At 73.3% G+C, this 46,558-nt stretch carries 41 protein-coding genes; 27 read left to right on the forward strand and 14 right to left on the reverse strand.

Going from position 1 to position 46,558, the window contains the following annotated elements:
* Positions 1-318: 318 nt before the first annotated feature.
* The 8 genes from ACIBEA_RS40495 to ACIBEA_RS40530 all read left to right on the forward strand — a co-directional run bounded on the left by ACIBEA_RS40495 (position 319) and on the right by ACIBEA_RS40530 (position 10,486).
* Positions 319-1,644: an MFS transporter gene (locus tag ACIBEA_RS40495; RefSeq protein WP_399268798.1), complete on the forward strand. Its 1,326-nt coding sequence runs from the start codon at positions 319-321 to the stop codon at positions 1,642-1,644.
* 105 nt (positions 1,645-1,749) lie between these two features.
* Complete coding sequence (locus ACIBEA_RS40500) at positions 1,750-2,574, forward strand: TIGR03084 family metal-binding protein (RefSeq protein WP_399268800.1); 825 nt, start codon at positions 1,750-1,752, stop codon at positions 2,572-2,574.
* A gap of 74 nt (positions 2,575-2,648) precedes the next feature.
* Positions 2,649-4,316, forward strand: a complete 1,668-nt coding sequence (locus ACIBEA_RS40505) for an acyclic terpene utilization AtuA family protein (protein WP_399268865.1) — start codon at positions 2,649-2,651, stop codon at positions 4,314-4,316.
* Complete coding sequence (locus ACIBEA_RS40510) at positions 4,313-5,911, forward strand: acyl-CoA carboxylase subunit beta (RefSeq protein WP_399268802.1); 1,599 nt, start codon at positions 4,313-4,315, stop codon at positions 5,909-5,911. Before ACIBEA_RS40505 ends, ACIBEA_RS40510 begins: the two co-directional genes overlap by 4 nt.
* 8 nt (positions 5,912-5,919) lie before the next feature.
* Positions 5,920-7,944, forward strand: coding sequence for a biotin carboxylase N-terminal domain-containing protein (locus ACIBEA_RS40515; protein WP_399268804.1), 2,025 nt, complete (start codon positions 5,920-5,922; stop codon positions 7,942-7,944).
* A complete protein-coding gene (locus ACIBEA_RS40520; RefSeq protein ID WP_399268806.1) occupies positions 7,941-9,104 on the forward strand; it encodes an acyl-CoA dehydrogenase family protein in 1,164 nt (387 codons plus the stop codon). Before ACIBEA_RS40515 ends, ACIBEA_RS40520 begins: the two co-directional genes overlap by 4 nt.
* A 24-nt stretch (positions 9,105-9,128) precedes the next feature.
* Complete coding sequence (locus ACIBEA_RS40525) at positions 9,129-9,866, forward strand: enoyl-CoA hydratase family protein (RefSeq protein WP_399268808.1); 738 nt, start codon at positions 9,129-9,131, stop codon at positions 9,864-9,866.
* Positions 9,854-10,486, forward strand: coding sequence for a TetR/AcrR family transcriptional regulator (locus ACIBEA_RS40530; protein ID WP_399268810.1), 633 nt, complete (start codon positions 9,854-9,856; stop codon positions 10,484-10,486). The genes ACIBEA_RS40525 and ACIBEA_RS40530 overlap by 13 nt, the downstream gene beginning before the upstream one ends.
* 31 nt (positions 10,487-10,517) lie before the next feature.
* Here ACIBEA_RS40530 and ACIBEA_RS40535 read toward each other — a convergent pair whose 3' ends face one another.
* Positions 10,518-11,618 carry a citrate synthase 2 gene (locus tag ACIBEA_RS40535; protein WP_385774945.1) on the reverse strand — a complete coding sequence of 367 codons (1,101 nt, stop codon included), beginning with the start codon at positions 11,616-11,618 and terminating at the stop codon, positions 10,518-10,520.
* A 239-nt stretch (positions 11,619-11,857) separates the two neighbouring features.
* Here ACIBEA_RS40535 and pdxH point away from each other — a divergent pair, with 239 nt between their 5' ends.
* Both pdxH and ACIBEA_RS40545 read left to right on the forward strand, forming a co-directional pair.
* Positions 11,858-12,481, forward strand: a complete 624-nt coding sequence (gene pdxH, locus ACIBEA_RS40540; protein ID WP_399268867.1) for a pyridoxamine 5'-phosphate oxidase — start codon at positions 11,858-11,860, stop codon at positions 12,479-12,481.
* A 385-nt stretch (positions 12,482-12,866) separates the two neighbouring features.
* A complete protein-coding gene (locus ACIBEA_RS40545) occupies positions 12,867-14,186 on the forward strand; it encodes a PAS domain-containing protein (RefSeq protein WP_399268812.1) in 1,320 nt (439 codons plus the stop codon).
* Between the two features lie 43 nt (positions 14,187-14,229).
* Here the strand turns inward: ACIBEA_RS40545 and ACIBEA_RS40550 are convergent, their stop codons facing one another.
* Complete coding sequence (locus ACIBEA_RS40550; protein ID WP_399268814.1) at positions 14,230-14,985, reverse strand: SIS domain-containing protein; 756 nt, start codon at positions 14,983-14,985, stop codon at positions 14,230-14,232.
* 212 nt (positions 14,986-15,197) lie between these two features.
* Between ACIBEA_RS40550 and ACIBEA_RS40555 the strand changes: the two genes are divergently transcribed.
* Together ACIBEA_RS40555 and ACIBEA_RS40560 are read left to right on the forward strand one after the other, a co-directional pair.
* A complete protein-coding gene (locus ACIBEA_RS40555) occupies positions 15,198-15,890 on the forward strand; it encodes a metal-dependent transcriptional regulator (RefSeq protein ID WP_399268816.1) in 693 nt (230 codons plus the stop codon).
* Positions 15,891-16,174: 284 nt separating this feature from the next.
* Positions 16,175-17,071 carry an alpha/beta fold hydrolase gene (locus ACIBEA_RS40560; protein WP_399268818.1) on the forward strand — a complete coding sequence of 299 codons (897 nt, stop codon included), beginning with the start codon at positions 16,175-16,177 and terminating at the stop codon, positions 17,069-17,071.
* A gap of 285 nt (positions 17,072-17,356) precedes the next feature.
* Here the strand turns inward: ACIBEA_RS40560 and ACIBEA_RS40565 are convergent, their stop codons facing one another.
* From ACIBEA_RS40565 to ACIBEA_RS40575, 3 genes are all read right to left on the reverse strand, one after another.
* Complete coding sequence (locus ACIBEA_RS40565; protein WP_399268820.1) at positions 17,357-18,985, reverse strand: transporter; 1,629 nt, start codon at positions 18,983-18,985, stop codon at positions 17,357-17,359.
* Positions 18,982-19,800: an ABC transporter ATP-binding protein gene (locus tag ACIBEA_RS40570; RefSeq protein WP_399268822.1), complete on the reverse strand. Its 819-nt coding sequence runs from the start codon at positions 19,798-19,800 to the stop codon at positions 18,982-18,984. Before ACIBEA_RS40570 ends, ACIBEA_RS40565 begins: the two co-directional genes overlap by 4 nt.
* Before the next feature lie 96 nt (positions 19,801-19,896).
* Entirely contained in the window at positions 19,897-20,583 is a 687-nt protein-coding gene (locus ACIBEA_RS40575) for a bifunctional DNA primase/polymerase (RefSeq protein WP_399268869.1), read from the reverse strand.
* A 292-nt stretch (positions 20,584-20,875) separates the two neighbouring features.
* Between ACIBEA_RS40575 and ACIBEA_RS40580 the strand changes: the two genes are divergently transcribed.
* Complete coding sequence (locus tag ACIBEA_RS40580) at positions 20,876-22,258, forward strand: transcriptional regulator (RefSeq protein ID WP_399268824.1); 1,383 nt, start codon at positions 20,876-20,878, stop codon at positions 22,256-22,258.
* Positions 22,259-22,329: 71 nt separating this feature from the next.
* The gene (locus ACIBEA_RS40585; RefSeq protein WP_399268826.1) at positions 22,330-23,925 is read left to right on the forward strand and encodes a hypothetical protein; all 1,596 of its coding nucleotides are present in this window, start codon (positions 22,330-22,332) and stop codon (positions 23,923-23,925) included.
* A gap of 18 nt (positions 23,926-23,943) precedes the next feature.
* Here ACIBEA_RS40585 and ACIBEA_RS40590 read toward each other — a convergent pair whose 3' ends face one another.
* Positions 23,944-25,260: an ABC transporter substrate-binding protein gene (locus ACIBEA_RS40590; RefSeq protein WP_399268827.1), complete on the reverse strand. Its 1,317-nt coding sequence runs from the start codon at positions 25,258-25,260 to the stop codon at positions 23,944-23,946.
* Positions 25,261-25,466: 206 nt separating this feature from the next.
* On the opposite strand from ACIBEA_RS40590, the gene ACIBEA_RS40595 reads away from it, so the two are divergent.
* The gene (locus ACIBEA_RS40595; protein WP_399268871.1) at positions 25,467-25,913 is read left to right on the forward strand and encodes a hypothetical protein; all 447 of its coding nucleotides are present in this window, start codon (positions 25,467-25,469) and stop codon (positions 25,911-25,913) included.
* Positions 25,914-25,950: 37 nt separating this feature from the next.
* Complete coding sequence (gene purU, locus ACIBEA_RS40600; protein ID WP_399268829.1) at positions 25,951-26,826, forward strand: formyltetrahydrofolate deformylase; 876 nt, start codon at positions 25,951-25,953, stop codon at positions 26,824-26,826.
* A 374-nt stretch (positions 26,827-27,200) separates the two neighbouring features.
* Here purU and ACIBEA_RS40605 read toward each other — a convergent pair whose 3' ends face one another.
* Positions 27,201-28,514 carry a zf-HC2 domain-containing protein gene (locus tag ACIBEA_RS40605; protein WP_399268831.1) on the reverse strand — a complete coding sequence of 438 codons (1,314 nt, stop codon included), beginning with the start codon at positions 28,512-28,514 and terminating at the stop codon, positions 27,201-27,203.
* On the reverse strand, positions 28,511-29,074 hold the full coding sequence (locus ACIBEA_RS40610; protein WP_399268873.1) for a sigma-70 family RNA polymerase sigma factor: 564 nt from the start codon (positions 29,072-29,074) through the stop codon (positions 28,511-28,513). The genes ACIBEA_RS40605 and ACIBEA_RS40610 overlap by 4 nt, the downstream gene beginning before the upstream one ends.
* Before the next feature lie 277 nt (positions 29,075-29,351).
* Between ACIBEA_RS40610 and ACIBEA_RS40615 the strand changes: the two genes are divergently transcribed.
* A complete protein-coding gene (locus tag ACIBEA_RS40615) occupies positions 29,352-29,900 on the forward strand; it encodes an EF-hand domain-containing protein (RefSeq protein WP_399268833.1) in 549 nt (182 codons plus the stop codon).
* A gap of 106 nt (positions 29,901-30,006) precedes the next feature.
* Here ACIBEA_RS40615 and ACIBEA_RS40620 read toward each other — a convergent pair whose 3' ends face one another.
* Complete coding sequence (locus tag ACIBEA_RS40620) at positions 30,007-31,032, reverse strand: DUF5937 family protein (RefSeq protein ID WP_399268835.1); 1,026 nt, start codon at positions 31,030-31,032, stop codon at positions 30,007-30,009.
* 166 nt (positions 31,033-31,198) lie between these two features.
* Between ACIBEA_RS40620 and ACIBEA_RS40625 the strand changes: the two genes are divergently transcribed.
* Positions 31,199-32,113, forward strand: coding sequence for an aldo/keto reductase (locus ACIBEA_RS40625; RefSeq protein WP_399268875.1), 915 nt, complete (start codon positions 31,199-31,201; stop codon positions 32,111-32,113).
* A 43-nt stretch (positions 32,114-32,156) separates the two neighbouring features.
* Here ACIBEA_RS40625 and ACIBEA_RS40630 read toward each other — a convergent pair whose 3' ends face one another.
* Positions 32,157-33,731: a class I adenylate-forming enzyme family protein gene (locus ACIBEA_RS40630; RefSeq protein WP_399268837.1), complete on the reverse strand. Its 1,575-nt coding sequence runs from the start codon at positions 33,729-33,731 to the stop codon at positions 32,157-32,159.
* A 231-nt stretch (positions 33,732-33,962) separates the two neighbouring features.
* On the opposite strand from ACIBEA_RS40630, the gene ACIBEA_RS40635 reads away from it, so the two are divergent.
* The 4 genes from ACIBEA_RS40635 (at position 33,963) to ACIBEA_RS40650 (ending at position 38,153) form a co-directional block, all read left to right on the forward strand.
* The gene (locus tag ACIBEA_RS40635) at positions 33,963-35,174 is read left to right on the forward strand and encodes an amidohydrolase family protein (protein WP_399268839.1); all 1,212 of its coding nucleotides are present in this window, start codon (positions 33,963-33,965) and stop codon (positions 35,172-35,174) included.
* A 5-nt stretch (positions 35,175-35,179) separates the two neighbouring features.
* Positions 35,180-36,349, forward strand: a complete 1,170-nt coding sequence (locus ACIBEA_RS40640) for an acyl-CoA dehydrogenase family protein (protein WP_399268841.1) — start codon at positions 35,180-35,182, stop codon at positions 36,347-36,349.
* A 6-nt stretch (positions 36,350-36,355) separates the two neighbouring features.
* A complete protein-coding gene (locus ACIBEA_RS40645; protein ID WP_399268843.1) occupies positions 36,356-37,318 on the forward strand; it encodes an acyl-CoA dehydrogenase family protein in 963 nt (320 codons plus the stop codon).
* Between the two features lie 361 nt (positions 37,319-37,679).
* Entirely contained in the window at positions 37,680-38,153 is a 474-nt protein-coding gene (locus ACIBEA_RS40650) for an ATP-binding protein (RefSeq protein ID WP_399268845.1), read from the forward strand.
* 233 nt (positions 38,154-38,386) lie between these two features.
* Here ACIBEA_RS40650 and ACIBEA_RS40655 read toward each other — a convergent pair whose 3' ends face one another.
* A complete protein-coding gene (locus ACIBEA_RS40655) occupies positions 38,387-39,313 on the reverse strand; it encodes a cyclase family protein (RefSeq protein ID WP_399268847.1) in 927 nt (308 codons plus the stop codon).
* 97 nt (positions 39,314-39,410) lie between these two features.
* Here ACIBEA_RS40655 and ACIBEA_RS40660 point away from each other — a divergent pair, with 97 nt between their 5' ends.
* From ACIBEA_RS40660 to ACIBEA_RS40670, 3 genes are read left to right on the forward strand one after another with little or no spacing between them, the layout of a single operon-like run.
* On the forward strand, positions 39,411-40,331 hold the full coding sequence (locus ACIBEA_RS40660) for an SDR family NAD(P)-dependent oxidoreductase (RefSeq protein ID WP_399268849.1): 921 nt from the start codon (positions 39,411-39,413) through the stop codon (positions 40,329-40,331).
* Between the two features lie 8 nt (positions 40,332-40,339).
* A complete protein-coding gene (locus ACIBEA_RS40665; RefSeq protein ID WP_399268852.1) occupies positions 40,340-41,545 on the forward strand; it encodes an acyl-CoA dehydrogenase family protein in 1,206 nt (401 codons plus the stop codon).
* Positions 41,542-42,609: a Zn-dependent alcohol dehydrogenase gene (locus tag ACIBEA_RS40670; RefSeq protein WP_399268853.1), complete on the forward strand. Its 1,068-nt coding sequence runs from the start codon at positions 41,542-41,544 to the stop codon at positions 42,607-42,609. The genes ACIBEA_RS40665 and ACIBEA_RS40670 overlap by 4 nt, the downstream gene beginning before the upstream one ends.
* An 85-nt stretch (positions 42,610-42,694) precedes the next feature.
* Here ACIBEA_RS40670 and sigJ read toward each other — a convergent pair whose 3' ends face one another.
* Positions 42,695-43,666, reverse strand: a complete 972-nt coding sequence (sigJ, locus tag ACIBEA_RS40675) for an RNA polymerase sigma factor SigJ (protein WP_399268855.1) — start codon at positions 43,664-43,666, stop codon at positions 42,695-42,697.
* A gap of 90 nt (positions 43,667-43,756) precedes the next feature.
* Between sigJ and ACIBEA_RS40680 the strand changes: the two genes are divergently transcribed.
* On the forward strand, positions 43,757-44,200 hold the full coding sequence (locus ACIBEA_RS40680; RefSeq protein WP_399268857.1) for a hypothetical protein: 444 nt from the start codon (positions 43,757-43,759) through the stop codon (positions 44,198-44,200).
* Between the two features lie 45 nt (positions 44,201-44,245).
* On the opposite strand, the gene ACIBEA_RS40685 is transcribed toward ACIBEA_RS40680, so the two are convergent.
* Positions 44,246-44,869, reverse strand: coding sequence for a flavin reductase family protein (locus tag ACIBEA_RS40685; RefSeq protein ID WP_399268859.1), 624 nt, complete (start codon positions 44,867-44,869; stop codon positions 44,246-44,248).
* A 151-nt stretch (positions 44,870-45,020) separates the two neighbouring features.
* Here ACIBEA_RS40685 and ACIBEA_RS40690 point away from each other — a divergent pair, with 151 nt between their 5' ends.
* On the forward strand, positions 45,021-45,935 hold the full coding sequence (locus ACIBEA_RS40690; RefSeq protein WP_399268861.1) for a hypothetical protein: 915 nt from the start codon (positions 45,021-45,023) through the stop codon (positions 45,933-45,935).
* Between the two features lie 4 nt (positions 45,936-45,939).
* Here ACIBEA_RS40690 and ACIBEA_RS40695 read toward each other — a convergent pair whose 3' ends face one another.
* On the reverse strand, positions 45,940-46,320 hold the full coding sequence (locus tag ACIBEA_RS40695; RefSeq protein ID WP_399268863.1) for a VOC family protein: 381 nt from the start codon (positions 46,318-46,320) through the stop codon (positions 45,940-45,942).
* Between the last annotated feature and the right edge of the window lie 238 nt (positions 46,321-46,558).

Raw genomic sequence — 46,558 nt, forward strand, 5'->3', positions numbered from 1 at the left:
GGGACGGGGCCTGTCAAGGGTGGCCGCAGGCCATCGCGCAGCGACGCGACCGCAGGGAGCGCCCTTGACAGGTCACGGCCCCACGGAGAGACAGTGGAACTGACGGGCAGCCCCCGGAACCTCCCCGACCCCGCCCCGCCCGAAGCCCCCGCCCCCCGCGGCGAAGCCGCGCCGACTGCCGCCCCACCCCGCCCCCGCCCCGCCCCCATCCCTGCGAAAGTATCTTGACGTCGAGATAGATGTCCGGCAGGCTGCGGCCGTCAGGTCTCTTGATGTCGAGAGACTTTCTGGGTGGGCGGGTGAGCGGAGGGGCGCGCGATGGGGGACAAATCGGGGATCGGGTCGGGGGTCGAGTCGGGGGACATCCCCGGAGCCGGGCTGTGGGCGCGGTTGCGGCGGCCGCCGGGTGGGCGGGACGCGCGGATCATGTTGTTCGGCCAGCTGTTGGACCGCACCGGGTCGGGGGTCTGGGCCGCCTCCTCGGTCCTGTATTTCACGTTCGTCGTCGGCTTCGACGGTCGGCAGCTCGGCCTGCTGCTGGGGGTGGCCGGGGTGGCGGGGATCGCCGGGTCGCCGTTGGCGGGACGGCTGGCCGGGTGCTTCTCCGTACGGGCGCTGCTGATCGGGTGCCACCTCCTGCGGTTGGCGACCCTGTGTCTGATGCTGGTGTGCACGCGTTTCGACGTGCTGTTGGTCGTTGTCGCGGTCACCTACCTGGGTGACCGGGCGGCCAAGACGCTGGAGATGCTCTTCGCCACGCGCGTCGCGGGCGAGCGGCGCGCGGAGTACCAGGCCCTCTCGCGCAGTGCGGCGAACGCCGGGTACGCGGTGGGGGCGGGGATCGCGGCGCTCGGTCTCGCCGTCGGGACCCGCGGGGCGTACGCCGCCCTGATCCTCGCCAACGCCCTGTCGTTCGTCCTGGCCGCCGCCCTCGTGTGGCGCACCCGCGAGCCCCGGGCCCGCGCCCACGTCGTGGCCCGGTCCGAGGGGGCCGAGCACGCCGAGCCCGCCGCCCCCGCCAGTCCGTGGCGCGATCGCGGCTATCTGCGGTTCGTCCTGCTGGACATCCCGATGAGCCTCGACGACTCGATCCTCAACGTCGGCCTGCCGCTGTGGCTCGTGGACCACACCTCGGCGCCGCACGCCGTGGTCCCGGCCTTCCTGGCGATCAACACCGTGCTCGTCGTCATCCTCCAACTGCACGTGTCGGCCCGGGTGCGGGGGCCGCGCCGGGCCGCCGGGGTGGCGCTCCTCTACGGCGTCACCCTGCTCGGCTGCTGCGTCGTGCTGGCGACCGCCACCGGCGGCGGGGCGTGGAGCGCCTCGCTCGCCCTGCTCGCCGCCGCGATGCTGGTCACCGCGGCCGAGTTGATCCGTTCGGTCAGCTCCTGGGAGCTGGCGGTCTCCCTCGCCCCGCCGGAGTCCAGGGCGGCCTACCTGGGCGTGGCCGGCATGGCCCAGTCCATCCAGAAGTCCGCCGGGCCGCTCCTGCTCACCGGCGCGGTCATGGCGGCGGGCCCGGCCGGCTGGCTCCTGCTGGGCGGTGCGGTGGCGGGTCTGTCGGTGGTGCAGCGGCGGGGGTGCCTGCGCCGCTTGGACGCGCTGGAGGGCGTCAACTCCCCTGCGGTCCGGTCGCGTTCCTGAAGGGGGCGCGCTCCGGACAAATAATGCAAGCATGCTTGATTGTTTTCCCGTGCGCTGCCACGCTTCCCCCCACAGCCGTGTCCTGGGGTCCCGAGGGAGCGCACCGTGCCCGAGCCGTCGTCCGCCGCCACCGAACACGCCGCAGCAGCGGTGTACGTCGATCTCCGCGAGGAGGGCCGTGAGCTCGACCTCCTCGTCGCCGAGCTGCCCGACCCCGGCTGGGCCGCGGCCACCCCCGCCGCCGGCTGGAGCATCGCCCACCAGATCGCCCACCTGGCATGGACCGATCGGGCGGCGCTGCTGGCGCTCACCGACGCCGACGGTTTCGCGGAGATGGTCGCGGCCGCCTTCGCCGCACCGGACCGGTTCGTCGACGACGGCGCGGCCGAAGGGGCCGCGCTCGCGCCCGCGGAGCTGCTGAGCACCTGGCGGGCCGGGCGCGCCGCCCTGGACCTGGCCCTCGCCGCGGCCTCGCCCGACACGCGCTTCCCCTGGTACGGGCCGCCCATGAAGGCCGCCTCGATGGCCAGCGCCCGGCTGATGGAGACCTGGGCGCACGGCCAGGACGTCGCCGATGCGCTCGGGGCGCGCCGCACGCCCACCGACCGGCTGCGGCACGTCGCCCGGATCGGCGTGCGGGCCCGCGACTACGCCTTCGCGGTGCGTGGACTGCCCGCTCCCGCCGAGGAGTTCCGGGTGGAGCTGACCGCCCCCGACGGGGCGGGCGCGTGGACGTACGGGCCCCCGGACGCCCCGCAGCGCGTCACCGGGCCAGCCCTCGACTTCTGCCTGCTGGTGACCCAGCGGGCGCACCGCGCCGACCTCGGCGTACGGGCGCTGGGCGCCGACGCCGAGCGGTGGCTCGACATCGCGCAGGCCTTCGCGGGCCCGGCCGGTCCCGGCCGCGAGCCGGGCGGCGGTCCCGCGTGAGCGGGGCGCGGCGCGCCCTGCGCATCGGCAATGCGTCCGGCTTCTACGGCGACCGGTTCTCGGCGGTGCGCGAGATGCTGACCGGCGGCGAGCTGGACGTCCTGACCGGGGACTACCTCGCCGAGCTGACCATGCTGATCCTCGGCCGCGACCGGCTCAGGGACCCGGGCCTCGGCTATGCGAAGACCTTCCTGCGCCAGCTGGAGGAGGGCCTCGGCCTCGCGCATGAGCGGGGCGTGCGGATCGTCGCCAACGCGGGCGGCCTCAACCCGGCCGGCCTCGCGGACGCCGTGCGCGAACTGGCCGCGAAGACCGGCGTGCCGGTGCGCGTCGCGCACGTCGAGGGCGATGACGTGATGCCCTACGCCGAAGGGGTGCTGACCGCCAACGCCTACCTCGGCGGCGCCGGGATCGCGGCCTGCCTGCGGGCGGGCGCGGACGTCGTCGTCACCGGCCGGGTGACCGACGCGGCGCTCGTCAGCGGCCCCGCCGCCTGGTGGTTCGACTGGTCGCCCGGGGACCACGACCGGCTGGCGGGAGCGGTGGTCGCCGGGCACGTCCTGGAGTGCGGGACCCAGGCGACCGGCGGCAACTACTCCTTCTTCACCCGCCACGCGGCCATGGCCCGCCCCGGCTTCCCGCTCGCCGAGATCGAGGCGGACGGCTCCTGCACCCTCACCAAACACCCCGGCACGGGCGGCGCGGTGACCACCGGCACCGTCACCGCGCAGCTGCTCTACGAGACCCAGGGCGCCCGCTACCTCGGCCCCGACGTGACGGCCCGCCTCGACACCGTGCGGCTGCGCGAGGAGGGCCCGGACCGGGTCAGGATCAGCGGGGTGCGGGGCGAGGCACCGCCGCCGACCCTGAAGACCGGCGTCACCCGGATCGGGGGCTGGCGCAACGAGGTGGTCTTCGTCCTGACCGGCCTCGACATCGAGGCGAAGGCGGAGCTCGTACGGGCCCAGCTGGCCGGGGTGTTGGAGGGCGTGGCCGACGTCGGCTGGACCCTCGCCCGTACCGATCACGCGGACGCGTCGACCGAGGAAGCGGCGAGCGCGATGCTGCGGCTGGTGGTCCGGGACCCCTCCGCCGACCGGGTCGGGCGGGCCCTGACCTCGGCGGCGATCGAGCTGGCCCTCGGCAGCTACCCGGGTTTCCACGTGACGGCCCCGCCCGGACCGGCCCAGCCGTACGGGGTGTTCAGCTCCGGGCAGCTGCCCGCGGCCACCGTCCCCCACGTGGCGGTGCTCCCGGACGGCAGCCGTCTGGCCATCCCGGCGCCCGGGCCAGCGGCGCCGCCGGCCGCCCCGCTGCCGCCCCTGCCGGTCCCGCCCGACCCGGGCACCCGGGGAGCCCCCGCGGGGCAGGTCGCCACCCGCCGCGCGCCCCTCGGGCTGGTGGCCGGGGCCCGCAGCGGGGACAAGGGAGGGGACGCGAACGTCGGCGTCTGGGCGGAGAGCGCGGACGCCTGGGACTGGTTGCGGAGCACCCTCACCGTCGACCTGTTCCGGGAGCTGCTCCCCGAGACCCGCACCCTGCCGGTCACCCGGCACGACCTGCCGAACCTGCGCGCCCTGAACTTCGTCGTCACCGGCATCCTCGGCGACGGCGTCGCCTCCGGGCACCGCTTCGACCCGCAGGCCAAGGCGCTCGGCGAGTGGCTGCGCGCCCGCCACCTGGACGTCCCCGTCAGCCTTCTCCCCCCTCTCGCACCCCCTTCGGAGGTGAGCCGCCCATGACCCGGCTCGGCACCAGCGTCGACACCCGCGACCCCGACCACCTGGCCCACCGGGCCGCCGCCCTGGAACGCATCGAGGCCCTCGACGCCGAGCACGCCAAGGCGCTCGCGGGCGGCGGCGAGAAGTACACGGCCCGGCACCGGGCGCGCGGCAAGCTGCTCGCCCGGGAGCGGATCGAGCTGCTCCTCGACCCGGACACCCCGTTCCTGGAGCTGTCCCCGCTCGCGGCCTGGGGCAGCGACTACCCGGTGGGCGCCTCGATGGTGACCGGGATCGGTGTGGTCGAGGGCGTCGAATGCCTGGTCACCGCCAACGACCCGACGGTGCGCGGCGGTGCCTCCAACCCGTGGACGCTGAAGAAGGCGCTGCGCGCCAACGAGATCGCGCGGGCCAACCGACTGCCCTGCATCAGCCTGGTCGAGTCCGGCGGCGCCGACCTTCCGTCCCAGAAGGAGATCTTCATCCCCGGCGGGGCGATCTTCCGGGATATCACCCGGCTCTCCGCCGAGGGGATCCCCACGGTGGCCGTCGTCTTCGGCAACTCCACGGCGGGCGGGGCCTACATCCCGGGGATGTCCGACCACACCGTGATGATCAAGGACCGGTCGAAGGTCTTCCTCGGCGGCCCGCCGCTGGTCAAGATGGCGACCGGCGAGGAGAGCGACGACGAGTCCCTCGGTGGCGCCGACATGCACGCCCGCACCTCGGGCCTCGCCGACTACTACGCCGTCGACGAGGAGGACGCGATCCGCCGGGCCCGACGGATCGTGGCCCGCCTGAACCACCGCAAGGCGCGGCCGGAGCCGCCGGCGGCGCAGGAACCGCTGTACGACGCCGAGGACCTGCTCGGCATCGTGCCGTCCGACCTCAAGACCCCCTTCGACCCGCGCGAGGTCATCGCCCGGCTGGTCGACGGCTCCGACTTCGACGAGTTCAAACCGCTGTACGGGACCAGCCTGGTCACCGGCTGGGCGAGCCTGCACGGCTACCCGATCGGCATCCTCGCCAACGCCCAGGGCGTGTTGTTCAGCGCCGAGTCGCAGAAGGCCGCCCAGTTCATCCAGCTCGCCAACCAGCGCGACATCCCGCTCCTCTTCCTGCACAACACCACCGGCTACATGGTCGGCAAGGAGTACGAGCAGGGCGGGATCATCAAGCACGGCTCGATGATGATCAACGCGGTGTCCAACTCGAAGGTCCCGCACCTGTCCGTCCTCATCGGCGCCTCCTACGGCGCGGGGCACTACGGCATGTGCGGGCGGGCCTACGACCCCCGCTTCCTCTTCGCCTGGCCCAGCGCGAAGTCCGCGGTGATGGGACCGCAGCAGCTCGCGGGCGTGCTGTCGATCGTCGCGCGCGCCTCGGCCGCCGCGAAGGGGCAGCCGTACGACGACGAGGCCGACGCCGGGATGCGGGCCTTCGTGGAGCAGCAGATCGAGTCGGAGTCCCTGCCGATGTTCCTGTCCGGGCGGCTGTACGACGACGGGGTCATCGACCCGCGCGACACCCGCACCATCCTCGGCCTGTGCCTCTCGGCCGTCCACAACGCCCCCGTCGAGGGCGCCCGTGGCGGCTTCGGCATCTTCCGGATGTGAGCCCCCACATGACCACCTCACCCGAGCCCACCTCACCCGGGTCCGCCGCGTCCGAGCCCACGGTGTTCGAGCCCACCGCGTCCGACCTCGCCGCGCCCAAGACGATCGGTTCGCTGCTCGTCGCCAACCGCGGGGAGATCGCCGTACGGATCTTCCGCACCGCCCGCGCCCTGGGCCTCGACACCGTCGCCGTGTACGCCGACCCCGACGCCGGGGCCCTGCACGTGCGGGAGGCCGACGCGGCCGTCCGGCTGCCCGGGGCCGCCCCCGCCGAGACCTACCTGCGCGGCGAACTCCTCGTACGGGCGGCCCTCGCCGCCGGTGCCGACGCCGTCCACCCCGGGTACGGGTTCCTCTCCGAGAACGCCGACTTCGCCCGGGCCGTGCGCGCCGCCGGGCTGCTCTGGATCGGGCCGCCGCCCGAGGCGATCGAGGCCATGGCCTCCAAGACCCGTGCCAAGGAGCTGATGCGCGCCGCCGGGGTCCCCCTGCTCGACCCGGTCGACCCGGCCGCGGCCACCGCCGCGGACCTGCCGCTGCTCCTCAAGGCCGCCGCGGGCGGCGGCGGCCGGGGCATGCGGGTCGTCCGCGACCTCGACTCCCTGAAGGAGGAGCTCGAAGCCGCCGCCGCGGAGGCCCGGTCCGCCTTCGGTGACGGCGAGGTCTTCGCGGAGCCCTACGTCGAGCGCGGCCGGCACGTGGAGGTACAGGTCCTCGCCGACGCCCACGGCACCGTCTGGGCACTGGGCACCCGGGACTGCTCCCTCCAGCGCCGCCACCAGAAGGTCATCGAGGAGGCCCCGGCCCCCGCCCTCCCCGAGAGCCTGCGCGCCACCTTGCGCGAAGCCGCCGTCGCCGCCGCCCGCGCAGTGTCCTACCAGGGCGCGGGCACCGTCGAGTTCCTCGTCACCGCCGACGGCCGCCCGTACTTCCTGGAGATGAACACCCGCCTCCAGGTGGAACACCCCGTCACCGAAGCCGTCTTCGGCATCGACCTCGTCGCCCTCCAACTGCGCATCGCCGAAGGACGGGCGCTGCCCCTGGACCCGCCGCGGGCCGAGGGCCACGCCGTCGAGGCCCGGCTGTACGCGGAGGACCCGGCCCGGGACTGGCGCCCGCAGGCCGGGGTCCTGCACACCCTGTCCGTCCCCGGGGACGGGATCCGGATCGACACGGGCTTCGCCGACGGCGACACCGTCGGCGTGCACTACGACCCGATGCTCGCCAAGGTCATCGCCCACGCCCCCACCCGCGCGGAAGCCGTCCGCGCGCTCACCCGCGCCCTGGCCCGGGCCCGCATCCACGGGCTCACCACCAACCGGGACCTGCTGGTGCGTTCCCTGCGCCACCCGGAGTTCACCGCCGCGCGCCTCGACACCGGCTTCTACGAACGCCACCTCGCCGAGCTCACCGCGGCGGCCCCGGACGCTGCTCGGGCGGCCCTGGCCGCCGCCCTCGCGGAGGCCGCCCCCGCCGCCGGAGCGCCGCTCGCCGGCCGGCTCGGCGGCTGGCGCAACGTGCCGTCCCAGCCACAGAGCCGCAGCTACACCGTGGACGGGACGACGTACGAGGTCCGCTACCATGCGGCCCGCAACGGGCCCCCGCAGCTCGTGGACCAGCCCGGCGTCCGCGTCGTGGCCACCGGTCCCGAGTCGGTCACCCTCGAAGTCGACGGCGTCCGCCGGATGTTCCACGTGAAACACGAATCGAACAGCCCCGAGGTGTACGTCGATTCACCGCTCGGCGCGCACACCCTGACCCGGCGACCCCGCTTCACCGAACCCCAGGACCGCACCGAACCGGGATCTCTGCTCGCCCCCATGCCCGGCACCGTCGTGCGGATCGCCGAGGGCCTTGCCACCGGCTCCGCCGTCACCGCCGGGCAGCCCCTGCTCTGGCTGGAGGCCATGAAGATGGAGCACCGCATCGTCTCGCCCGCCTCCGGCACGCTCACCGCGCTCCACGCCGCCCTCGGCCGCCAGGTCGAATTCGGCGCCCTGCTCGCCGTCGTCCAGGAGGAACCGCCCGCATGAGCAACGCCGTTGTGGAATCAGCAGAACACCGCGCCCTGCGCGCGGCCGTCGCCGCCCTCGGGCAGCGCTACGGCCGCGAGTACCTCGCCCGGGTGGCCCGCGAGGGCGGCCACCCCGACGAGCTGTGGGCCGATGCCGCCAAGCTCGGCTACCTCGGGGTCAACCTCCCCGAGGAGTACGGAGGCGGCGGCGGAGGCATCGCCGAACTCTCCATCGTGCTCGAAGAGCTGGGCGCCGCGGGCTGCCCGCTGCTGATGATGGTGGTCTCGCCCGCCATCTGCGGCACGGTCATCGCCCGCTTCGGCACCGCAGAGCAGAAGCGGGCCTGGCTCCCCGGCCTCGCCGACGGCAGCCGGACCATGGCCTTCGGGATCACCGAGCCCGATGCCGGATCCAACTCCCACCGCATCACCACCACCGCGCGGCGCGACGGCGACGACTGGGTGCTGTCCGGGCGCAAGGTCTTCATCTCCGGCGTGGACATCGCCGACGCCACCCTCATCGTCGGGCGCACCGAGGACGCCCGCACCGGACGCCTCAAGCCCTGCCTGTTCATCGTGGACCGCGACACCCCCGGCTTCACCCGTTCGGTCATAGACATGGAACTCCAGGCTGCCGAGAAGCAGTTCGAACTGGTCCTGGACGAGGTGCGGCTGCCCGCCGGGGCCCTGGTCGGCGACGAGGACGCGGGCCTGCTCCAGCTCTTCGCAGGACTCAACCCCGAACGCGTCATGACCGCCGCCTTCGCCATCGGCATGGGCCGCTACGCCCTGGCCAAGGCGGTCGACTACGCCAAGACCCGACAGGTGTGGAAGGAGCCCATCGGCGCCCACCAGGCCGTCGCCCACCCGCTGGCGGCCGCCCACATCGAGCTGGAGCTGGCCCGCCTGATGATGCAGAAGGCCGCCCATCTCTACGACGCCGGCGACGACATGGGCGCCGGCGAGGCGGCCAACATGGCCAAGTACGCTGCCGGCGAGGCCTGCGTGCGGGCGGTGGACCAGTCCGTCCACACCCTGGGCGGCAACGGCCTCACCCGCGAATACGGACTCGCCTCCCTCATCACCGCCTCCCGGGTGGCCCGCATCGCACCCGTCAGCCGCGAGATGATCCTCAACTTCGTCTCGCACCAGACCCTGGGCCTGCCCAAGTCCTACTAGAACGGAACGGCCGGAGGAACGGACATGACCCCGATCGTCGGATCCGCGCACACCAGCGGCATCACCACCCTCACGCTCGACTCGCCGGGCAACCGCAACGCGCTCTCCGCGGAACTCGTCGGCGAGCTGCGCGCGGCCCTCGCCGCGGCGGGTGCGGACCCGGCGGTCCGGGCCATCGTCCTCACCCACACCGGCACCACCTTCTGCGCCGGTGCGGACCTGAAGAACCCCTTCGCGCCCGAGGACTTCCTCGCCCTGCTGCGCGAGCTGGCCGAACTGCCCACACCGGTCGTGGCCCGGGTGACCGGCCACGTCCGGGCCGGTGGCCTCGGGCTGCTCGGGGCCTGCGACATCGCCGCCGCCGGGCCGCGGTCCTCGTACGCCTTCACCGAGAGCCACCTGGGCCTGGCCCCGGCGGTGATCTCGATCCCGCTGCTGCCCCGGCTCGACCCGCGGGCCGCGGCCCGCTACTTCCTGACCGCCGAGCGCTTCGGACCGGCCGAGGCGGCCCGGATCGGCCTGCTCACCCTGCACGCCGACGACGTCGACCAGGCCCTCGAACCGGTCCTGGCGGGTCTGCGCAGAGCTTCGCCGCAGGGCCTCGCCGCCTCGAAGGCGCTGGTCACCGCACCCGTACGGGCAGCCTTGGAGCGGGACGGGGAGCGGCTGACCGCGCTGTCCGCGACCCTCTTCGGCTCCGCGGAGGCCCGCGAGGGCATCACCGCCCTCTTCGAGCGCCGGGACCCGTCGTGGACGTCCTGACCGACCCGCAGCACAGCGGTCCCCGCCGACCCGCGGGACCCAAGCAGGCCCGCAGCAGGGTCACCCGCCGTCACCTGCTGGAAGCGGCCGTGTCCTGCCTGGCCGAGCACGGCTGGGCGGGCTCCACCGTCGCCGTCGTCGCCGAACGGGCCGGCGTCTCCCGGGGCGCGGCCCAGCACCACTTCCCCACCCGCGAGGCGCTGTTCACCGCCGCCGTCCAGTACGTCGCCGAGGAGCGGTCCACCGCCCTGCGCGAGCTGTTCCAGGCGGGCCCGGCGCCGCGCGCCGAGGTGGTCCACGCCGTGGTGGACCTCTACACGGGCGCGCTCTTCCGGGCCGCGCTCCAGCTGTGGGTGGCCGCCTCCAACGAGGAGCAGCTGCGGCCCCCGGTCGTCGAACTTGAGGCACGGGTCGGGCGCGAGACCCACCGCATCGCCGTGGAACTCCTGGGCGCCGACGAGTCCGTGCCCGGGGTGCGCGAGAGCGTCCAGGGATTCCTCGACATGGCGCGCGGGCTGGGCCTGGCGAACGTCCTGACCGACGACACCGCCCGCCGGGCCCGGGTGGTCACGCAGTGGGCGGCCATCCTCGACACCGCCCTCGGCCCGCCCCGGGACTGACCCGGGGCGGGCCGCAGGGGTGCGGGGTGTCCTAGCGGGCGATGTCGGCGTAGCCCTCGATGGCCTGGGGCTCCCGGGTGCCCGGGCCCACGTAGCGCGCCGAGGGGCGGACCAGGCGGCCCGTGCGCTTCTGCTCCAGGATGTGCGCGGACCATCCGGCCGTGCGGGCGCAGGTGAACATCGAGGTGAACATGTGCGCCGGGACCTCGGCGAAGTCCAGCATGATCGCCGCCCAGAACTCCACGTTGGTCGCGAGCACCCGGTCGGGGCGCCGCGCGTGCAGCTCCTCCAGCGCGGCCTTCTCCAGCGCCGCCGCCACCTCGTAGCGCGGCGCGTCCAGCTCCTTGGCCGTGCGGCGCAGCACGCGGGCGCGCGGGTCCTCGGCGCGGTAGACGCGGTGACCGAAGCCCATCAGCCGCTCGCCCTTGTCCAGGGCCTTCTTCACGTACGCCACGGCGTCGCCGCTGCGCTCGATCTCCTCGATCATGCCCAGCACCCGCGAGGGCGCCCCGCCGTGCAGCGGCCCGGACATGGCGCCGACGGCACCCGACAGCGCGGCCGCGACGTCGGCGCCGGTGGACGCGATGACCCGGGCGGTGAAGGTGGAGGCGTTCATGCCGTGTTCGGCGGCCGAGGTCCAGTACGCGTCGACGGCCTTGACGTGCTTGGGGTCGGGCTCGCCCCGCCAGCGGATCATGAAGCGTTCGACGACGGACTCGGCCTTGTCGATCTCGCTCTGCGGGACCATCGGCAGGCCCTGGCCGCGGGCGGACTGGGCGACGTACGACAGGGCCATCACGGCCGCGCGCGCGAGGTCGTCACGGGCGGTCCGCTCGTCGATGTCCAGCAGCGGCTTCAGGCCCCACACCGGCGCCAGCATCGCGAGCGCGGACTGCACGTCGACGCGGATGTCCCCGGAGTGCACCGGGATCGGGAAGGGCTCGGCGGCGGGCAGCCCCGGGTTGAACGCACCGTCGACCAGCAGTCCCCAGACGTTCCCGAAGGACACGTGACCGACCAGGTCTTCGATGTCGACACCCCGGTAGCGGAGCGATCCGCCCTCCTTGTCGGGCTCGGCGATCTCGGTCTCGAACGCGACGACCCCTTCGAGCCCGGGTACGAAGTCGGACATCAGGCGGCTCCTCAGATAGATGCGAACACGCGCGGCTCCCGGCGTGATTCGCGGTCCGGCGCGGTCATCCCCGTTGATGCCCGGCAGGGCCGATGGTCACCCTCGGGTGGACCAGCGGACCGGCCCCAAGATTTTGTCCGTTCCGGATGGCCTGCGGAAGCGTGACATACGGCACACCCCCGCAAGACGTCCTGCGGCAGGATGGCGGGGTGACAGACAAGGATCTTGACCCCGCCCTCATGCGGATGCAGTACCGCTCGGAGATCCTCGCCGAGGACGGCCTCGCCGCGGACCCCATGGAGCAGTTCGCGCAGTGGTTCCGGCAGGCCGCCGACGCGAGCCTGTTCGAGCCGAACGCGATGGTCGTCTCGACCGCCACCCCCGACGGGCGGCCCAGCTCCCGCACGGTGCTGCTGAAGCAGTTCGACGAGCGCGGCTTCGTCTTCTTCACCAACTACGGCTCGCGCAAGGGCCGGGAACTGGCCGAGAACCCGTACGCGGGCCTGCTCTTCCCGTGGCACCCGATCGCCCGGCAGGTCCTGGTGACCGGCAGCGCGCTGCGGATCGGCCGGGACGAGACCGCCGCGTACTTCCGCTCGCGCCCGCACGGCTCTCAACTGGGGGCCTGGGCCAGCGACCAGTCCCGGGTGATCTCCTCGCGCGCCGAGCTGGACCGCCGTTACGCGGAGCTGGCGAAGCGGTACCCGGAGGGGGAGCAGGTGCCGGTGCCGCCGGAGTGGGGCGGGGTGCGGGTGGTGCCGCAGGAGGTGGAGTTCTGGCAGGGCCACGAGAACCGCCTGCACGACCGGTTGAAGTACGTCCGCGACGGCGAGAAGTGGCGCGTCGAGCGGCTCTGCCCCTGAAGGGCTGTCCCCGTCCGACCGGGCGGGGACAGCAGGCGACCCGCGGGCTCGGGTTCCTCTCCTGCAGTGAGAGGAGCCGGCCGGACGTACCGGCGAGCCCGCGGGTCGGGTGACTGCTCGGGATTGGCGCCGACGAACCTGTCGGCACTGCACTGCTTGGGTGCGTACGACAACGGGCGTCAGCCCGCAGTCACCTCACGCGTCCGGTTGCCAGACATTTCCGGAACCACCTCCCTTCTCGTGTACGGCAGAGCCTAGGACGGCCCCGCACGGCGCTCAAGCGATTTAATTCGGGGGGAATCCGGGGAATCAGGTGTGGGCTGCGTCACGTTCCAGTTCAATGATCTGACGTGCCGCACACGCGAACACCTGCAGGGGGTCCCAGGTGAGTGCTTCCGGACGTAGCGAGACCACTGACGATCTGCTCGCCGCACTGCTGGACGGGATGGACGCGGCGCTCTGCGCGTTCGATGCCGACGGCGTGATCACCCACTGGAACCGCGAGGCCGAGCGGATCCTGGGCTGGTCGGCCGCCGAGGCGGTGGGGCGGCGCGGATTCGCCGGATGGGCGGCGCGGGCCGCCGACGCGCAGGACGTCGAGGCCAGACTGATGGGCGCGCAGGACGTGCCCGGCCGCCAGGTGCACGAGTTCGCCCTGCTCACCAAGGACGGCGGGCGGGTGCTCGTACGGACCCAGTCGGCCGGGGTGCCGGGCGCGGGCGGAAAACCGGCCGGGGTGTACTGCGCGTTCAGCGAGGTGCACGCGCAGATCGACCTGGAGCGCTCCATCGCGCTCAGCGAGGCCCTGATGGACGACGCCTCGTGGGGGGTCGTCCTCGTCGACGTCGACCTGCGGCCCGCCGTGGTCAACGCGCAGGCGGCCGCCGCCTTCGGATCGGGGCGGACCGCTCTGCTGGGACGGCCGCTCGGGGAGCTGCTCGCGCAGGGCGTGGAGGAGCTGGAGGGCGCGCTCCAGCACGTCTTGGCCGAGGGGCCGCCGCCCGGGCCGGTGGAGCTGTGGGTCTCCGTGCGCACGGCCGCCGGCGTCCGCAGGCGCTGCTGGCGCAGCGGCTTCCTGCGCCTGGCCTCGCCGCTCGCGGAGGAACCGGTGCCGCTGGGGGTCGGCTGGCTGTTCCAGGACATCACCGAGGCCCGACAGGCGGAGTTGGACACCGCGCAGCTGCGCTTCCGCTCCCAGCAGCTGCACCGGGCGGGCCGGGCGGCGGGGGAGTGCGAGGAGGCGGCGGAGGCGGCGGCGGTCCGGCTGGAGTTCGCGTTGGCCGGCTTCGCGGACCACGCGCTGATCGACGTACTGGCCGCGGACGGGGCGCGGCTGGTCCGCTCGCCCGTGTCCCCGTCCGGGGCGGTGCCCGCCGCGGGCCCGCTGCTACCGGGGCCGGGGGCGATCCCGGTCCGCTACGAGCCGGGGCACCCGGCGCTCCAGGCACTGGACCGGATCGGCTCGGTCCGGGCCAGTGCGCCGGGGGGCGCCGCGGCCGAGGGCTGGCTCACCGCCCGCCGGTGGCCGCAGGGCGCGGCGCACGCGCTGTGCGTGGTCCTGCGCAGCCGGGGGCGGAGCCTGGGGATCCTGACGTTCCTGCGCGGCCCCTCGCGCCCGCCGTTCGACCGCGCGGACGCCGCCTACGCCGAAGAGGTCGCCTCGCGCGTGGCCACGGACCTGGCGCTGTCGACGTCGACGGCGTAGGGGCGGACCGGCGTAAGGGCGGACCGGCGTGGGGACGGAGGTCCTAGTGGCGGAAGAAGATCCGGTCGCCGTACTCCTGCATCACGCGGCCGTTCCACTCGTGCCCGCCGTCGACGTTGCCCGAGCGCAGCAGCGGCGGCTCGACGCCGCGGGCGGCGAGGTCACCCGCCGCGGCGGCCATGACCGCCTGCATGATCGCGCTGGTCACGACCGTGGACGCCGGGGCGAAGGGCGCGTCGATCCCCGCCAGGCTCAGCTCGGCGTCACCGACCGCGATCTTGCTGTCCAGGACGATGTCGCAGTGGTCCTTGAGGAAGGTGCCCGAGACGTGCCGCGAGCGGGTCTCGGTCGCGTAGGCCACCGAGGTCACGCCGATCACCTTGAGCCCGATGGCCCGCGCGTTCATCGCCATCTCGACGGGCAGCGCGTTGCGCCCGGAGAGGGAGATGATCACCAGGACGTCGCCGTCCGCGGCCGGGCTGCTGTCCAGGACCGCCCCGGCCAGGCCGTCCACCCGCTCCAGCGCGCTGCCGAGGGTCGCGGGCATGACGTCGATCCCGGCGGTGCCGGGGACGGCGAGGAAGTTCATCAGGGCGAGCCCGCCCGCCCGGTAGACCACGTCCTGGGCCGGCAGGGAGGAGTGCCCGGCGCCGAAGGCGAAGAGCCGGTTCCCGGCCGCGACCGCGTCGGCGATCACGGCGCCGGCCTCGGAGATGTTCGACGCTTCCTCGTCCCGCACCCGTTCCAGGAGGCCGATGGCGGCATCGATGAACTGACCGGCCAGCTTGCTCTCGCTCATGCGCTGAGGGGCCCTTCCAGAGGTGGGGTGCGTCCGTGTCCGCCGCTCACCGTGCGGTCTGGACCAAGGGCGTGTCAATACCGTCGTCAATCCAGGGGCGAAAGCCCTGGGACCGGTCCAGGACGGCCCTTGACCTCCAGCACGGAACGGTTGTCGGCCCGATGCGTCAGAATTGGGTGCAGGGCCAGCGCACGATATCCCGAGGGGCACGAATGTCCGGACTGATCGATACCACGGAGATGTATCTCCGCACCATCCTCGAGCTGGAAGAGGAAGGCGTGGTCCCCATGCGCGCCCGAATTGCGGAGCGGCTCGACCAGAGCGGTCCGACGGTCAGCCAAACGGTGGCACGCATGGAGCGCGACGGCCTGGTGGCCGTCGCCAGTGACCGGCACCTGGAGCTGACGGAGGAGGGACGGCGGCTGGCCACGCGCGTGATGCGCAAGCACCGGTTGGCCGAGTGTCTCCTCGTCGACGTCATCGGGCTCGAATGGGAGCAGGTGCACGCCGAGGCCTGTCGCTGGGAGCACGTGATGAGCGAAGCGGTGGAGCGGCGGGTGCTGGAGCTGCTGCGCCACCCGACCGAGTCGCCGTACGGCAACCCGATCCCGGGGCTGGAGGAGCTGGGCGAGAAGGCCGAGGCCGATCCCTTCCTCGACGACACCATGGTGAGCCTGGCGGAGCTGGACCCGGGCGCCGACGGCAAGACCGTGGTCGTGCGCCGGATCGGCGAGCCGATCCAGACGGACGCCCAGCTCATGTACACGCTGCGGCGGGCGGGCGTGCAGCCCGGCTCGGTCGTCAGCGTCACCGAGTCCCCGGGGGGAGTGCTGGTCGGCAGTGGCGGCGAAGCCGCCGAGCTGGAGGCGGAAGTCGCCTCGCACGTGTTCGTGGCCAAGCGGTGACCGTCCCTACCGCCGGTACGGACTGACGCTTGCGGTGTGGACGGTCCCGGCGCCTCGCGGCGCCGGGACCGGTCCTCCCCTGTTTGACCCGGAGCCCCGAGCTCTCAAGGTCATCCCCTCGGACCGTCTTCCCCGAGCGGCCCGCCTCCCGTTGAAGATCTCCCCTCGGCAGCGGCGGCCAATCCTTGAGCAAGGTCATTCGAAAGAGTGGTGTTGCCGTCGAGAAGGCTGTCTTCGAATGCGGGTTCGATAGTCTGGTGGGGAGCGAAGGGGGTGCATCTGCGGTGGTACAGCGCTTCGATGTAACGGGGTCCGACGGCGTACGCCTGGCGGCCTGGGAGTTCCGGGAACCCGCCTCCCCCGGTGCCCCGGCCGAAAGCTGTGGCCCGGGGTCCGGCTCCGGGGTCCTCTTACTCCACGGGCTGATGGGCCGGGCCTTCCACTGGGCGGGAACCGCCCGCTGGCTCGGCGAGCGGCGCCGCGTCGTCGCCCTCGATCAACGTGGACACGGCCAGAGCGAGCGTCTGGCCAACGGTCCGGGCATCCCGACCGCCTTCGCCCGCGAGGCCTTCGTGGCCGATGCCGAAGCCGTGGTCGAGCAGCTCGGCCTGGCCCCCGTCACCCTCGTCGGCCATTCCATGGGCGCCCTCACCGCGTGGCAGCTCGCCGCCCGCCGCCCCGACCTCGTCGAGGCCCTGGTCATCTGTGACATGCGGGCCTCCGCGCTCGGGGCCGCCTCGCAGCGGGAGTGGGAGGAGTGGTTCCACCGCTGGCCGCTGCCCTTCCCCACGCAGGACGCCGCGCGCCGTTGGTTCGGCGAGGACGATCCCCGGGTGGAGCGGCCCGATCCCGGCCGCGGCGCCTTCTTCGCCGAGGTGATGCACCAGGCGTCCGACGGGTGGCGCCCGCTCTTCTCCCGCCGGCAGATGCTCACCGCCCGGGAGACGTGGGTGCACGACGCGCACTGGGAGGAGCTGGCGCAGGTCCGCTGCCCGACGCTGGTGGTGCGGGGGTTGGACGGGGAGTTGGGGCGGGCCGAGGCACAGGAGATGGTGCGGGTGCTGCCGGCCGGGCAGTACGCGGAGATCCCCGATGCCGGTCACTACCTGCACTACGACCAGCCGGGGGCCTGGCGGGCGGCGTTGGAGCCGTTCCTGGACGGGGTCACGGCCTCGGCCTGAGGTCCGGGTTGCGGGCGGGGTTCCGGAGTCCGGGGCCGGGGGCCGGGGGCCGGGGCGGGGTGCCGCTGCGCGGAGCTGCCCCGCCCCGCCCTTCCTCCGTTCCCCGGGCTCCGCCCGGACCCGGTCCTCAAACGCCGGACGGGCTGGAATTGGCCCGGGTCCGGTCCTCAAACGCCGGACGGGCTGGAATTGGCCCGGGTCCGGTCCTCAAACGCCGGACGGGCTGGATGGGGCCGGGCCCGGTCCTCAGGCGCCGGACGGGCTGGATGGGGGCGGGGGCCGGGGTCAGCCCTTGCTTACTGCTGTCAGGATTTCCGGGATGCGGCGGGCGACCGTGGGGGCGGCCAGGCGGAGGCCCGACCAGGTGATCAGGGTGCCCCAGGCGATGCCCAGCGGGAGCAGCAGCCAGGTGGCGTCCTGGTGGTCCGCCAGGTGCAGCCAGGCCGCGAGCACGATCAGCGGTGCGCACAGCAGGGCCGAGGAGACCAGGCCGAGGAAGATGCCGATCCAGGCGAGGCTGGCCTGGCCCGGGGCGACGTTCTTGAACGCGCCGTCGGTCGGGATCGAGTACGGGAAGCGGGCCGAGGCCAGCGCCCCCGAGCACAGCATCGCGCCCAGCAGCCCCAGTGCGAGCCCCACGACCTCCGGCAGGGCGGCCCAGTCGCCCACCATCGCAGCCGTCACCACGGTCACGAGCACCGTGTACGGGACGGTGACCAGGGCCAGCGCGAGGGCCCGGGCGCGCATTTCGGCGTAGGCCTCGCGCGGGGTGGAGATGGTCTGGGCGACCATCCAGAACGCCGAGGTGTCCTGCCCGAACTGGTTGTACATCTGGACGCCCAGCATGCCCGCACCGAAGCAGGCGAGGTAGACCGAGCCGTGCCCCTGGAGCGCGTTGGCGACCGGGATGATCAGGCCGATGGCCAGCGAGCTCAGCCAGGCGGCCTTGGTCTTGGGGTCGCGGACGGCGTAGCGCAGGGCGCGCTGGACGACCGCGCCGGTGCGCCCGTCCGGCAGCGGGGACCAGCCGCCGGCGCCCGCACCGGAGCCGCGCTTCTTGCCCGAGTCGGCCGCCCCGATGGTGGAGCCGTCCGGGGTCACCATCAGCTTCGTCAGGCTGCGCTCCCAGAACCACAGCAGCGCGCCGATCGCGCCGACGGTCAGCGCGAGCTGGGCGGCGGCGACGGCGTACGAGCCCCGGCTCGCCGAGTCGACCATGCCGACGGCCGTCGCGGGCGGCAGCCACCGCACCACGGCCTCGACGGGCTCCAGGGTGGCCAGCCCGCCGGCCTGGAAGAGCCGCTGGCTGGCGAAGTTGGCGAACTGGGCGACGACCGCGATCAGCAGTCCGCTGAGCACGGCCAGGTCGCGGCCCTTGCGGCTGGTCAGCAGCCGGACGTTGGCGGTGGCCACCGCCCGCGCCAGGGCGACGCAGCCGAGCAGCAGCAGCGGCACGCCGAGGACGGCGGCGACGATGCCCGCCGGGCCCTGGGCCACCGCGGTCACCGAGCCGACGGCGAGGCACAGCGTGAAGAGCGGCCCGATGCCGACGAGCGAGGACGCCAGCAGGGCCCGTACGAGCGGCCGCGGCCGCAGCGGCAGCATCACCAGCCGGGTCGGGTCGAGGGTCTCGTCCCCGGTGGGGAAGAACAGCGGCATCACGGACCAGAGCAGGGCCAGGATCGCGGCGAGCAGCACCACGACGGTGCCCGCGTGCGCGTTCCCGTGCAGCACGGCCAGGCCGATCATCTGGAGCACGCCGACGCCGAGCGCCAGCACCAGCGTGCTGATGTAGGCGGCCTTCCGCTTCGACGAGCCCTTGAGGCCGTTGCGCAGCAGGGACAGCTTGAGCCGGACGAAGACCGCGGTGAGACCGGCCTGCGCCCCGGTGGTGGGAGCGGCGGCAGCACTCATCGCGAGCCCGCCCCGCCGCCGAGCCAGTCCAGGGATTCGCCCGTGTCGACCCCCTGGGCGCCGACGAGTTCGAGGAAGGCGCTCTGGAGGCTGGGCGCGCTGCCGCGCACGGAGTCCAGCGGGCCCGCGGCGCGGATCTGCCCGGCCGCCATGACCGCGACCCAGTCGCACAGCGACTCGACGAGCTCCATCACGTGAGAGGAGAAGACGACCGTGGCGCCGGACGCGGTGTAACGTTCCAGCACCCTGCGGATGGTCTGAGCCGACACCGGGTCCACCCCCTCGAACGGTTCGTCGAGGAAGAGCACTTCGGGGTTGTGCAGCAGCGCCGCCGCCAGGCCGATCTTCTTGCGCATGCCGGTCGAGTAGTCCACGACCAGCTTGTGCTGCGAGCCCGCGAGGTCGAGGACCTCCAGCAGCTGCGTCGCGCGCTTGTCGGTCTCGGGGCCCGGCACCCCGCGCAACCGACCCATGTAGCCGAGCAGTTCCCGACCGGACAGTCGCTCGAAGAGGCGCAGCCCCTCCGGCAGCACCCCGATCCGGGACTTCACCTGAACCGGGTCCTGCCATACGTCATGTCCGGCGACCTCGACCCGGCCCTGGTCCGGACGCAGCAGCCCGGTCACCATCGACAGCGTGGTGGTCTTGCCGGCCCCGTTCGGTCCGACGAGACCGATGAACTGCCCCGCGGGCAGTTCGAGATCGATCCCAGCGACCGCGATCTGTTCGCCGAAGCGCTTCCACAGCCCTTCGATCCGTACGGCGGGGGCGGCAACCGATGCCGTGTCCCCCGTCGACAATGCCTGGTCCGGCATCGCGCCCTGCCTCTCGTTCTGTCCCCGTTGGTCGCGTTCACCTTACGAGGGCAGGCCGGGGCGGCCGTAGGGCTGAATGTACCGACCTGGCGTCGATCAGCCCCTGCGGGCCCGGGCCGCGGCCGCCTCGCGCCCGCAGGCGTAGGCCAGTACGTCGATCAGCTCCTCCGTGTCGGGCAGCCACCGGTTCGCCGGGGTGGGGCGGCGGACCCACTGCACCTGGCCCCGGCCGCCGTAGCGGGTGGGCGGGGCGGCGACGTAGTCCCCCTCGCCGCGCGCGACGAGGTCGAGGGAGGCGGGCTGCCACCCCAACTTGCGCAGCAGATCGGGGAGCTTCGCCCCGGCGCCTGGCAGGACGAAGAACTGCATCCGACGGTCCGGGGTGGCGGTCACCGGCCCGATGGTCAGGCCGAGTCGCTCCAGCCGCGCGAGCGCCAGGAAGCCGGAGACCTCCGGTACCTCGATCGCGTCGAAGGTGCGGCCGGTGGGCAGCAGGATCGACGCGGCCGGCTGGCGCGACCACAGTTGACGGACCCGGACCGCACTGCCCGAGGCCAGGGCCGCCCACTCCTTCACCCCCGGGTGCGCTCCCGGCTTCTCGCAGGTCGCGACCCCGCAGGAGCAGACCTCGCGGCCGTCGCCGGGCTCCAACCAGGTGCCCGCGAACACGTCCCAGTGCCGCTCTTCCGCGTACCGCACGGCATGGTCCAGCAGCAGTTCGCCGCGCTGCTGGGGGATGGGCGCGGTCTCCGTGACTCCGATGGTCTCTTCCACGATCAGCACAACTACCGCGGTCACCGGGAGTTACGGGCGCAAACCGGCCGGTGGACGGAGCATCGATCCTGCATGTGGGGCGCACCGGTGCACGGGCGGGGGCGCGCAGGGGACCGGGAGCCGGGGGTTGGGTAGCGACAACTCGCAGCAGACCGGAGAGCGGCGGTCCACCACTTGCGTGACGCATGAGTGCACGACTGGGTACGACTCACCACGTTCCGGACGGTGTTCCGCATTCTTCGCAGATCAGCCGGGAAGTGATCACATGCACGATCACCCGCGGCCAGCAGGGGGTTTACTCATGGCAGCCAGGCCTCTCGTCGCCCGCCAGCCGAACGAACGGTTGCAGGCACTCATCCAGGAAGCCGGCTGCTCCAACGCCGGCCTCGCTCGTCGGGTCAACATGTGCGGCGCGGAACACGGCCTCGACCTCCGTTACGACAAGACATCCGTGGCCCGCTGGCTGCGCGGACAGCAGCCGCGCGGCCGGGCCCCGGGGATCATCGCCGAGGCCCTGGGCCGCAAGCTCGGCCGGACCGTCACCATCGACGAGATCGGCATGGCCAACGGCAAGAACCTCGCCTCCGGCGTGGGCCTGCAGTTCTCCCCGACCGTCATCGGCGCCATCGAGCAGGTCTGCGAGCTGTGGCGCAGCGACGTGGGCCGCCGTGACTTCCTGTCCGGATCGACCGTGGCCGCCTCCGCCCTCGTCGAGCCCAGCCGCGACTGGCTGATCACCGGGGCCGACGCCCAGGTGGCCCGTACGGGCGGCTCGCGCGTCGGCATGTCCGACGTCGAGGCGGTGCGGGCCACCACCGACGCCCTCAACGACCTCGACCACCGCTTCGGCAGCGGCCACGTACGGCCCGTGGTCGTCCACTACCTCAACAGCGTGGTCTCCGGGCTGATCGGCGGGTCCTACCGGGAGCCGGTGGGCCGCGCGCTCTTCGCCGCGGTGGCCCGGCTCACCGAACTCGCGGGCTACATGGCGGTGGACACCGGCCAGCCCGGGCTCGCCCAGCGCTACTACATCCAGGCCCTGCGGCTCGCCCAGGCGGCGGGCGACCGCGCCTACGGCGGTTACGTGCTGGCCGCGTCCATGAGCCACCTCGCGGCCGAGCTGGGCAACCCCCGGGAGATCGCGCAGCTGGCCCGGGCCGCGCAGGAGGGTACGCGCGGGCAGGTCACGCCGCGGGCGGAGGCCATGTTCTACGCGGCCGAGGCGCGCGGGCACGCGCTGCTGGGCGACGCCCGGGCCACGGCGGTGCTGTCCTCGCGGGCCGTGACCGCGCTGGAGCGGGCGGAACCGGAGTCCGGCGACGACCCGGTGTGGATCCGGCACTTCGACCAGGCCTACCTCGCCGACGAGCTCGCGCACTGCCACCGCGACCTGGGGCAGGCCGATGCGGCGGGGCGGCGGGCGGAGGAGGCCTTGCGGGCGCTGCCCCGGACCAAGGCCCGCAGACGAGCCATCGGGATGCTGCTGCTGGCGACCTCGCAGGTGCAGCGCCGGGAGGTGGAGCAGGGGTGCCACACGGCCGCGCAGGCGGTCGACCTGCTCTCCGGTCTGCGCTCGAACCGGGGTGCGGACTACCTCGACGACTTCCGGTCGCGACTGGAGCCGTACCGGGAGGAAGCGGCGGTAAGGGAGTTCAGCGCGCGGCTGGAGACACAGGTGGCGTGACGGACACGGGGGGTGACGGGGTAGCGTGACCGACTGTTCCGTAGGGTCGGACGGTCGGATAAGGAGTCCCGGTGACGCAGAGCGGCGGACGAGGCGGCGACTCGCGGCAGCCCCAGCCCCAGCCCGAGCCCGAGCCCCAGCCTCCCGTGTACGAAGCATCCACGCCCCAGTTCCCGTCCCCGCCGCAGTACGGATACGGACACCCGCCCCAGGACGCGCCGCCGCCCGGCCACGTCCTGGGACCGGGGTACGAGGGCCCGGGCGCCCCGCACGGCTACGGCTACCCGCCGATCCCCGAGGCCGAGACCCAGTACATACCGGCGGTCCCGGCGCAGCCGGAGCCGCAGTTCGGCGCCCCGGCGCACGGGGAGGCGGCGACGCAGTACATCCCGCCCGTCCCCGGCGCTCCGGTGTACGGGGACGCGGCGTACGGCGGTGCGGCCTACGGGGACGCGGCGTACGGTGATGCCGCGACGCAGTACATTCCGCCGGTCTCCGCGGCGCCGGGCTACGGGGACGCGGCCACGCAGTACATCCCGCCCGTTCCGGCGGCGCCGGACCACGGCGATGCGGCCACGCAGTACATCCCGCCCGTCCCCGCCGCTCCGGACCACGGGGAGGCCGCGACGCAGTACATCCCGCCCGTTGCGGCCGGACCCGGGATGCACGAGGCGGCGACGCAGTACATCCCGCCGATCGCGGCGGGCCCCGTCCCCGGCCAGGCTTCCGGCCCGGGTCAGGGGCAGCCGGACGTCTTCGACGGCCTGTTCCGCGGCGCGGGCCCCGGCGACGACCAGGGGCAGACCCAGGTGCTGCCGCCCGTCCAGGAGCCGGTGCGCAGCCAGGCGCCGCCGCCCGCGCCGCCCTTCCAGCAGCGCCGCCAGAAGCCGCCGCAGCAGCCCCAGCCGCCCTTCCAGCAGCAGCCGGCGCACCTCCAGCAGACGACCGGCTTCCAGCAGCCCCCGCCGCCCCCGCACCGCCAGCAGCCCGCGCCCTTCCAGCAGCCGCCGCCGGAGCCCGCGCGGAAGGTGTCGCCCGTGGTCATCGGGGTCTCGGTGATCGCGCTGGCCGTGGTCGGACTGGGCGTGGGTTCCCTGCTGGGCGACGGCAAGGCGCAGAACAACGACCCGGCGGCGGTGGACGTCGCGGCGAGCAAGCCGGCCGGTACCGGTTCGGCCAAGCCCCCGGCGGACGAGGCGCCGGTGGATCCGGCGCGCGGTCAGGCCGTACAGCTCGACAAGGTGCTCGCGGACAGCAACGACAGCCGGGCGACGGTGATCCGCGCCGTGGACGACGTGCGGTCCTGCAAGAACCTCGCGCAGTCGGCCGAGGACCTGCGCGACGCGGCCCGCAAGCGCGAGGAGCTGGTCACCAAGCTCCAGGAGCTCAAGACCGACAAGCTGCCCGACCACGCGAAGCTGACCGCGGCCCTCACCAAGGCGTGGAAGTCGTCGGGTTCGGCGGACCAGTACTACGCGGCCTGGGCGGACGAGGCCGCGGGCGACCGCAAGACCTGCAAGGACGGCAAGGCCAAGTCCACCGGCAACGCCAACAACGGCGACAAGGCGAGCGGCGAGGCGACCAAGGCGAAGGAGTCGGCCTCGGGCATGTGGAACAAGATCGCGACCCAGTACGGCCTCACGAAGCGGGACCCCTCCGACCTCTGAGTCGAGCGGTGAGCGGGTTCAGCTGGCGCGGGGGGCCGCCTCCAGGGTCTGGGTCATGTCCATTGTGCTCTCGCCGGGCTGTGCGACGATCCGGCCGTCCTGGACGATCTGGAAGGTGACCCGGCCGTTCGCCATGCGGGGGAAGCCGCCGACCGCGCGCATGTCCTGGTAGCGCCAGCTCAGGTCGGGGGTGAGGCCCCCGGTCCTGACCCCCGCCGAGTGGTTGAGGGCGCGGGTGACCGTGCGGCCGGTGACGTCCTCGCCCTTGCCGAGGCGTTTGACGACCTCGGTGAAGACGGAGTAGGCGATCCAGGTGGTCTGGGTGCCGGTGTCGTCCGGGTCGACCCGGTTGTCGCCGAAGGCGTTGTCGGCGATGACCTTCCGCATCGGCTGCCACAGCGGATCGCTCGACACCGGGTACCAGCTCGTGACGTAGGCGCCCTCGAACTGGCTCTCCTTGCCGCCGGTGCGGTCCACCAGGGACTGGCTGACGCTGCCGAGGACGGAGGAGAGCTGCGGCTTCTTGGTCTGGGTGTCGAGGCGGCGGAAGGAGTCGAAGAAGGTCTCGGTGCGCTCGCCGAGGACGGCGGCCACGCACCCCTTCGACTTGTCCTTGCCCTTCCCGGCCTCGGTGAGGGCCTCGGTCGCCTGGGCGCCGTAGTTCGCGGAGTCCTCGGGCGCCCGGACGTCGGCGGCCTCGCGCTGTGGCTTGACGGCCTTGAAGCCGGCGTTGAGGAGGATGGGCATGGAGTCGCCGGCGAGGGTGTCGGGCCGTACGAGCGCCACGTCCTCGCAGGCCTTGCCCAGCTGGTGCCCGGCTCCGGCGAGCAGCACCGGCTGACCGCCGTTGACGGGGTAGGACAGGGTGCTCTGGAATTCCTCGGCGGAGACGCCGTATCCGCCGATGAAGGGGATGCCCTCGGCTTCGAGGGGGGCCATGAAGGCGCGCCCCCACTGGCTGTACGAGCCCACGACGGCCACGGCCTTGGCGGCGATCGCCTGTCGGGCGCAGTCGGCGGCGCCGGTGGCGGTGTTGTGCTCGTTGCAGGTCAGGACACGGAGCTTGCGGCCGTTGACGCCGCCCTTGCCGTTGATCCAGCGCTCGTAGGTCTTGGCCATGGCCGGCATGCCGCCCATGTTGGTGGCCTTGGTGCCCTCGGGGGCCCAGGTCATGACGGTGATGGTGTCCCCGGAGCCCCCCGTGGCTCCGGGGACAAGGCCACAGCCGGTCAGGAGACACGCACCCGCCACCGTGCTCGTCGCCGTGGTCACCGCCCTGGTCAGGAGCGTGCGGGAGCGGTAGCGGGAACGTGATGCTGTTCGCCAGTCGGTCATGACCCGTCACACTTCCGGCCCACGGGGAACTGAAGTGTGAGGTGTACACAACATTGGGTGACGCCCGGGTGAATTGCGGGGGACCGCCGGTGGGCAAGGCGGGCAAGGGCAGGCAAGGCGGGCGCGAGGGGGAACGTACGATCGAGCGCGTGACATTCGACCCAGGTCCGAAGAACTCTTCCCGCCGCGGCCGCCGCTCCTCCACCATGGGCGGCATGCCCCTCAACGACATGCCGTGGTGGCGCTGGCGCACCAACGTGCGTTCGGCCCTGCACATGCTCTCCGACCCGGCCTTCCAGGAGGACACCTGGCTCGCCGGGCTCGACGGCTACGGTGACGTCACCGATGCCGTCTACCGGCTCGTCGAGGACACCTGGCTCGACAGCTGGTCCGCCGAGAAGTACGTCGGCACGATCTTCCGCGACTCCCAGGAGGCGGTCCTAGTGGACCTCGCCGTCCTGCGCGTGCTGCGGATCCTGCACCAGGTCGGACCGGACGCCCCCGTCTCCGTCTACCTGGAACACCACGGCTGGCCGGAGGCGGTCCGAGCCGCGCGCGAGGCGCACGTACGGCTGTCGGCGGCCGACGGGGAGGACCCCGACGTGCGCCCGCGCTCCCTCGACGTGCTGAGGATCATCACGCGGGCCGCGTGAGGCGAGGTGGGGCCCGGATGTGAAAGTCTTGCCGGTCATGAGCGACGACCCGCAGCAGAGCGAGCCCCAGCAGTACGTACTGACCCTGTCCTGCCCCGACAAGCAGGGCATCGTGCACGCCGTGTCCAGTTACCTGTTCATGACCGGGTGCAACATCGAGGACAGCCAGCAGTTCGGCGACCACGACACGGGCCTCTTCTTCATGCGGGTCCACTTCTCGGCGACGCCGCCGGTGACGGTCGAGAAGCTGCGGGCCAGTTTCGCGGCCATCGGTGACTCCTTCCGGATGGACTGGCAGATCCACCGCGTGGACGAGCGGATGCGGATCGTGCTCATGGTGTCGAAGTTCGGGCACTGCCTGAACGACCTGCTCTTCCGCTCGCGGATCGGGGCGCTGCCGGTCGAGATCGCGGCCGTGGTCTCCAACCACACCGACTTCGCCGAGCTGGTCGGCTCGTACGGGGTGCCCTTCGTGCACATCCCGGTCACCAAGGACACGAAGGCGGCGGCCGAGGCGGAGCTGCTGGAGCTGGTCCGGGCGGAGAACGTCGAGCTGGTCGTCCTGGCCCGGTACATGCAGGTGCTGTCCGACACCCTGTGCAAGGCGCTGAGCGGGCGGATCATCAACATCCACCACTCGTTCCTGCCGAGCTTCAAGGGCGCGAAGCCGTACCACCAGGCGCACGCGCGGGGCGTGAAGCTGATCGGTGCCACCGCGCACTACGTGACGGCCGACCTGGACGAGGGCCCGATCATCGAGCAGGAGGTCGAGCGGGTGGGGCACGAGGTGACGCCGGACCAGCTGGTGGCGGTGGGGCGGGATGTCGAGTGCCAGGCGCTCGCGCGGGCGGTCAAATGGCACAGCGAGCGTCGCGTCCTCCTGAACGGCGCCCGCACGGTCGTCTTCGCCTGACCCGACCCCGACCCCGACCCGTTCCGGCCCGGCTCCGCCGGAGCCGTCCCAGCCTCGCCCGGGGGCACCTCCCAGCGGTAGCTGGGGGAGTTTGAGGCGCGGGTCCGGGGCCGAGCCCCTGGCCCACTTCAGCCTCGCCGGCGTTTGAGGGGCGGGGGCGGGGGGGGCCCGGGGGGGGCCGCCCGGGCCGCGTCGGGGCGCCGCCCCCGCCCCCCCCGGCCACCCCCCCGCGGGGGTGTTAATTGGGCCCCCCCCCGGCCCCCGCGCCTCAAACGCCGGCGGGGCTGAATCGGGCCCGCCCCAGACCCCGCGCCTCAAGCGCCGGCGGGGCTGGGGTGGGCTCCGCCGGGGCCTGCTGGGGCGTCCCGGCGGGGTCAGAGGCGGCTCAAGGAGGCGGCCGCGGTGAGGACGTCGCGGATGGCTTCGCGGTCGCCGTGTTGGCCGGCGGCCGCGTCGTCCGGCGAGATCCGCCCCGCCGCCAACTGGCAGAACTCCACCCCGTCCAGCGCGATCTCCGCCACCGTGTGCTCCGCGGACGTCGTCGCCGCCGGCGAGTCCAGGGCGATGTCCCAGCCACCCCCACCCGCACCCTCGATCTCCAGGTGCAGCGTGCGCCCCGGCGTCCCGGCCGCGACCAGCCGCCGCGGCGGGGCCGCCAGCCCCGACCGCCGGCGGTCCGCCAGCGCGCCCGGCAACAGCCGCGCCGCCAGGTCGACCATGCGGTGCAGGTGCGGCCCCGACGGCGGGTCGTACGGGTAGTCCACCGCGTCCGCGATGTCCCACGCGTGCACCCAGCACTCGAAGGCCCGCTCCAGGAAGGCGTCGCCGAGCGGCAGCGCGAAGTCCCCGTAGCCCACGGCCAGCTCCGCCACCCCGTGCCCGGCGAAGGACACGGTCCGCACCAGCGTGTGGCCCTGCTCCCGCCACGGCTCGCGGACCTGCCGGGTGACCGGGTGCGGCGAGGAGGTCCAGAAGTGCTCGGTGCGCTCCACCGCCCCCGGCGGCGCGTCGGGCCCCAGCGGGTCGTCCAGCCCGAGCGCCGCCGCGATCAGCCCGTCGACCGACAGCAGGTGCCCGATCACCCCGGCCACCGTCGTCCGGCGGGACTGCTGGCCCTCGTCCTCGAACCACCGCAGGCGCACCGGCGTGTGCCATTCCGCGTCACCGAAGTCCCGCAGCAGCGCGTCGAGCCGCGCGGTCTCGGTGTCGTACGGGCTCGCCCACCCCGGCACCGGGATCCGGGCCGGCCGCTTGCCCAGGCAGTCCTCCAGCACCCGCGACCGCAGCAGCGGCTTGAGGTCGAGGCTCTCCTCGGGCCGCAGCAGGCCGACCGCGTCGCGCAGCCGCAGCGCCTCGTCGGCGCAGGGCGCGCACTCGGTGAGGTGGTCCTCGACGGCCTGGGTCTCCTCCGGCGAGCACGCGGCCAGCGCCCACGCGCCGAGCAGGGACTTCAGCACGGCGTGCGTGGGCGGGGGCATCGGCGCGACCGGTGCCGGAGGTTCGGGTGCGGGCGAGGGAGCGGGCGCGGGCGGGGTCGCCGCAGGCACCGGTGGCAGGGGCGCCACCGCCGTGGGCAGCCGTTCCCAGTCGTCGGCGGCGTCCCGCGGGCCGGGTATCCAGGCACTGGCACCGGAGCGCTCTCCCCGGCCTTCGTACTCGTCGTCATGTGACTCGGCGCGGCCGTTCATCGGGTGCTTCCGTATCCGGGCGGGGAGAGGTCTTCCTGCGGCAGGTTGTTGGCGGTCGACAGGAGCTGGAGGCCGAGTCGCAGCCGCCGCCGTGCCTCGTCCTCGCTGATCTGGAGGTCGGCGGCGGTCTGCCGGTAGTCGCGCCGCTTGAAGTAGGCCAGTTCCAGCGCGGCCCGCAGCGGGGCGGGCATGGACGTGACGATGTAGTCGGCGCGGGCGGCGGCATTGGCGCGGCGGACCTTCTGTTCCAGCTCCTCGCGGGAGCCGCGGCCCAGCTCGGCCTGGCGGAGCCGGGCCACGGCCTGGCCCTGGGTGATCCGGGCGACCCAGGAGCGCATGGAGCCCTGCTTGGGGTCGTAGGCGTCCGGATTCTCCCAGATGTAGCCGAACACCTCGCGGGTGATGCGGTCGGCCGCTTTCTCGTCGCGCAGGACGCGGTGCGCGAGGCTGTGGACGAGCGAGGCGAAGCGGTCGTACAGCTCTCCGAGCGCGGCGGCCTCGCCGCGCGCGAGCCGCTGTTGCATCCTGCGGTCCCAGCGGGGTGGTGCGTCCTTCGGCATGGTGCCCCCAGCCATGTGTCGACTCCTTGAATGTAGTGGGCACATGGCCTCGTGCGCCTGTTTCGGGGCAAGTCCGCCCTGGAACCACACCCTCCGTGATATGGGAGCCGACGCTGCGTCATGGGCACATCTGTACGCGCCCCGTCGCGCTTCCCGTGCGCGGGTTCGATGCGGCCACCTGCTTGCCGACTTCGCTTAACGCGCAGGCCACCGAGGCCGTACGCTTCCGCCTGTCTCGATCTGAACCCCACCGCACACGTGAAGGCGGAAGCCGAAGATGGACAGCGCAGAGTACGAGCGCAAGATCGCCGCCCGATTCGCCACTTTCGACCAGGACGGCAACGGCTATATCGACCGCGAGGACTTCAGCGCGGCCGCGAAGGCCGTGCTGGCCGAATTCGGTACCACGGCCCGCTCGGACAAGGGCCAGGCCGTCTTCAACGGCGCCGAGGCCTTCTGGCAGGGCATGGCCGGGATCGCCGATGTGGACGGTGACCAGCGGGTGACCCGCGAGGAGTTCATCACCGGGGCGGCCAAACGACTGCGGGACAATCCACGGCGGTTCGCGGAGATCGCCCGCCCCTTCCTGCACGCGGTGATCGCGGTGGCCGCGACCGCGGACGCGACGGCGGACGAGGGCGCCGACGCGGCGGTGGGCACCAGCCCCTCCGCCGCGGCGCGGGTGCTGCGCGTGCTGGGTACCGCACCGGAACTGGCGGACGGCGTGGCGGCGGCCCTGGACACGGACGGCGACGGCCGGATCTCCGAGGACGAGATCCTGGCCGCCTTCGCCGGCTACTGCGGGGTGGCGGCCCCGGACGCCTGAGCGTCCGGCCGACCCGCCTGCGCACCCGGGCCCGTCGCCGCGTACGTCGATCAGCCCTCCGCCCCTACGTGGCCGGCGGCAGACTCCGTCCAGTGCCGTGACCGTATTAGTCGGCGGCCGAAGCCGCCCGGAGCAAGGTGTCGGCGGCGGCCGTGCGGGCGTAGAGGACCGAGCGGCCGGCCCGGTGCGCGCTGACCAGGCCGGCCCGCCGCAGCGCGGTCAGGTACTGGGACACCCCGGCCGGGGACAGCCCGGTGCGGTGGGCCAGTTGCGTGGTGGAGGCCGGGGTGTCCAGCTCGGTCAGCAACAGCGTCCGGGAGCGCCCGAGTACGGCGCTCAGCGCTTCCGGGTCGGCGCCGGGCCCCGGCGCCCACAAGGTGCCCACCCCGCGCGCGGGATAGGCGAGCTGCGGCGGATCGGGCGGGACCTGGGTCGTCAGCAGCCGCGGCCCGGTGAAGGCCGAGGGGACCAGCAGCAGCCCCGGGCCGGTCGCGGTGCGGGGCATGGGCCTGCTGCGCCGGACCAGGTGGAGCGCGTTGCCGTCCCACCGCACCGAGGCGTGCAGCTCGTCCAGGACCCGACCGGCGCCGTGCGCGGCGACCTGGCGGGCGCGGTGCAGGACGTCGGTGTCGAGCACCGCGCGGATCCGCGCCCAGTACGGGGCGAGCGCCAGCTCCCAGTACGCGTCGATCTCCTGGGTGACGCGGGCGAGCCGGGCCTGCGGATCGTGGTGCAGGGACCGCAGCCGGGGCCCGGGTGGCCCCTGGTGGTGCGCGAGGTGGTCGAGGTCGTGGCGGACCCGGTCGGGGTCGGTGGCCCGGATCGCGGCCAGCTCGTCGGCCAGCGCCGGGGCGGGACCGGTGGGGGCGGGCGTGAGGAAGTACGGGAAGAAGCCGGTCGGCGGGACCAGCTCCGCGAGCCGGCCCCGGTCCAGCCCGGCGGCCACCACCCGGGGCCGGACCTGTTCGATCCACGGCCGGTGCACCGGGGAGGCGCCGGCGCGGCCGGTCAGCAGCCGGAAGCTGGTCGCGACCTGCCACATCGGCGAGACGGCGAAGCGCACCTGCGCCAGGTCGTTCGCGGAGAACGCCAGCTCCGCCAGGACGCCCACCCCCCCCCAGGATTCACGCATGCCCGAATCTTTGGCGGTCACCCTATCGACTGGCGATCATTGCGGCATGACCTCGTACCCCACCGCGACAGCGGCTTCCGACGTGACCCCGCACGTGACCCCGCACGCGAACCCGATCGCCGTCCCGACCCCCGCCCCGATCTCCGCGGCGGCGGCCGGCACCTGGATGCTCGGCGACCTGGAGGTCAACCGGATCGGCTTCGGCACGATGCGGCTGCCGCAGACCGGCGAGGCGCTGATCGCCGACGCCGTGCCGCGCGACCGCGACCAGGCGGTCGCGGTGCTGCGCCGGGCGGTCGAGCTGGGCGTGAACCACTTCGACACCGCCGCGTTCTACTTCTCGCGGCTCCTGTCGGCCAATGAGCTGATCAACCGGGCGTTGGCGCCGTACGCCGACGATGTCGTCGTCACCACCAAGGTGGGCCCGGGCCGGGACGCCTGCGGCGAGTGGACGGCCCACGCCACACCCGCGCAGCTGCGCGGCCAGGTGGAGGAGAACCTGCGCCAGCTCGGCCGGGACCACCTGGACGTTGTGAACCTGCGCGTCGTGGGCGACGCGTCGGTCGCCGAGCGGTTCGGGGCGCTGGCCGACCTCCGCGCGGCGGGGGTGATCCGGCACCTGGGCTTGTCCAACGTCCGCCCCCACCAGCTCGCCGAGGCCCGTGCCATCGCACCGGTGGTCTGCGTGCAGAACGCCTACGGTCTGGGGAGCTCCCCCGACCAGGCGGAGTTCTTGCGCGCCTGCGGCGAACAGGGCGTCGCCTTCGTGCCGTTCTACGCGATCGCGGGCGCCGGCCGCACGGCGGGCGCGGCCGGCGGCGGCGAGCGCGGCTACGCCGGAGACGGGGACGGGAAGGCCGACGGGAACGCCGACGACGCGCTGCGGACCGTCGCGCGTGCCCACGGGGTGAGCCAGGCGCAGGTCCGGCTGGCCTGGTCCCTGCACCAGGGCCCGCACGTGCTGGCCATTCCCGGCACCGGCGACCTGGACCACCTGGCCCAGAACGTGGCCGCCGGAGCCGTCCGGCTCTCCGCGCAGGACCTGGACGCCCTGGACGCCCAGGGCCGCGCGGCCGGCTGAGCACGCCCGGGCCCGGCGGGGGCGGACCTCGCCCGGCCCGGGGCTACGCGTAGCGCTCGCGCAGCTGATACTTGAGGACCTTGCGCAGGGCGTCGTTGCGCGGCAGGGCCTCCACCAGCTCCAGCTGCTCGGGGAGCTTGTGGGTGGCCAGGCCCTCGGCCCGCAGGTACGAGGTCACCTCGGCCAGCGTCAACGGCGCGGCGGTGGCCGCCTGTTCGACGACGGCGCAGACGCGTTCGCCGCGCTCCGGGTCCGGCAGGCCGATGACGGCCACGTCGCCGATGCCGGGGAGCCGGTGCATGAGGTCCTCGATCTCCTTCGCGGAGATGTTCTCGCCCTTGCGGATGATGACGTCCTTGCTGCGGCCGGTGAGCACCAGGTAGCCGTCCTCGGTGAGGTGGCCGAGGTCGCCGGTGATCAGGTAGCCGTCGGCGTCGAAGACCTCGGCCGACTGGTCGCGGTTCAGGTAGCCGCGGCAGACGGCCTCGCCGCGCAGCCGCACCTCGCCGTCGGCGCGGGCGGGCAGGGGGCTGCCGTCGGGGGCGGTGATGCGGATGGACATGCCCGCGGGCGGCCGGCCCTCGGTGGTGGCGAGGTGCTCGGCGCTGTCCAGCGGTGACCCCATGGTGATCATGGGGACTTCGGTCATGCCGTAGCCGTGGGTCAGTTGGCAGCCCAGCTCGCGGACGACCGCGTGGTAGATCTCGGGCGGCTTGGGCGCGCCGCCGCCGGCCAGCAGGCGCAGGGTCGGGATCAGCGGGACGCCGGGGGCCTTGCGCTGCTCGGTGAGGAACATCGAGTAGAAGGCGGTGGAGCCACCCGCGATGGTGACCCCGTGGCGCCGGTACCCGGCCAGCGCGTCCGGCATCGCGAACTTCTCGAAGAGCACCGCGGGGAACCCGTACAGCAGCAGCATCACGGTGTAGTCGGGCCCGGCGATGTGGGCGAAGGGGAAGGCCATCGAGCCCACGTCGGCGGGGCCGAGGCGCAGGGCGTGGGCGAGGCAGGAGCCGCCCGCGATCAGGGAGCGGTCGGTGTGCAGGACGCCCTTGGGGTCGGAGGTGGTGCCGGAGGTCCAGTAGATCCACCGGACGTCGGTGCCGGAGGCGGGCGGCGGGGGCAGCAGGGCCGGGTCCCCGTCGGGGAGGTCGGCGTAGGCCTCGAAGATCCCGCGGGCGCCCAGCCGTTCGGCCATCGCGGTGTGGTCGTACCCGCGCCAGACGCCGGGCACGGCGAAGAACTCGGCCTTGGACTCCCGCAGCGCGAAGCCGACCTCGCGGTCCCGGTAGAAGGGGATGACGGGGGACTGTACGGCGCCGATCCGGGCGAGGGCGATGGAGAGCAGCACGGTCTCGATGCGGGTGGGCAGCTGCCAGGCGACGACCGTGCCGGGGCGCACGCCCATGGCGTACAGGCCCGCGGCGACGCGTTCGGCGCGCTCCCGCAGGGCGCCGAAGGTCAGGGTCCGGTCGTCGGCGGGGTGCTCGGCGGCCTCGACGAGCACGGGGGCGTCCGGGGTGAGGGCGGCGCGGCGTGCGATCAGCTCCCAGAGGGTGGGGGAGCGCTCCAGGTCCCGTGCGGTGTCGGTGGCGCTGTCCCTCGCGGTGTCGTCCGTCATTCCCGGCCTCCCCGGCTCGGCGCGTGGCCTGTTTCTGATTGGCCGTCAGATACAGCGCAGAGCGTAGGGCTCCGGCGCTTGTCGGTCCAGGGGTGGCGGAGCTAGCTTGTTTCTGACGCCCCATCAGATCAGCCCCATCAGATCAGCTTCATGAGATCAGCTTCATCGGATCAGCCCCATCAGATCAGCCCCGTCAGATCAATCGGATGCCAGCGAGGGGAAACCGGATACATGGAACTGCCCCGGATCATCAGCGTCGACGACCACGTGATCGAGCCCCCGCACCTCTTCGACGTCTGGCTCCCGGCCAAGTACCGCGACCGCGGGCCCAAGGCGCTCACCGCGGGCATCGGCGAACTCGCCTACACCGGCGGCAAGTACGTGATCACCATGGACCCCGACGGCCCGCCCACCGACTGGTGGATCTACGAGGACCTCAAGTTCCCGTACAAGCGCAACATCGCCGCCGTCGGCTTCGACCGCGACGACATGACCCTCGAAGGGATCACCCGCGCCGAGATGCGCCGCGGCTGCTGGGACCCCAAGGCCCGGCTCGCCGACATGGACCTCAACCACGTCGAGGGCTCCCTCTGCTTCCCGACCTTCCCCCGCTTCTGCGGGCAGACCTTCGCCGAGGCCCACGACAAGGAAGTGGCCCTGGCCTGCGTGCGCGCGTACAACGACTGGATGGTCGAGGAGTGGTGCGGCGACAGCGGCGGCCGGCTGATCCCGCTGTGCATCATCCCGCTGTGGGACATCGACCTCGCGGTCGCCGAGATCCGCCGCAACGCGGCCCGCGGGGTGCGCGCCGTGACCTTCTCCGAGATCCCCACCTACCTCGGCCTGCCGTCCATCCACTCCGGCTACTGGGACCCCTTCTTCGCGGTCTGCCAGGAGACCGGCACGGTGATCAACATGCACATCGGGTCGAGCTCCCAGATGCCCGCCGCCTCCCCGGACGCGCCGCCCGCCGTCCAGGCCGCGCTCAGCTTCAACAACGCGATGGCCTCGATGATGGACTTCCTCTTCTCCGGCGTGCTGGTCAAGTTCCCGACCCTCAAACTCGCCTACAGCGAGGGCCAGATGGGTTGGATCCCCTACGCCCTGGAGCGCGCCGACGACGTCTGGCAGGAGCACCGCGCCTGGGGCGGCGTCCGCGACCTGATCCCCGAACCGCCCTCCACCTACTACTACCGGCAGATGTTCTGCTGCTTCTTCCGCGACAAGCACGGCATCGCCTCGCTCGACGTCGTCGGGCGCGACAACGCCACCTTCGAGACCGACTACCCGCACGTCGACTCGACCTTCCCGCACACCAAGGAGGTCGCCCTCGACCACGTCAAGGGACTGGACGAGGAGACCGTCTACAAACTGATGCGCGGGAACGCCATCCGGATGCTCGGCCTCGACCTCGACCGCGACCGGCGCCCGGCGGGACGGTAGCCGCGGTGGACCTCACCTACACCGAGGAGGAGCGGGAGTTCCGGGCCCGGCTGCGCGAGTGGCTGGGCAAGACGCTCCCCGAACTGCCCGCCCGCCCGTCCCCCGACGACTGGCCGGGCCGCCGCTCCTACGACCTCGGCTGGCAGCGGCGGCTGTACGACGCCGGCTACGCCGGTCTGCACTGGCCGCTCGACGCGGGCGGCCGCGGCGCCACCCCGACCCAGCACCTGATCTTCCTGGAGGAGACGGAGCGGGCCGGGGCGCCGTACGTCGGGGCCAACTTCGTCGGGCTGCTGCACGCCGGGCCCACGATCGCGGCGGAGGGCACCGCCGAGCAGCGGGCCCGCTGGCTGCCGCCCGTGCTGCGCGGGGACGAGGTGTGGTGCCAGGGGTTCAGCGAGCCGGACGCGGGCTCGGACCTGGCCTCCCTGCGCACGAAGGCGGTGCGCGAGGGTGACGAGTACGTGATCACCGGGTCGAAGATCTGGACCTCGCACGCGGAGGTCGCCGACTGGTGCGAACTGCTCGTGCGCACCGAACCGGTCAGCGCGAGCGTGCCCAAGCACCGCGGGATCACCTGGCTCGCGATGCCGATGGACGCGCCCGGGGTGAGCGTGCGGCCGCTGCGCACCCTCGCCGGGTCGACCGAGTTCGCGGAGATGTTCCTGGACGGGGTGCGGGTGCCCGTCGGCAACCGGGTCGGCGCCGAGAACGACGGCTGGCGCGTCACCATGGTCACGCTGTCCTTCGAGCGCGGCACCGCCTTCGTCGGGGAGGTCGTCGCCTGCCGCCGGACGCTGGCCGCGCTCGCCCGTACGGCCCGGGCCAACGGCCGCTGGGACGACCCGGTGCTGCGGCGCAGGCTGGGGCGGCTGTACGGGGAGTTCGGCGCCCTGTGGCGGCTCACCCAGTGGAACGTGAGCGAGTCGACGCGCTCCGGCGGGGTCCCGGGCATCGGCGGCTCCGTCTTCAAGCTGCGCTACTCGCACGCCCGCCAGGAGCTGTACGACACGGCCGCCGAGGTGCTGGGCGCGGCGGGCGGGGCGCTGTCGCTGGAGGAGGAGTGGACCCTGGACCGGCTCTCCTCCCTCTCCTACACGATCGCGGCCGGCACCTCGCAGATCCAGCAGAACATCATCGCCGAGCGGATCCTCGGCCTCCCGAAGGGCCGGTGAGGGACCGTGGACTTCCAGCTGACCGAGGACCAGCGGGATCTGCGCGCGGGCGTGCGGGAGCTGCTGGCGGGGCGGTACGGGCGCGAGGCGCTGCGGGAGTCGGTGGACGCGGCCGCGGCGCTCGGCGCGGGCGTGGTCGACCGGGGGCTCTGGCGGGAGCTGGGCGAGGCCGGGTTCTTCGCGCTGCGGCTGCCGGAGGGCGGCCCGGACGGGGGCGTCGGGCTCGGGCTCGCGGAGGCGGCGCTCGTCTTCGAGGAAGCCGGGCGGGTGCTGCTGCCGGGGCCGCTGGTGGCCACGCATCTGGCGGCCGGGGTGGTGCCGGGCGCGGCGCAGGGCACGGCGGTGGTGACGGCCTTCGACCTGGACGGCCCCTTCGTCGCGTACCTGGGCGAGGCGGACGCGGTGCTGGGTGGGGAAGACCCCGCGGGAGAGCTCGCGCAGGGCCCGGACCCGGCGGCCGGCTGTGTGCCGGTGCGGTCCGTGGATCCGCTCACGCCCCTGTACCGGACGCGGGGGCCGGGGTCGGCCGGTGCGCCGTCCGCCGCGCTGCGGGACGAGGGGGCCCTGCTGACGGCCGCCCTCCAGGTCGGCAGCGCGCTGCGGACCTGTGAGCTGGCGGTCCGGTACGCGAAGGAGCGCGAGCAGTTCGGGCAGCCGATCGGGGCCTTCCAGTCGGTCAAGCACCTGTGCGCGCAGATGTTGGTGCGGGGCGAGGTGGCCCGTACCGCGGTCTACGCGGCGGCGGTGACGGTCGACCCCGGGGAGATCGCGGGCGCCAAGCTGCTGGCCGACGAGGCGGCCGTGCGCAATGCGCGCGACTGCCTCCAGGTGCACGGCGGGATGGGGTTCACTTGGGAGGCGGACGTGCACCTGCACCTGAAACGGGCGTGGGTGCGGGCCGAGCAGTGGCGCACGGCGGCCGAGGCGGAGGAACTGCTGGCGCGGGAGCTGGGCGCCCTGTCGGCCTGACGCCGCAGGCGGTCGGCGCGGTGACGGCTGCTGTGACGGCTGCTGTAACGGGTGCTGTAACGGGTGGAACGGCGCAGGACGCATGTCCGATTACAGAGAGTTGATATCGGTTTGTGTCCTTCGCCCACCTCGCTACGGACCGGAGTCGGTCGCGTGCTCCGGTACGCTCCGACGAATGCGAGCGGTTGAGCGGCGCGGGCGTCGCACAGTATGCAGCACGCCTACTCCTTCGCGCTGGAATATGCCCGAAGCGCTTGTTGTGGTGACTGTATGTCAACCATGCTGCTCGGCAAGGGGATCACGGACCGTGATCCCGTACTGTCGCGAGGCGATGTGTCCGCCGGTTCGGGTGGTGTGAGCGGTGCAGGTGCTTCAGGTTCAGCTTGAGGTCGGGCCGGATCCCGCAGAGGTCGGCCGAGCGCGCAGGTGGGCCCGGTCCCGCATGGCCGGATGTGGAATGGGGGACGACGAGCCGCTCGCGGACACCCTGCTCCTGCTGATTTCGGAGCTGGTCACCAACGCGGTGGTGCACACCGGTTGCCCGGCCGTGCTGCGGATGCTCTTCGGCGGCCCGGCGGTCCGGGTCGAGGTGGCCGACGCGAGCGACCGACCGCCCGCCCCCCGGCACGCCGACGGGGACGACACCAACGGGCGCGGCCTGGAGCTGGTGGACGGCCTCGCGGACCGCTGGGGCTGGCAGCGCGAGGGCTCCGGCAAGCAGATCTGGTGCGAGATCGACTGCGCCGGAGAGGGCTCCGCGGGGGCACTCGGCGGGCCCGCCGAGGAGATTGCCGAAAAATGTGACCAGGTACGGGAACCGCGCGTGTACCTCTAACGAGGTGTTGACGGACCGTCATGCATTGATCACCCTTGGGGGAGCGATTCGTCGCGAGGGGACGCCAAGGGCAGACCTTGACGAGTGCGGGTCGTGGGGTGGCGGCTGCCGTGCGGCGCTCGGGGCGTGCACGAATGTACGCCGCCACCCATAGTCGACGGCCTCGGTCGCCGCCCGCGAGGACCACGAGGACTTGGCGCCTGTGGTGCCGTGCCCGCCAGGGGTCCGTCGGGTCAGAGGATGGCGACCGGGGCGACCGGCGTGCCCGTCCCGCCGACGAAGGGCTCCGGCATCGCGGAGAGCAGGAAGGAATACCGCCGCTCTTCTCCACAGGCTGTGGACAACTTTTCGAGATTCCAGTTCTGGCCCTGGTGCATGCCCATCTCGACCAGGTCGAGGGCGTGCACCGGCAGCCACAGGTTCTCGATCTCCGGCGGGAAGATCTCGAAGGTCAGGGTGTCGTTGGCGACGGCCGCGACGTCCCGCGCGTGGAACCACTCGGGCGTGCGGACGGACAGCCCGGGCGACGGATAGCCGTAGCCGTGCTTGTCGCCCGCCAGGTAGACCTGGATCTGCCCGGTGCGCACCAGCACGATGTCGCCGGGTCGGACCGTGACCCCGCCGAACTCCTCCGCCTCCACCAGGTCCTGCGGGGTCACCGCGTGCCCGCCCGGCAGCCGGTCCAGGCCCTTGGCGCGGGCCACGTCCAGCAGCACCCCGCGCGAGACGATGTGGCCGGCCTTGTCGATGCCGCTGAACCGGGCCCGGGAGTGCGCAGTGATGGTGTCGGCGGGGCGCCCGTTGTAGATCTTCCCCGAGTGCGAGACGTGGGTCAGGGCGTCCCAGTGCGTCGCCGACTGCAGGCCCATGGTCACGGCGTCGTCGCTGCACGCCACCGTGCCCGGGCCGAAGATCTCCTGGTTGATCTGCACCATCGTGTGCAGCGGATTGATCCGGCCCGGGATCATGCCCGCCTGGACGCCGTCCTCCTTCAGGGGGAGGGCGAGCGGGATCCGGCGCCCGGTGCGGATCTCGGCGGCGGCCGCGCGCACCACCTCGTCGGTGATCAGGTTCAGGGTGCCGATCTCGTCGTCGGCGCCCCAGCGGCCCCAGTTGTTGACGCGCTTGGCGATGTCGTGGAACTCGGGGGGCAGGCCCATGGCTCTCATCACTCCTTATGGACTGGGGCTTGTGCTGGCGCATCCGACTGCCCATAGAATCTAACGGTCCGTCAGAAACAGCGGGAAGGGGCCGGACATGGGGAACTTCTTGGCAGGCAAGGTCGTCGCCGTCACGGGCGCGGGCCGGGGCATCGGGCGGGCGGTCGCGCTCGCGGCCGCCGCCGAGGGCGCCAAGGTCGTCGTCAACGACTACGGCGTCGGCATCGAGGGCGGCGAGCCCACCAGCGAGATAGCCGAGGGAGTGGTGAAGGAGATCCTCGCGGCGGGCGGGGAGGCCGTCGCCGTCGCCGACGACATCTCGACCATGGCGGGCGGCCAGCGCATCGTGGACACCGCGCTCGCACGCTACGGCCGGATCGACGGCGTCGTCTGCGTCGCGGGCATCCTGCGCGAGCGGATGCTCTTCAACATGTCCGAGGAGGAGTGGGACCCCGTCGTCGCCACCCACCTCAAGGGCACCTTCACCGTCTTCCGTGCCGCCTCCGCCGTCATGCGCAAGCAGGGCACCGGCACGCTCATCGGCTTCACCAGCGGCAACCACCAGGGGTCGGTCGCCCAGGCCAACTACAGCGCCGCCAAGGGCGGGATCATCTCCCTCGTGCGCTCCGCCGCCCTCGGCCTGAACCGGTACGGCGTCACCGCCAACGCCGTGGCCCCGGTCGCCCGGACCCGGATGTCGGCGAACGTGCCGATGGAACTCAAGGAGATCGGCGAACCGGAGGACGTGGCCGCACTGGTCACCTACCTGCTCAGCGACCGGGCTGTCGCGGCCGGCGGCGAGAGGATCACCGGGCAGGTGTACACGATCGCCGGACCCAAGATCGCGGTCTGGGCGCAGCCGCGCGAACTGCGCGCCGGATACGCCGAGGGGTCCTGGACCCCCGAGAAGATCGCCGACTTCCTCCCGGGGACCGTCGGCACCGATCCGATGCCGATGCTGGCGCAGCTGGAGGCCATGGCCAAGGCGGCGGCCGCCAAGGACCGCCCCAACGCGTAGGAGCTCCCATGGACTTCGGCTTCGGGGCGGCGGACGAGGAGCTGCGCGCCGACGCGCGGCTCTGGCTCTCCGGCCACCTCGTGGGACCGTACGCGCAGGCCCGCGGCCTCGGCGGGCCCGGCAGCGAGCACGAGGGCGTGGCCGAGCGCCGCGCCTGGGAGCGCGAGTTGGGCCGCGGCGGCTGGATCGGCCAGGGCTGGGACGTGGCCGACGGCGCCTACGGGCAGCGCCGGCTCTCCCTCACCGGGCAGGTCGTGTGGGCCGAGGAGTACGCGGCGCTGCGCGCGCCCGGCCGGGTCGGCCACATCGGCGAGAACCTCCTCGCGCCGACCCTGATCGCCCACGGGTCCCGGGAGCAGCAAGGCCGCTTCCTGCCCGGCATCGCCCGCGGCGAGGAGCTGTGGTGCCAGGGCTACAGCGAACCGGGCGCGGGCTCCGACCTCGCCGGGATCCGCACGAGCGCCGTGCGGGATCCGGCGGACGGCCGCCACCGCGTCACCGGCCAGAAGATCTGGACCTCGCTGGCGCAGGACGCCGACTGGTGCTTCGTGCTGGCCCGCACCGAGTCCGGCTCGCGGCGCCACCACGGGCTGTCCTTCCTCCTCGTACCGATGGACCAACCGGGCCGGATCGAGGTCCGGCCCATCCGGCAGATGTCGGGGACCGCCGAATTCAACGAGGTCTTCTTCGACGGCGCCGAGGCCCACGAGGTGGTCGGCGGCGAGGGCAACGGCTGGACCGTGGCCATGGGCCTGCTCGCCCTGGAACGCGGGGTCTCCACCCTGGTCCAGCAGATCGGCTTCGCCGCCGAACTGGAGCGGGTGGTCGCCGCGTTCCGCACCTCCGCACAGGCCGGCGACCCGGTCCTGCGCGATCGGCTGGTCACCCAGTGGGCCGAGCTGCGCACCATGCGGTGGCACGCGCTGCGCACCCTGGGGGCGGCCGCGCCGGACCCGGGCGCGCCCAGCGTGGCCAAGCTGCTGTGGGGCGGCTGGCACCGGCGGCTCGGCGAGCTCGCGGTCGCGGTGCGCGGCGCGGCGGCCACCGCCGGGCCCGCGCCGTGGGGGCGCGGGACTCCGTACGAGCTGGGCCTCGACGAGGCGCAGCGGCTGTTCCTGTTCACCCGCGCCGACACGATCTACGGCGGTTCGGACGAGATCCAGCGGAACATCATCGCCGAGCGCGTGCTCGGCCTGCCTAAGGAGTCCAGGTGAGAGGCGTCGTGTTCGACGGCAAGCAGGCCCAGGTGGTCGACGACCTGGAGGTGCGCGGCCCCGGGCCGGGGGAGGTGCTCGTCGCCGTCAAGGCGGCCGGGCTGTGCCACAGCGACCTGTCGGTGATCGACGGGACGATCCCCTTCCCGCCGCCGGTGGTCCTCGGGCACGAGGGCGCGGGCGTGGTGGAGGCGGTCGGCTCCGGGGTCACGCACGTGGCACCGGGCGACCACGTCTCGCTGTCCACGCTCGCCAACTGCGGTGCGTGCGCGGACTGCGACCGGGGCCGGCCGACGATGTGCCGCAAGGCGATCGGGATGCCCGGCCAGCCCTTCTCGCGGGGCGGCAAGCCGCTGTACCAGTTCGCGTCGAACTCGGCCTTCGCGGAGCGGACGATCGTCAAGGCCGTCCAGGCGGTGAAGATCCCCGAGGACATCCCCTTCACTTCGGCCGCACTGATCGGCTGCGGGGTCCTGACCGGCGTCGGGGCCGTCCTGAACCGGGCGAAGGTGGACCGCGGCGAGTCCGTGGTCGTCATCGGCACGGGCGGGATCGGCCTGAACGTCCTGCAGGGGGCCCGCATCGCGGGCGCGACGACGATCGTGGCCGTGGACGCCAATCCGGCGAAGGAGGCGGTGGCCCGGCAGTTCGGTGCCACGCACTTCATCGACGCCTCGGCGGTGGCGGACTCCTCGGCGGCGGTCCGCGAGGTCCTCCCGACGGGGGCGGACCACGCCTTCGAGTGCGTGGGCAACGTCAAGCTGATCCGCCAGGCGATCGACCTGCTCGACCGCCACGGCCAGGCGATCCTGCTGGGCGTGCCGGGCTTCAAGGAGGAGGCGTCGTTCCAGGTCTCGTCCATGTACCTCGACAAGACGGTCATGGGCTGCCGCTACGGTTCCTCCCGCCCCCAGCGCGACATCGCCCTCTACGCGGAGCTGTACCGCCAGGGCCGCCTGCTGCTGGACGAACTGGTCACCGAGACCTACCCGGTCGAGGACTTCGCGAAGGCGGCGGACGACGCCCACCACGGGCGCGTGGCCCGGGGCGTCCTGACCTTCTGAGGGGTGGGGGGTCCGGGGAGGGGTCCGGGGCGGGGCGGGGGGTCCGGGGCGGGGCGGGGCTTCGGGACCCCGCCCCTGGGGGGGGCTACTCCGGTCCCGGTCGGAGGGCGATCCAGGGGCGGAGCTTCTCCGGGTTGCGCACCGCCCAGATGCGGCTGACGCGGCCGTCGTCCGTGAGTCCGAAGGCCGCCACGGTCACCGTCACGCCGGAGTGCTGGGCGACCAGCCCGGGCACGCCGTTGACCGTCCGCTCCAGGAGGGTCAGCCCGGGGGCCTTGTCGGCGATGTGGATCAGGTACGCGGCGATCCGCTCGCTGCCCTCGACCGGGTGCAGGACGGCGCCGACCAGGCCGCCGCCGTCGGCGGCCATCGTGGCGTCGGGGTCGAGGAGGCCGACGAGGGCCTCGATGTCCTTGGCCTCCCACGCCTCCTTGAAGTGCCGGACCAGGCCGGCCTGCCCGGCCTGCCCGGCCGCGGGGAGCGGCGGCACCTGCGCGGAGCGCACCCGCCGGCGGGCCGATGCCGCCAACTGCCTGCAGGCCGCGGGCGTGCGGCCGACGATGTCGGAGATCTCGCCGAAGGGGTACCGGAAGACGTCGTGCAGGACGAACGCCACGCGCTCGGCCGGGGTCATCGACTCCAGCACGACGAGGAACGCCATGTTCACCGACTCGTCCAGGGTGACCCGGTCGGCGGGGTCGTCCGGCAGGTCCCCGCCGCCCGTCCGACCGCTGAACCACTCCGTCCGGTCGGGCAACGGCTCGGGCACCCACTCGCCGACGTAGCGCTCGCGCCGGACCCGCGCCGAGCCGAGCACGTCCAGACAGATCCGCCCGGCGACCGTCGTCAGCCAGGCGCCCGGGGACTCGATCGCCTCCTGCCGCTGCGGGGACATCGCGTACCAGCGGGCGTAGGTCTCCTGCACGGCGTCCTCGGCCTCCACCAGTGAACCGAGCAGCCGGTAGGCGAGGTTGGTGAGCCGGCGCCGCTCTCCGACGATGAGGCTCAGGCCGCGGTCGGCGCGGTCGGCGCTGTGGGCGGTGCTGCTGCTGGTCATGGCGCTCACCTCACATTTCGCGGGCCCGTCTCGTCGGACCATCGAGAGAGTACCGATCCACCGCCGTGAGGCAGACGAGGGGACCGCATCATGAGCACGCACGCGACGGCAATACCGGTGGGGACGAACGGAGTTCCCGGCGAGGTGCGCGATGGTTCGGGCAGGTTCGCGCGGTTCGTACAGGTCTCGATCGCGCTCCAGACCCTGTCGATCTTCTTCCAGGCGTCCACCGCGGGACTGCTGCTGGCCACGTCCTACGGCGAGACGCTGCACGGAGTCGGAGCGCGCGTGATGTACGGCGCCTCGATGCTGTACCTGCTCGCCGCGGTCCTGGCGTGGCGGCCGGGCGGCGGCTCGGCGCGACCGGCCCTGTACGCGACGGGCTTCCTCGTCCTCGCCTCGGTCCAGGTGGTGCTCGGCATCGCGCACGTGCCGACGTACCACGTGCCGCTGGGTGTCCTGATGTTCGGCCTGAGCGTGCTGGACCTGGGCCGGGTGCTCCTCGTCCGCCCGGGGGCGCGGGTCACCGGCTGATGCGGCCGGTCGCTGAGGCGGCCGGTCACTGGCTGAGGCGGTCGATCACCGGCTGAGGCGGCCGAACTTCCCCTTGTGGAAGAGCAGCGGGCCGTCCTCGCCCGCGGCGCCCATCGCCTCGACGCGGCCGACGACGATCAGGTGGTCGCCCCCGGTGTGCACGGCGTGGATGCGACAGTCGATCCACGCCGGTACGGCGTCCAGCTGCGGCGAGCCGGTCACGGGCGCGGGGTTGTGGACCACCCCGGCGAACTTGTCGGCCCCGCTGACCGCGAACGCCCGGCACAGCAGGCCCTGTTCGGCTCCCAGGATGTTGACGCAGAACACTCCGGCGCGCGCGATCCGCGGCCAGGTGGTCGACGTACGGGCGACCATGAAGGTCACCAGCGGCGGGTCGAGCGAGAGCGACGCGAAGGACTGGCAGGCGAAACCCGCGGGGGTGTCCTCGCCCTCCGCGGCGGGCGCGGTGATGATCGTGACGCCGCTTGCGAAGTTGCCCATGACGGACCGGAATTCGGCCGGATCGATGGGCGCGCGCTCGTCGTCGCCGACGGCCCGCAGTTCGGGCCGCGGATGCGCGTCGACGCCGGCGGGGGAGGTGGCGGATTCCGGGTGCCCGGCGGACCTGAGGTATCGGACGACGGTGGCCGCCATCCCTGCGTGTCCCATCACGAGAACGATTGAACCTGACGGTATGTCAGATGGGAAGGGGTGTGGGTGTGCGGGCGGGCATGTGCGGGCGCGGGCGGGCGTGGGTGGGCGTGGGCGTGTAGGGTCCGGGTGAATTGAACGCGTTCAGGTAGTGGGTGGGGGGCTCCGGGTGACGGGTGGGACAGCAGGTGCGGAAGAGGGGGCCGCGAGGAACCTCCGCAAGGTCCAGATCCTGCGGGGCGGCGGCGCGATCGCCGCGGCCCAACTCGCCCTGTGGGGGCTGTGGCTCCTCGTCACCAGTGGCACCCGGGACGACTACGACACCGGGGGCGACATCGGGTGGTTCCCGGCCCCCTGCTTCTTTCCCGTCCTCGCGGTCGTCGGCGGCTTCGTGCACGCCGTCGCGTTCACCTGGCCGGTGGCCGGCCTCGCCCGGCTCGGCGCGACCCGGACGCGGGTGGGGGCGCGGTGGTGGACGGGGGCGGGACTCGTACTCCTGGCGGCGGTCTACGCCTGGCCCCTCGGCCGGCTGACCGGATCGCCCTACGGGGAGGCGTGGGCCCGGGCCGCCGCCTTCGGCGCGCTCCCGCTGGCGGGGGTCGCGTACGCCGCACGGCGCGGGATCCCCGGCCGGGCGATGGTGCGGGCGACGGGCTGGGCCCTGGGCTTCGGTCTACTGGCCGGCTTCGGCGGCGGGATCGCCGCCGACAAGGCGGGCTGGTTCCCGCCGTACCGGCCGCCCCGGCTGGAGCGCACGGAGTACGTCGCCCAGTGGACCGGTGACGACGGGGCGCGCCTGACGCTGCGGGCGGACGGCTCGGCCACCGCCGAACGTCTGCCGCGGGTGGGACCGTGGCGTGAGGTCGAAGGAGGGCGCTGCACGGGCGCGGGCACGTGGCAGTTCCGGGAGGAGGGCTCCCCGGGGCAGCGCGAAACCCGCTTCGTGCGCGACGGCATCACGCTGACCCTCCCGTCGTGCGACGACGCATACGACTGGCAGGTGGCGGGCGGCCGGGACCACCCCGAACTGTTCGCCGCGTACGGGGTGGAGATGGACGAGGTCCGGATCCTGCGGCGCGGGTGAGCGCTCAGGCGGTGACCACGCAGAACTCGTTCCCTTCGGGGTCGCGCATGGTCTGGAAGGACCCCTGGTCGTCGGTGACGGTCCCACCCGTCCGAACCGCCCCCAGGGCGAGCGCCGCGGCGATGGCGGCCCCGATGTCGTCCGCGCGGACGTCGAGGTGCAGGCGGTTCTTCCCGGCCTTCTCCTCGGGCACGGGCTGAAAGGCCAGCCGCACGCCCCCCGGCAGATCGACGTGAGACCAGCCCCGAGCCCGGTCCACCGGCTCCCCGCCGAGCAACCGCGCCCAGAACCGCACGAGCGCCCTCGGATCGAGGCAGTCCACGACGATCTGATGAAGGTCGAGGCGGGGCCGGGGGTGGGGGTGGGGGCCGAGCGCAGTGGTCATGGGGCCGAGGGTATGGGGCGGGGAACGACGGGGTCGAGCGCGGCTTCGTGGGGGTGGGGGTGGGGGGCTTCGGGTGTCCGGGGTTGGTGGGGTTCCGGGGGCTGCCCGTCAGTTCGACTGTCTCTCCGTGACGGGGTGGCCTGTCAAGGGCGCTCCCTGCGGTCGCGTCGCTGCGCGATGTCGCTGCGCTCCACCCTTGACAGGCCACCCCGTCACGGAAAGCCAAGAACTGTCGGGC

Source organism: Streptomyces sp. NPDC051555 (assembly GCF_044454405.1).
GTDB lineage: Bacteria > Actinomycetota > Actinomycetes > Streptomycetales > Streptomycetaceae > Streptomyces.

Coding starts and splice junctions, on each gene's coding strand:
- ACIBEA_RS40495 (WP_399268798.1), top strand. CDS start 319: ATGGGGGACAAATCGGGGATCGGGTCGGGGGTCGAGTCGGGGGACATC.
- ACIBEA_RS40505 (WP_399268865.1), top strand. CDS start 2,649: ATGCTGACCGGCGGCGAGCTGGACGTCCTGACCGGGGACTACCTCGCC.
- ACIBEA_RS40510 (WP_399268802.1), top strand. CDS start 4,313: ATGACCCGGCTCGGCACCAGCGTCGACACCCGCGACCCCGACCACCTG.
- ACIBEA_RS40515 (WP_399268804.1), top strand. CDS start 5,920: ATGACCACCTCACCCGAGCCCACCTCACCCGGGTCCGCCGCGTCCGAG.
- ACIBEA_RS40520 (WP_399268806.1), top strand. CDS start 7,941: ATGAGCAACGCCGTTGTGGAATCAGCAGAACACCGCGCCCTGCGCGCG.
- ACIBEA_RS40525 (WP_399268808.1), top strand. CDS start 9,129: ATGACCCCGATCGTCGGATCCGCGCACACCAGCGGCATCACCACCCTC.
- ACIBEA_RS40535 (WP_385774945.1), bottom strand. CDS start 11,618: ATGTCCGACTTCGTACCCGGGCTCGAAGGGGTCGTCGCGTTCGAGACC.
- pdxH (WP_399268867.1), top strand. CDS start 11,858: ATGCGGATGCAGTACCGCTCGGAGATCCTCGCCGAGGACGGCCTCGCC.
- ACIBEA_RS40550 (WP_399268814.1), bottom strand. CDS start 14,985: ATGAGCGAGAGCAAGCTGGCCGGTCAGTTCATCGATGCCGCCATCGGC.
- ACIBEA_RS40555 (WP_399268816.1), top strand. CDS start 15,198: ATGTCCGGACTGATCGATACCACGGAGATGTATCTCCGCACCATCCTC.
- ACIBEA_RS40565 (WP_399268820.1), bottom strand. CDS start 18,985: ATGAGTGCTGCCGCCGCTCCCACCACCGGGGCGCAGGCCGGTCTCACC.
- ACIBEA_RS40570 (WP_399268822.1), bottom strand. CDS start 19,800: ATGCCGGACCAGGCATTGTCGACGGGGGACACGGCATCGGTTGCCGCC.
- ACIBEA_RS40580 (WP_399268824.1), top strand. CDS start 20,876: ATGGCAGCCAGGCCTCTCGTCGCCCGCCAGCCGAACGAACGGTTGCAG.
- ACIBEA_RS40590 (WP_399268827.1), bottom strand. CDS start 25,260: ATGACCGACTGGCGAACAGCATCACGTTCCCGCTACCGCTCCCGCACG.
- ACIBEA_RS40595 (WP_399268871.1), top strand. CDS start 25,467: ATGGGCGGCATGCCCCTCAACGACATGCCGTGGTGGCGCTGGCGCACC.
- purU (WP_399268829.1), top strand. CDS start 25,951: ATGAGCGACGACCCGCAGCAGAGCGAGCCCCAGCAGTACGTACTGACC.
- ACIBEA_RS40605 (WP_399268831.1), bottom strand. CDS start 28,514: ATGAACGGCCGCGCCGAGTCACATGACGACGAGTACGAAGGCCGGGGA.
- ACIBEA_RS40610 (WP_399268873.1), bottom strand. CDS start 29,074: ATGCCGAAGGACGCACCACCCCGCTGGGACCGCAGGATGCAACAGCGG.
- ACIBEA_RS40615 (WP_399268833.1), top strand. CDS start 29,352: ATGGACAGCGCAGAGTACGAGCGCAAGATCGCCGCCCGATTCGCCACT.
- ACIBEA_RS40620 (WP_399268835.1), bottom strand. CDS start 31,032: ATGCGTGAATCCTGGGGGGGGGTGGGCGTCCTGGCGGAGCTGGCGTTC.
- ACIBEA_RS40625 (WP_399268875.1), top strand. CDS start 31,199: ATGCTCGGCGACCTGGAGGTCAACCGGATCGGCTTCGGCACGATGCGG.
- ACIBEA_RS40630 (WP_399268837.1), bottom strand. CDS start 33,731: ATGACGGACGACACCGCGAGGGACAGCGCCACCGACACCGCACGGGAC.
- ACIBEA_RS40635 (WP_399268839.1), top strand. CDS start 33,963: ATGGAACTGCCCCGGATCATCAGCGTCGACGACCACGTGATCGAGCCC.
- ACIBEA_RS40655 (WP_399268847.1), bottom strand. CDS start 39,313: ATGGGCCTGCCCCCCGAGTTCCACGACATCGCCAAGCGCGTCAACAAC.
- ACIBEA_RS40660 (WP_399268849.1), top strand. CDS start 39,411: ATGGGGAACTTCTTGGCAGGCAAGGTCGTCGCCGTCACGGGCGCGGGC.
- ACIBEA_RS40665 (WP_399268852.1), top strand. CDS start 40,340: ATGGACTTCGGCTTCGGGGCGGCGGACGAGGAGCTGCGCGCCGACGCG.
- sigJ (WP_399268855.1), bottom strand. CDS start 43,666: ATGACCAGCAGCAGCACCGCCCACAGCGCCGACCGCGCCGACCGCGGC.
- ACIBEA_RS40680 (WP_399268857.1), top strand. CDS start 43,757: ATGAGCACGCACGCGACGGCAATACCGGTGGGGACGAACGGAGTTCCC.
- ACIBEA_RS40685 (WP_399268859.1), bottom strand. CDS start 44,869: ATGGGACACGCAGGGATGGCGGCCACCGTCGTCCGATACCTCAGGTCC.
- ACIBEA_RS40695 (WP_399268863.1), bottom strand. CDS start 46,320: ATGACCACTGCGCTCGGCCCCCACCCCCACCCCCGGCCCCGCCTCGAC.